Annotated in this window: 65 protein-coding genes (1 of these 65 cut by a window edge); 41 read left to right on the forward strand and 24 right to left on the reverse strand. The window is 46.5% G+C overall.

Annotation, left to right across the window (positions count from 1 at the left end):
* Positions 1–265: 265 nt before the first annotated feature.
* Complete coding sequence (locus tag AC5SLM_RS09090) at positions 266–925, forward strand: S24 family peptidase (protein ID WP_495250637.1); 660 nt, start codon at positions 266–268, stop codon at positions 923–925.
* A gap of 11 nt (positions 926–936) precedes the next feature.
* Here AC5SLM_RS09090 and AC5SLM_RS09095 read toward each other — a convergent pair whose 3' ends face one another.
* Together AC5SLM_RS09095 and AC5SLM_RS09100 are read right to left on the reverse strand one after the other, a co-directional pair.
* Entirely contained in the window at positions 937–1,425 is a 489-nt protein-coding gene (locus AC5SLM_RS09095) for a peptidylprolyl isomerase (RefSeq protein WP_495250638.1), read from the reverse strand.
* A 49-nt stretch (positions 1,426–1,474) separates the two neighbouring features.
* Positions 1,475–2,182, reverse strand: a complete 708-nt coding sequence (locus tag AC5SLM_RS09100) for a YebC/PmpR family DNA-binding transcriptional regulator (protein ID WP_495250639.1) — start codon at positions 2,180–2,182, stop codon at positions 1,475–1,477.
* 133 nt (positions 2,183–2,315) lie between these two features.
* Between AC5SLM_RS09100 and AC5SLM_RS09105 the strand changes: the two genes are divergently transcribed.
* Genes AC5SLM_RS09105 through AC5SLM_RS09120 form a run of 4 tightly spaced genes read left to right on the forward strand, consistent with a single transcriptional unit; the run spans position 2,316 to position 5,701 of the window.
* On the forward strand, positions 2,316–2,534 hold the full coding sequence (locus tag AC5SLM_RS09105) for a heavy metal transport/detoxification protein (RefSeq protein ID WP_495250640.1): 219 nt from the start codon (positions 2,316–2,318) through the stop codon (positions 2,532–2,534).
* The gene (locus tag AC5SLM_RS09110) at positions 2,527–2,868 is read left to right on the forward strand and encodes an ArsR/SmtB family transcription factor (protein WP_495250641.1); all 342 of its coding nucleotides are present in this window, start codon (positions 2,527–2,529) and stop codon (positions 2,866–2,868) included. The genes AC5SLM_RS09105 and AC5SLM_RS09110 overlap by 8 nt, the downstream gene beginning before the upstream one ends.
* Before the next feature lie 22 nt (positions 2,869–2,890).
* Positions 2,891–3,508 (forward strand): LysE family translocator, encoded by a 618-nt coding sequence (locus tag AC5SLM_RS09115; protein WP_495250642.1) that lies wholly within the window; start codon positions 2,891–2,893, stop codon positions 3,506–3,508.
* Positions 3,509–3,520: 12 nt separating this feature from the next.
* Positions 3,521–5,701: a heavy metal translocating P-type ATPase gene (locus tag AC5SLM_RS09120; protein WP_495250643.1), complete on the forward strand. Its 2,181-nt coding sequence runs from the start codon at positions 3,521–3,523 to the stop codon at positions 5,699–5,701.
* Positions 5,702–5,744: 43 nt separating this feature from the next.
* Here the strand turns inward: AC5SLM_RS09120 and AC5SLM_RS09125 are convergent, their stop codons facing one another.
* Positions 5,745–6,323, reverse strand: coding sequence for a DJ-1/PfpI family protein (locus AC5SLM_RS09125; protein ID WP_495250644.1), 579 nt, complete (start codon positions 6,321–6,323; stop codon positions 5,745–5,747).
* A gap of 133 nt (positions 6,324–6,456) precedes the next feature.
* Between AC5SLM_RS09125 and AC5SLM_RS09130 the strand changes: the two genes are divergently transcribed.
* On the forward strand, positions 6,457–6,786 hold the full coding sequence (locus AC5SLM_RS09130; RefSeq protein ID WP_495250645.1) for a hypothetical protein: 330 nt from the start codon (positions 6,457–6,459) through the stop codon (positions 6,784–6,786).
* Here AC5SLM_RS09130 and AC5SLM_RS09135 read toward each other — a convergent pair.
* The 5 genes from AC5SLM_RS09135 to nifB all read right to left on the reverse strand — a co-directional run bounded on the left by AC5SLM_RS09135 (position 6,783) and on the right by nifB (position 11,810).
* Positions 6,783–8,003: an FprA family A-type flavoprotein gene (locus AC5SLM_RS09135; protein WP_495250646.1), complete on the reverse strand. Its 1,221-nt coding sequence runs from the start codon at positions 8,001–8,003 to the stop codon at positions 6,783–6,785. The two genes, AC5SLM_RS09130 and AC5SLM_RS09135, sit on opposite strands and share 4 nt — an antisense overlap.
* Positions 8,004–8,262: 259 nt before the next feature.
* A complete protein-coding gene (locus tag AC5SLM_RS09140) occupies positions 8,263–8,487 on the reverse strand; it encodes a hypothetical protein (RefSeq protein ID WP_495250647.1) in 225 nt (74 codons plus the stop codon).
* The gene (locus tag AC5SLM_RS09145) at positions 8,484–9,308 is read right to left on the reverse strand and encodes a GNAT family N-acetyltransferase (RefSeq protein ID WP_495250648.1); all 825 of its coding nucleotides are present in this window, start codon (positions 9,306–9,308) and stop codon (positions 8,484–8,486) included. The genes AC5SLM_RS09140 and AC5SLM_RS09145 overlap by 4 nt, the downstream gene beginning before the upstream one ends.
* Positions 9,287–10,411, reverse strand: a complete 1,125-nt coding sequence (nifV, locus tag AC5SLM_RS09150; RefSeq protein ID WP_495250649.1) for a homocitrate synthase — start codon at positions 10,409–10,411, stop codon at positions 9,287–9,289. The genes AC5SLM_RS09145 and nifV overlap by 22 nt, the downstream gene beginning before the upstream one ends.
* A gap of 1 nt (position 10,412) precedes the next feature.
* A complete protein-coding gene (gene nifB, locus AC5SLM_RS09155; protein WP_495250650.1) occupies positions 10,413–11,810 on the reverse strand; it encodes a nitrogenase cofactor biosynthesis protein NifB in 1,398 nt (465 codons plus the stop codon).
* Positions 11,811–11,929: 119 nt separating this feature from the next.
* On the opposite strand from nifB, the gene AC5SLM_RS09160 reads away from it, so the two are divergent.
* The 3 genes from AC5SLM_RS09160 (at position 11,930) to AC5SLM_RS09170 (ending at position 15,114) form a co-directional block, all read left to right on the forward strand.
* Positions 11,930–12,745, forward strand: a complete 816-nt coding sequence (locus tag AC5SLM_RS09160) for an SIR2 family protein (RefSeq protein ID WP_495250651.1) — start codon at positions 11,930–11,932, stop codon at positions 12,743–12,745.
* Positions 12,745–13,026, forward strand: coding sequence for a N(2)-fixation sustaining protein CowN (gene cowN, locus AC5SLM_RS09165; protein ID WP_495250652.1), 282 nt, complete (start codon positions 12,745–12,747; stop codon positions 13,024–13,026). Before AC5SLM_RS09160 ends, cowN begins: the two co-directional genes overlap by 1 nt.
* A 204-nt stretch (positions 13,027–13,230) precedes the next feature.
* Positions 13,231–15,114, forward strand: coding sequence for a methyl-accepting chemotaxis protein (locus AC5SLM_RS09170; protein ID WP_495250653.1), 1,884 nt, complete (start codon positions 13,231–13,233; stop codon positions 15,112–15,114).
* Here the strand turns inward: AC5SLM_RS09170 and AC5SLM_RS09175 are convergent.
* The gene (locus AC5SLM_RS09175; protein ID WP_495250654.1) at positions 15,104–15,550 is read right to left on the reverse strand and encodes a hypothetical protein; all 447 of its coding nucleotides are present in this window, start codon (positions 15,548–15,550) and stop codon (positions 15,104–15,106) included. The two genes, AC5SLM_RS09170 and AC5SLM_RS09175, sit on opposite strands and share 11 nt — an antisense overlap.
* A 274-nt stretch (positions 15,551–15,824) precedes the next feature.
* Between AC5SLM_RS09175 and AC5SLM_RS09180 the strand changes: the two genes are divergently transcribed.
* Positions 15,825–16,853 carry an HD domain-containing phosphohydrolase gene (locus tag AC5SLM_RS09180; RefSeq protein ID WP_495250655.1) on the forward strand — a complete coding sequence of 343 codons (1,029 nt, stop codon included), beginning with the start codon at positions 15,825–15,827 and terminating at the stop codon, positions 16,851–16,853.
* A 58-nt stretch (positions 16,854–16,911) separates the two neighbouring features.
* Here AC5SLM_RS09180 and nifA read toward each other — a convergent pair whose 3' ends face one another.
* Positions 16,912–18,468 carry a nif-specific transcriptional activator NifA gene (gene nifA, locus AC5SLM_RS09185; protein ID WP_495250656.1) on the reverse strand — a complete coding sequence of 519 codons (1,557 nt, stop codon included), beginning with the start codon at positions 18,466–18,468 and terminating at the stop codon, positions 16,912–16,914.
* A gap of 171 nt (positions 18,469–18,639) precedes the next feature.
* Between nifA and AC5SLM_RS09190 the strand changes: the two genes are divergently transcribed.
* From AC5SLM_RS09190 to yddG, 8 genes are all read left to right on the forward strand, one after another.
* Positions 18,640–18,996 (forward strand): nitrogen fixation protein NifQ, encoded by a 357-nt coding sequence (locus AC5SLM_RS09190; protein WP_495250657.1) that lies wholly within the window; start codon positions 18,640–18,642, stop codon positions 18,994–18,996.
* An 87-nt stretch (positions 18,997–19,083) separates the two neighbouring features.
* Positions 19,084–20,520 (forward strand): Fe-S cluster assembly protein SufB, encoded by a 1,437-nt coding sequence (gene sufB / locus AC5SLM_RS09195; protein ID WP_495250658.1) that lies wholly within the window; start codon positions 19,084–19,086, stop codon positions 20,518–20,520.
* A 28-nt stretch (positions 20,521–20,548) separates the two neighbouring features.
* Positions 20,549–21,304 (forward strand): Fe-S cluster assembly ATPase SufC, encoded by a 756-nt coding sequence (gene sufC / locus AC5SLM_RS09200; protein WP_495250659.1) that lies wholly within the window; start codon positions 20,549–20,551, stop codon positions 21,302–21,304.
* A complete protein-coding gene (locus AC5SLM_RS09205) occupies positions 21,301–22,500 on the forward strand; it encodes a SufB/SufD family protein (RefSeq protein WP_495250660.1) in 1,200 nt (399 codons plus the stop codon). The genes sufC and AC5SLM_RS09205 overlap by 4 nt, the downstream gene beginning before the upstream one ends.
* On the forward strand, positions 22,490–23,677 hold the full coding sequence (locus tag AC5SLM_RS09210; RefSeq protein WP_495250661.1) for an aminotransferase class V-fold PLP-dependent enzyme: 1,188 nt from the start codon (positions 22,490–22,492) through the stop codon (positions 23,675–23,677). The genes AC5SLM_RS09205 and AC5SLM_RS09210 overlap by 11 nt, the downstream gene beginning before the upstream one ends.
* 1 nt (position 23,678) lies before the next feature.
* Positions 23,679–24,089, forward strand: coding sequence for a SufE family protein (locus AC5SLM_RS09215; RefSeq protein ID WP_495250662.1), 411 nt, complete (start codon positions 23,679–23,681; stop codon positions 24,087–24,089).
* Positions 24,082–24,408 carry a metal-sulfur cluster assembly factor gene (locus AC5SLM_RS09220; RefSeq protein WP_495250663.1) on the forward strand — a complete coding sequence of 109 codons (327 nt, stop codon included), beginning with the start codon at positions 24,082–24,084 and terminating at the stop codon, positions 24,406–24,408. Before AC5SLM_RS09215 ends, AC5SLM_RS09220 begins: the two co-directional genes overlap by 8 nt.
* A gap of 542 nt (positions 24,409–24,950) precedes the next feature.
* Entirely contained in the window at positions 24,951–25,847 is an 897-nt protein-coding gene (yddG, locus tag AC5SLM_RS09225) for an aromatic amino acid exporter YddG (protein WP_495250664.1), read from the forward strand.
* 62 nt (positions 25,848–25,909) lie between these two features.
* Here yddG and AC5SLM_RS09230 read toward each other — a convergent pair whose 3' ends face one another.
* The 9 genes from AC5SLM_RS09230 to AC5SLM_RS09270 all read right to left on the reverse strand — a co-directional run bounded on the left by AC5SLM_RS09230 (position 25,910) and on the right by AC5SLM_RS09270 (position 30,560).
* The gene (locus AC5SLM_RS09230; protein WP_495250665.1) at positions 25,910–26,317 is read right to left on the reverse strand and encodes a RidA family protein; all 408 of its coding nucleotides are present in this window, start codon (positions 26,315–26,317) and stop codon (positions 25,910–25,912) included.
* A 98-nt stretch (positions 26,318–26,415) separates the two neighbouring features.
* Complete coding sequence (locus tag AC5SLM_RS09235) at positions 26,416–26,667, reverse strand: type II toxin-antitoxin system RelE family toxin (protein ID WP_495250666.1); 252 nt, start codon at positions 26,665–26,667, stop codon at positions 26,416–26,418.
* A complete protein-coding gene (locus AC5SLM_RS09240; protein WP_495250667.1) occupies positions 26,667–26,894 on the reverse strand; it encodes a CopG family transcriptional regulator in 228 nt (75 codons plus the stop codon). Before AC5SLM_RS09240 ends, AC5SLM_RS09235 begins: the two co-directional genes overlap by 1 nt.
* 191 nt (positions 26,895–27,085) lie before the next feature.
* Positions 27,086–27,430 carry a type II toxin-antitoxin system HicB family antitoxin gene (locus tag AC5SLM_RS09245; RefSeq protein ID WP_495250668.1) on the reverse strand — a complete coding sequence of 115 codons (345 nt, stop codon included), beginning with the start codon at positions 27,428–27,430 and terminating at the stop codon, positions 27,086–27,088.
* A complete protein-coding gene (locus AC5SLM_RS09250; RefSeq protein WP_495250669.1) occupies positions 27,430–27,678 on the reverse strand; it encodes a type II toxin-antitoxin system HicA family toxin in 249 nt (82 codons plus the stop codon). Before AC5SLM_RS09250 ends, AC5SLM_RS09245 begins: the two co-directional genes overlap by 1 nt.
* A gap of 253 nt (positions 27,679–27,931) precedes the next feature.
* Positions 27,932–28,330: a hypothetical protein gene (locus AC5SLM_RS09255; RefSeq protein ID WP_495250670.1), complete on the reverse strand. Its 399-nt coding sequence runs from the start codon at positions 28,328–28,330 to the stop codon at positions 27,932–27,934.
* Positions 28,331–28,692: 362 nt separating this feature from the next.
* The gene (locus tag AC5SLM_RS09260; RefSeq protein WP_495250671.1) at positions 28,693–29,757 is read right to left on the reverse strand and encodes an ATP-binding protein; all 1,065 of its coding nucleotides are present in this window, start codon (positions 29,755–29,757) and stop codon (positions 28,693–28,695) included.
* Positions 29,758–29,900: 143 nt separating this feature from the next.
* Positions 29,901–30,320: a DUF3010 family protein gene (locus AC5SLM_RS09265; RefSeq protein ID WP_495250672.1), complete on the reverse strand. Its 420-nt coding sequence runs from the start codon at positions 30,318–30,320 to the stop codon at positions 29,901–29,903.
* A 21-nt stretch (positions 30,321–30,341) separates the two neighbouring features.
* Positions 30,342–30,560 (reverse strand): hypothetical protein, encoded by a 219-nt coding sequence (locus AC5SLM_RS09270; protein ID WP_495250673.1) that lies wholly within the window; start codon positions 30,558–30,560, stop codon positions 30,342–30,344.
* 487 nt (positions 30,561–31,047) lie between these two features.
* Between AC5SLM_RS09270 and AC5SLM_RS09275 the strand changes: the two genes are divergently transcribed.
* Both AC5SLM_RS09275 and AC5SLM_RS09280 read left to right on the forward strand, forming a co-directional pair.
* Complete coding sequence (locus AC5SLM_RS09275) at positions 31,048–31,332, forward strand: helix-turn-helix domain-containing protein (protein WP_495250674.1); 285 nt, start codon at positions 31,048–31,050, stop codon at positions 31,330–31,332.
* A gap of 188 nt (positions 31,333–31,520) precedes the next feature.
* Positions 31,521–32,723: a hypothetical protein gene (locus tag AC5SLM_RS09280; RefSeq protein ID WP_495250675.1), complete on the forward strand. Its 1,203-nt coding sequence runs from the start codon at positions 31,521–31,523 to the stop codon at positions 32,721–32,723.
* A gap of 207 nt (positions 32,724–32,930) precedes the next feature.
* On the opposite strand, the gene AC5SLM_RS09285 is transcribed toward AC5SLM_RS09280, so the two are convergent.
* Together AC5SLM_RS09285 and AC5SLM_RS09290 are read right to left on the reverse strand one after the other, a co-directional pair.
* Positions 32,931–33,224: a type II toxin-antitoxin system RelE/ParE family toxin gene (locus tag AC5SLM_RS09285; RefSeq protein ID WP_495250676.1), complete on the reverse strand. Its 294-nt coding sequence runs from the start codon at positions 33,222–33,224 to the stop codon at positions 32,931–32,933.
* Complete coding sequence (locus AC5SLM_RS09290) at positions 33,221–33,430, reverse strand: addiction module protein (protein ID WP_495250677.1); 210 nt, start codon at positions 33,428–33,430, stop codon at positions 33,221–33,223. Before AC5SLM_RS09290 ends, AC5SLM_RS09285 begins: the two co-directional genes overlap by 4 nt.
* A 241-nt stretch (positions 33,431–33,671) precedes the next feature.
* On the opposite strand from AC5SLM_RS09290, the gene nifH reads away from it, so the two are divergent.
* From nifH to AC5SLM_RS09380, 18 genes are all read left to right on the forward strand, one after another.
* Positions 33,672–34,577 carry a nitrogenase iron protein gene (gene nifH, locus AC5SLM_RS09295; RefSeq protein WP_205459985.1) on the forward strand — a complete coding sequence of 302 codons (906 nt, stop codon included), beginning with the start codon at positions 33,672–33,674 and terminating at the stop codon, positions 34,575–34,577.
* A 15-nt stretch (positions 34,578–34,592) separates the two neighbouring features.
* Positions 34,593–34,955: a hypothetical protein gene (locus tag AC5SLM_RS09300; protein ID WP_495250678.1), complete on the forward strand. Its 363-nt coding sequence runs from the start codon at positions 34,593–34,595 to the stop codon at positions 34,953–34,955.
* A 13-nt stretch (positions 34,956–34,968) separates the two neighbouring features.
* Positions 34,969–36,429 carry a nitrogenase molybdenum-iron protein alpha chain gene (gene nifD / locus AC5SLM_RS09305; RefSeq protein WP_495250679.1) on the forward strand — a complete coding sequence of 487 codons (1,461 nt, stop codon included), beginning with the start codon at positions 34,969–34,971 and terminating at the stop codon, positions 36,427–36,429.
* A gap of 11 nt (positions 36,430–36,440) precedes the next feature.
* On the forward strand, positions 36,441–37,982 hold the full coding sequence (gene nifK, locus AC5SLM_RS09310) for a nitrogenase molybdenum-iron protein subunit beta (RefSeq protein ID WP_495250680.1): 1,542 nt from the start codon (positions 36,441–36,443) through the stop codon (positions 37,980–37,982).
* 131 nt (positions 37,983–38,113) lie between these two features.
* Positions 38,114–39,460: a nitrogenase iron-molybdenum cofactor biosynthesis protein NifE gene (nifE, locus tag AC5SLM_RS09315; RefSeq protein WP_495250681.1), complete on the forward strand. Its 1,347-nt coding sequence runs from the start codon at positions 38,114–38,116 to the stop codon at positions 39,458–39,460.
* Positions 39,448–40,707 (forward strand): nitrogenase iron-molybdenum cofactor biosynthesis protein NifN, encoded by a 1,260-nt coding sequence (nifN, locus tag AC5SLM_RS09320; protein ID WP_495250682.1) that lies wholly within the window; start codon positions 39,448–39,450, stop codon positions 40,705–40,707. Before nifE ends, nifN begins: the two co-directional genes overlap by 13 nt.
* 9 nt (positions 40,708–40,716) lie before the next feature.
* Entirely contained in the window at positions 40,717–41,091 is a 375-nt protein-coding gene (gene nifX / locus AC5SLM_RS09325) for a nitrogen fixation protein NifX (protein WP_495250683.1), read from the forward strand.
* Positions 41,084–41,521, forward strand: a complete 438-nt coding sequence (locus AC5SLM_RS09330; protein WP_495250684.1) for a NifX-associated nitrogen fixation protein — start codon at positions 41,084–41,086, stop codon at positions 41,519–41,521. The genes nifX and AC5SLM_RS09330 overlap by 8 nt, the downstream gene beginning before the upstream one ends.
* On the forward strand, positions 41,512–42,024 hold the full coding sequence (locus tag AC5SLM_RS09335) for a flavodoxin (RefSeq protein ID WP_495250685.1): 513 nt from the start codon (positions 41,512–41,514) through the stop codon (positions 42,022–42,024). Before AC5SLM_RS09330 ends, AC5SLM_RS09335 begins: the two co-directional genes overlap by 10 nt.
* On the forward strand, positions 42,021–42,359 hold the full coding sequence (locus AC5SLM_RS09340) for a nitrogenase-stabilizing/protective protein NifW (protein ID WP_495250686.1): 339 nt from the start codon (positions 42,021–42,023) through the stop codon (positions 42,357–42,359). The genes AC5SLM_RS09335 and AC5SLM_RS09340 overlap by 4 nt, the downstream gene beginning before the upstream one ends.
* A complete protein-coding gene (locus AC5SLM_RS09345; RefSeq protein ID WP_495250687.1) occupies positions 42,337–42,708 on the forward strand; it encodes a nitrogen fixation protein NifZ in 372 nt (123 codons plus the stop codon). The genes AC5SLM_RS09340 and AC5SLM_RS09345 overlap by 23 nt, the downstream gene beginning before the upstream one ends.
* Positions 42,709–43,035 carry a hypothetical protein gene (locus tag AC5SLM_RS09350; protein ID WP_495250688.1) on the forward strand — a complete coding sequence of 109 codons (327 nt, stop codon included), beginning with the start codon at positions 42,709–42,711 and terminating at the stop codon, positions 43,033–43,035.
* A gap of 3 nt (positions 43,036–43,038) precedes the next feature.
* Positions 43,039–43,335, forward strand: coding sequence for a 2Fe-2S iron-sulfur cluster binding domain-containing protein (locus AC5SLM_RS09355; protein WP_495250689.1), 297 nt, complete (start codon positions 43,039–43,041; stop codon positions 43,333–43,335).
* Positions 43,336–43,357: 22 nt separating this feature from the next.
* Positions 43,358–44,593, forward strand: coding sequence for an RNA polymerase factor sigma-54 (rpoN, locus tag AC5SLM_RS09360; RefSeq protein ID WP_495250690.1), 1,236 nt, complete (start codon positions 43,358–43,360; stop codon positions 44,591–44,593).
* Positions 44,594–44,791: 198 nt separating this feature from the next.
* Positions 44,792–45,904, forward strand: a complete 1,113-nt coding sequence (locus AC5SLM_RS09365; RefSeq protein WP_495250691.1) for an aldo/keto reductase — start codon at positions 44,792–44,794, stop codon at positions 45,902–45,904.
* Positions 45,901–47,553, forward strand: a complete 1,653-nt coding sequence (locus AC5SLM_RS09370; protein ID WP_495250692.1) for an L-aspartate oxidase — start codon at positions 45,901–45,903, stop codon at positions 47,551–47,553. Before AC5SLM_RS09365 ends, AC5SLM_RS09370 begins: the two co-directional genes overlap by 4 nt.
* 56 nt (positions 47,554–47,609) lie before the next feature.
* Positions 47,610–47,822 (forward strand): putative nitrogen fixation protein NifT, encoded by a 213-nt coding sequence (gene nifT, locus AC5SLM_RS09375; protein ID WP_495250693.1) that lies wholly within the window; start codon positions 47,610–47,612, stop codon positions 47,820–47,822.
* 113 nt (positions 47,823–47,935) lie between these two features.
* Positions 47,936–48,313, forward strand: coding sequence for a 4Fe-4S binding protein (locus tag AC5SLM_RS09380; RefSeq protein ID WP_495250694.1), 378 nt, complete (start codon positions 47,936–47,938; stop codon positions 48,311–48,313).
* Positions 48,314–48,400: 87 nt separating this feature from the next.
* Here the strand turns inward: AC5SLM_RS09380 and AC5SLM_RS09385 are convergent, their stop codons facing one another.
* Both AC5SLM_RS09385 and AC5SLM_RS09390 read right to left on the reverse strand, forming a co-directional pair.
* Positions 48,401–48,784, reverse strand: coding sequence for a bactofilin family protein (locus AC5SLM_RS09385; RefSeq protein ID WP_495250695.1), 384 nt, complete (start codon positions 48,782–48,784; stop codon positions 48,401–48,403).
* Positions 48,785–48,846: 62 nt separating this feature from the next.
* A complete protein-coding gene (locus AC5SLM_RS09390; RefSeq protein WP_495250696.1) occupies positions 48,847–50,313 on the reverse strand; it encodes a carbon starvation CstA family protein in 1,467 nt (488 codons plus the stop codon).
* A gap of 325 nt (positions 50,314–50,638) precedes the next feature.
* On the opposite strand from AC5SLM_RS09390, the gene AC5SLM_RS09395 reads away from it, so the two are divergent.
* Positions 50,639–51,313 (forward strand): response regulator transcription factor, encoded by a 675-nt coding sequence (locus tag AC5SLM_RS09395; RefSeq protein ID WP_495250697.1) that lies wholly within the window; start codon positions 50,639–50,641, stop codon positions 51,311–51,313.
* Here the strand turns inward: AC5SLM_RS09395 and AC5SLM_RS09400 are convergent.
* Complete coding sequence (locus AC5SLM_RS09400; protein ID WP_495250698.1) at positions 51,310–52,887, reverse strand: transporter substrate-binding domain-containing protein; 1,578 nt, start codon at positions 52,885–52,887, stop codon at positions 51,310–51,312. The genes AC5SLM_RS09395 and AC5SLM_RS09400 overlap by 4 nt on opposite strands.
* Before the next feature lie 199 nt (positions 52,888–53,086).
* Between AC5SLM_RS09400 and AC5SLM_RS09405 the strand changes: the two genes are divergently transcribed.
* Together AC5SLM_RS09405 and pnuC are read left to right on the forward strand one after the other, a co-directional pair.
* Entirely contained in the window at positions 53,087–54,178 is a 1,092-nt protein-coding gene (locus AC5SLM_RS09405) for a TRAP transporter substrate-binding protein (protein ID WP_495250699.1), read from the forward strand.
* Between the two features lie 89 nt (positions 54,179–54,267).
* A protein-coding gene (gene pnuC / locus AC5SLM_RS09410; protein WP_495250700.1) for a nicotinamide riboside transporter PnuC crosses the window boundary here: on the forward strand, positions 54,268–54,307 show its 5' portion. The gene runs 563 nt beyond the window's last position; the window shows 40 of its 603 coding nt (coding positions 1–40); the start codon lies at positions 54,268–54,270; the stop codon falls past the right edge of the window.

The raw sequence follows: 54,307 nt of genomic DNA on the forward strand, positions 1-54,307 counted from the left end.
TCTTTATTTTAGATTCAAATTCAAATTATGTTTGTTTATTTCTTGTTTGACTACCTTTAGTTCCATTGTTCTTTTAGCTTTCTTGCTTAGAAGAACCTCTCTCCTAATGTTTCAAAAGCCTCTTCTATTTTTGTTAAAAACGCTTCTATTTTACTGATAGTTTTGGTAATGTGGGCCATTTTATCTCCTTTTGTTGATTGCATATTGTATAAAAAAAGAATCTTATGCTACAATTATATTTCAAAATGAAATATAAAGGATTTCCATGCCTGATTTTAAAGATATACTGCTTCGATTGAAAGATATTTTGTCTCAAGATGTTGGGAACAGAAAAGTTTTTGATAAAGACGTGGCAGAGGCGCTGAATATCAACCATGTCACCCTTGCAACCATGAAAAACCGCAATAAAATCCCCTATCAAGAATTGCTTGATTTTTGTGCCAGACGCAAGATATCTATCAACTGGCTTTTTTACAATCAAATAGTGGAAAGCCTTGTGCAAGAGACCGAGCGGTTTGCTAGGATTCGGTACTTTCATGACATTTATGCTTCCGCTGGCGGAGGGGCTGAAAATTATGACGTAGCAGAAGCGTATTTACATGTAGACGAAGCGATTTTAGAGCGGATTGGGGTGCGTTGCAAAACAGAAGAAATTGAGGCGATTAATGTCCTTGGCGATTCCATGGAGCCCACCTTGCACGAGGGCAATGTGGTGCTTGTGGATCGCACGCAAGTACAGATTCACCGTGGGGGTATTTTTGTGCTTGCTACGCCAGGAGGCTTGTTTATTAAGCGCCTTCAGTTAAAAGCAGACGGTTCTTTGGAGCTTGTTTCGGACAATACGATGTATGTACCAGAGCGGATTGATGCAAAACAGGTGCGGGTGCTTGGAAAAGTAGTGGGAGCCTTTACGAAGATTGCGTAAAGGCGTTGGGGCTAGAGCGTTTCGGAAATGGTGACTTTTTCCATCACGTCGCCTTGACGAATGCTATCGAGCACTTTAAGGCCTTCTTCGTTGATGACATCACCAAAAACCGTGTGCATTCCGTCTAAATGCGCTTGCGGCGCGTGGCAGACAAAGAACTGGCTTCCACCTGTGTTTTCGCCAGCGTGTGCCATAGAAAGGGTGCCTCGTTGATGTTTGTGGGTGTTTTTATTGCATTCGCATTTAATAGCCCAACCTGGTCCGCCTGTGCCTGTACCACTTGGGCAGCCGCCTTGGATGACAAAGTTTGGGATAACGCGGTGAAAGGTGAGCCCATCATAAAAACCATCATTGGCGAGTGTTGCAAAGTTGGCAACGGTAGTGGGCGTTTCTTCGGGGTAAAGCTTTACCTGCATGGCGCCTTTGTTGGTTTGAATCGTAGCGTACTGGAACTTGGCCAACTCTTCGGGGGAATAGGTGTATTCTTTGAGTTCTTTCATGAACAGTCCTTACATGTAAAAATTTGAGAGTGAAGTATAACACACTTTTTTAGGCAATATTGGTGTAGACCGCTTGCACATCATCGTCATCTTCAAGACGGTCGATGAGTTTTTCGATTTCAATCATTTGGTCTTCATCGAAGCTAACAGGTACGTTTGGAATGCGCTGTAAGCTTGCTTTTTTTACTTCAATCCCTAAGGCTTCTAGAGCGTTTGAGAGGGAGCCAAAGCTGGTGTAGTCACCGTAAGCGTACATCGTTCCTTCGTGCTCTTCAAGTTCCTCAAGCCCGCCATCAATGAGTGCAAGTTCGAGTTCTTCTGGGTCTAGGGCAGGGGTGTCAAATTCAAACACGGCTTTGCGGGAAAACATGAACTCAAGTGAGCCGTTTTGGAGCATTTGTCCGTGGCATTTGTTGAAGTGGGCTTTGACGTTTGCGACCGTTCGGGTGGGGTTGTCAGTAGCGCATTCTACAAACACAAGCGCACCATGGGGTGCCTTGCCTTCGTAATTGACCTCTTTGATTTCATCCGCATCTTTGCCTAATGCACGCTTAATGGCCGCGTCGATGTTGTCTTTGGGCATGTTTTCCGCTTTGGCAGCCAAAATAGCGGTGCGAAGTTTAGGATTCATGTCGGGGTCTTGTCCCCCTTCTTTGGCGGCTACGGTGATGGATTTGGAGAGTTTTGGAAAGACTTTAGACATTTTGTCCCAGCGCTTTTCCTTGGCTGCTCGTCGGTATTCAAATGCTCTTCCCATGGGGGAGTTTCCTTTTGTTTTTTGTTGGAATTATAACGGGTCTTGGGTAAGAAACATTTGAAATTAAGCCTTTCTTTACGCAAGGGGAGATAATATCTCGAATATGAATATATCTTCACATAGAGGAGCTCTTATGTTAAAACGGTTTCAGGCGAACAACATCAACTGTCAAAATTGTGCCAATACGATTTTGGTTTCCCTTGAGGATGATTTTGGCGATATCGAGGTAGACATGTCCAAAACACCCCGCGAAGTGTGCGTAGACTTGGCCGATGCAGCGGCGGAGGTCTCTTTTAAAGCGGAAATGTCCGCGCTAGGGTTTGACATCATCGCCGAGGTTGCGGATGCCTAAACTCATTCGCTCGTGTTGCGAAAATGGAAGCGTGCTAGAGGAGATTTTAGCCCAACTTCCCAGCGAAGAAGAGGTGAGTGAGTCGGCGATGTTTTTTCAAGCCCTCAGTGACCCGACGCGCTTAAAAATCGTTCTTGCCCTTACGCGGTACGAGATGTGTGTGGGGGAGATTGCCAACATGCTTGGCCTTTCGCCCTCCAACACCTCCCATCAACTCAAAATCCTGCGTCTTGCTAAGATTGTGACGTACACCAAGGAAGGCCAGATGTACTTTTACCGCTTAAGACATCCCTTCGTGGAAGGCCTTGTGGGCGGGGTATTTAAGGCTATTTAGCGCTTACATGTAAAGGCATATGATGTTGGGAATTCATGATTTTGGCCTGTTTGTTGCGGCGGGATTGTTGCTCAATATCACCCCTGGTGCAGATTTACTCTACATCACGGCACGTGCGGGTTCGGGTGGATTTGGGGCTGGCCTTAGGGCTTCCTTGGGCGTGGGTGCGGGATGTTTGGTGCATATTTCTTTGGCGGTTTTAGGCCTTTCGGCGTTGTTGTATCAGTGGGCGCATTTGTTTGTAGCCGTCAAACTCATCGGCGCGGCTTATTTGCTCTATTTGGGGATTTCCATGTTGCTCTCACGTGCAAAACCTGCACAAAAAGCTCCCCTTAAAGGCAAGGCAATCTTTTGGCAAGGGTTTTTCACCAATGCTCTTAACCCTAAAGTCGCCCTCTTTTTTCTAGCCTTTTTGCCTCAATTTGTGACACCTAACACCCCTGATGCGCCGTTGGCGTTTTTGGTGCTTGGGCTTGTCTTTAGCGTGAATGGCCTTGTGGTGAGTGCTGGGATTGCTTTTTTAACCTCAAGGGCGGCACATCGCCTTGGTCAAAGCCCATGGGTTGGGTTGTGGCTAAAGCGCATGGCGGGAAGTATGTTTGTCTATTTTGGGGTGCGTTTGGCGCTAAGTGAACGGTAGAAAGGAAAAATAATGGCAACCAAAACCTTACATGTAAACATTTCAGGCATGACCTGCGTTAATTGCTCCAACGCAGTGGAAAAAGTGACCAAAAAACTTCCCGGCGTGGAGCAAGTGCAGGTGAGTTTCGCCTCCTCTGAGGGGGAATTTATTTACGATTCGGACAAGGTGAGCAGCGAGCAAATCATCAGCAAAATCAAAAAACTTGGCTATGGCGTCATGAAAGACATGGCCGCCCTAGAGGCCCAAAAAACAAAAGAGCTCGCCAAACTTAAGTACATCCTGTGGCTTGCCATGGCCCTTGCCGCCGGTGTAATGGGACTAGAGAAATTTATGCCCTTTGGTGCGCACAACGTGTGGGCGGTGTGGGTGTTGGCTTCCATCGCACAGTTTTATGCGGGTGCGCGTTTTTACACCCATGCGTACGGGGCGCTAAAAAACGGTAGTTATGACATGAATGTGCTCATTGCCCTAGGCACAAGCGCGGCTTATTTTTACTCGGTGAGCGTGATGCTTTTTGGGGATGTTTTTCCTGAATCCATGCGGTTTGTCTATTTTGATGGGGCGGTGATGATCATCGCCTTTGTACTTCTTGGTAAGTACCTTGAAGAGCGCTCCAAGGCCAAGGCGACCAACACCCTTAAGCACCTCATGGACCTTTCCCCCAAGCAAGCACGTGTTTTGGGCGAGGACGCCACCGAAGCTATGGTGGGCGTGGAGGCTTTGCGTGTAGGCGATGTGGTCATTGTCAAATCAGGCGAAGCCATCCCGTGCGATGGGAAAATCATCGAAGGAAACGCGGAGATAGACACCTCCATGATTACTGGCGAGTCGTTGCCAGTGCATAAAAAAGAGGGCGAAGACGTGGTGGCGGGCACTATGAGTAGGGCGGGCTACATGAAAGTGCGCGTCACAAAACCTGCTCACGAAACCATGCTTGCTAGCATCGTGTCGCTCTTAAGCGAAGCGCAAAACCAGAAGATGCCCATCGGACGCTTTGCCGATAAGGTCTCAAACATTTTTGTGCCCACGGTGATGCTCATCTCCCTTGCAACCTTGTTAGGATGGTGGTTTTTTACGGGCAATGTGCTGTTTGCTTTTTTGGCGAGCGTGTCGGTGCTCATCATCTCTTGCCCGTGCGCGTTGGGGCTTGCCACGCCTATCGCCATTGTCTCAGCGGTGGGCAAAGGGGCGAAGCATGGCATCCTTATCAAAAACCCCGAAGTGCTTGAGATTTTAAAGTCGGTGAAATACGCCGTGTTTGATAAAACAGGCACCCTCACCAAAGGTGAAATCGCCGTGAGCCACGCTAGCGTCAATGACGACGAATTGTTGGGATTGATTGGGTGTGTGGAGGCCAGAAGCGAACATCCTATCTCTAAAGCCGTTGTGGCGTACGCTAGGCGCCAAGGTATCGCGCTTTCTTGTGAGGTAGAAGCCTTTGAAGTCCTCGCAGGCCTTGGAGTGCAGGGCAAGGCCTTGGGGCGGTCTGTGGCGGTAGGGTCGGAGGCTTTTTTGGAGTCTTTGGGCGTTAGAGTTTCTCCTGCGTCTAGGGTGTTGATGCAAAAGGCGCAAAAAGGAGCCAAAGGGGCGATCGTCGCGGCGGTTGATGGGGTAGAGGTGGGGTGTTTTGTCCTTGAAGATACCCTCAAAGAAGAGGCTAAAGAGGTCATCGCGTACTTAAAGCACCAAGGCATTGTGCCTGTGATGCTCACGGGCGACCATGAAGTAACGGCCAAAAGCGTGGCGGAGAAACTGGGCATCGACCTCGTGTATGCCGAAGTGCTGCCTCACCAAAAACACGCACAGATTGAAGCCTTTCAAAAAGAAGCCAAGGTGCTGTTTGTGGGAGATGGGATTAATGATTCGCCCTCTTTAAAGCAAGCGGACATTGGCATCGCGCTAAATTCGGGCTCAGATATTGCCAAAGACGCAGGGGACATCGTGCTTATTGGCAACGACTTGCGCATGGTCAAGGGCGCCCTCGTGCTTTCACGCCAAACCATGCGCGTCATCAAGCAAAACCTCTTTTGGGCGTTTATCTACAACATCCTTGGCATCCCTTTGGCCGCGGGATTGTTTTACCCGTGGACGGGTTGGCTGCTCACGCCCATGTACGCAGGAATGGCCATGAGTGTGAGTTCGGTGACAGTGGTATTAAACGCGTTGCGGTTGAAATTACTGAAGATGTGAGGCGTTACATGTAAGGAAAAACCCTTACATGTAACGTGCGGGGTTAGTGGGTAATTTTTGTGCCAAGGACGTCTAAAAATTTGGCAATCCACTCAGGATGGGCTGGCCACGCGGGGGCGGTGACAAGATTGCCATCAACCGTGGCTTGGGTGACTTCGATGGCTTTGTAGGTGCCACCTGCTTTGGTGACCTCGGGGGCGCACGCGGGGTAAGCGGAGCAGCTTTTGCCTTTGAGTACATCCGCGGCGGCAAGAAGCTGCGCGCCGTGGCAAATGGCAGCGATGGGCTTGTTGGCGGAGGAGAAATAACGCACGATGCTTAGCACGTCTTCGTTGAGGCGCAAATATTCGGGCGCGCGACCACCGGGAATGACAAGGGCATCAAAGCTCTCAGGCACGATGTCTGCAAAGGTACCATTGAGTGTGAAGTTGTGTCCTGGCTTTTCGCTGTAGGTTTGGTCGCCTTCAAAATCGTGGATAGCCGTGCGAATAAAATCGCCCGCTTTTTTATCAGGACATACCGCAACGACCGTGTGACCGACCGCCCCAAGGGCTTGGAAGGGAACCATTACTTCGTAATCCTCGACGTAATCGCCAACAATGAACAAAATTTTCTTCGCCATAGTGTCTCCTTTGGTGTGAGGTAAAAGTGTCATTATAGCGCGACTTGGCAACCTGTTGGTAAATAAGGTTGCGAAAGGATAACAGGCACGGTTTTTGCTTTCCTTTGGTACGTTTTTACCCAAAGGAGAACCCATGAGCTCACGTCTTTTTGAAATCGACCCTTATGCAGGGGTGCAGTATGCCATGTACACCTCCATCAAAAAAGACGAGGGAAATTTTTTGGATTTTTTGTTGCAGTACGATTCCCACAGTGTCAATGAGGGGGATTCGAGCTGGTTAACCAAGCTTATGACCAACGAAACAGCTTCCTCGCTCTCTTCGCCCGAATTTTTACAAATGGCAGGTTTCCTTGGGCTAAGTACAGAAGACATTGTGCTAAACACTAGTACGTTTGACACGCAAGTGAATGCTTATAAGCTTCAACTCCAACTGGAAATGGCAAAGCGCAAGATAGGGGTTTAGCCCTCTAGTGTCATTTCAATCATTTTTCCCATCACCACTTCCCCAAATTCTTTACCATAGGCCTCACACGCTTCCAAATCTGCTTTAGTAGGGATGAGCTTGACCTTGGGGTGCTCTAAGGGCGGGACGCGCAGTTTAAGGTGTTTAAGGCGTGCCAATACATGCTCAATAGCCTCGCCGCTCCACCCGTAAGAGCCAAAAGCCCCGGCGCATTTGCCTTCTTTACCTAAAAACATTAAACACGAAAGCAACTCCCACACAGGCTTGGGTGCATCGCCGTTGATAGTGGGGGTGCCGATTAAAAAACCGTCACTTTGGTCTAAAAGAGCAAGCATATTGGCTTCTTCCAAGGCGGCTAAATCGCAAATGCGCGTGATGAGTCCCTCAGTGTGTTCGCTCCCTCGCATGATGGCTTGCGCCATCTCGTAAGTGTTTTTGTAGCTCGTGAGGTAAAAAATGGTGAGGGTTTTGTGGGGCGCGTTAAGCGGCGCGCTCCATGCACGGTATTGGTCCATGTAGTGGCGTGGGTTTTGACGCAAGATGGGCCCATGCAGGGGCGCGATACAAGCAATCTCAAAGCGGTCATACAAGGCTAGCGCACTGGTGACGTAGCGTTTAAAAGGGCGCATAATGTGGTCATAGTAATAGGTAAAGGCATAGGAAAAATCCCCCACTTTGTCATCAAACAAGCGCGGGTCGCAGTAGTGGGCCCCAAACACATCGCCACTAAAAAGGAGCTTGTCTTCGCTCACGTAGGTGCTCAATGTTTCGGGCCAGTGCAAGTAAGGCGTGGATAAAAAGGTCAAGGTTTTTTCGCCCAAACGTAAGGTTTTATTGGTCCAGACCGTTTCAAATACCATGTGTTCTTTGTGGGTCAGCGCACCTAGCATCATGCTCGCTTGTGGCGCGATGAGCACTTTTGCTTGGGGTGCGCGGGAGATGAGCTCAGGCAAGGCCCCTGAGTGGTCAGGTTCGATGTGGTGGACGATGACATAACGAATCTCCTCGTACGCACACAAGGCTTCAAGGTTGGCAAAAAAGGCTCCTTCAAACTCCTTTTTGACGGTGTCTACGACAATAACCCCTTCGGAGGTTTTGATGAGATAGGCATTGTACGAAGAGCCATTGGCGGCTTTCATGATGATGTCAAAGGTGCGAATATCGGGGTCAAAGACACCAATAAAATAGATATCTTTGGCGATGGCTATGGGGTTCATGGGCTACCTTTATTGCCTTACATGTAAAGACATTTTTCAAAGGCCCGCGCGAGACAATTTGTCCCAATGGGTCAAAGCGGAACGCTTTGGGGTACCCATTGTGGACAACTCTTGTCGAGACAGGGCCTTTGAAAAATGTCTACTGCCTAATCATTGGATACGCCTTTTGAAGCAAAGCTCCAAAAAGCTACGCTAACGCTGAGTTTCCTTCGGCAGGAAGCCCACGCACCTTTGGTGCTTTAGACCTTTTGAAAAATGTCTACTGCCTTCCGATCATCTCCACAATCTCTCTTTTGTCGATTTTCCCAAAATAGACCATGTCAAACAGCCGCATGAGGGCTTTGTTGCAGCAAGTTTTTTTGCACTGGGAAAAAGCCTTGCGTGCCTTAAAGTAAGGCAGGCTGGTTTCTTGAAAAAAGGCGATAGCCTCGTCTATGGTTTTGCCACTGCATTCGCAAATGATGACTTCTCCAAGCTCGCTCATCCACACACTCCTGTGCTCCCGTAGGCGTAAATGCGTTTGTGGGCCAAAGGTAGCGGGTCCCCTTTTTGCATGTGTACCGTGGTGCCTTTGGCGACAAATCCGTAACGCTCGTACAGCGAAGCGATGTGGGGCAGGGCGGGCGCGTCCGCGAAGATGGGCTTGGCCCCACGAAAGAAGAGTAAGGCTTTGAGAAAATCTTCCGCGTCTTCTTTTTTTTCCATCACCCACGGGCCCAAAAACAGGTATTCGCCCTCCATCATCCGCGAATGCAAGTAGCCCGAAGGCGTGGAGAAAATGAGGCTACTGGGATGGCTTAAGGTGTGTTCTAAAAAGAGGTTTCGCCGCTCACCAAAAGCGTTGGCATCGTGCATACGCAATTTTAAAGAAAGGGTGGCGGGTTTAAAATCTTGGCCGGGTTGAAAGAAAAAAGTCGGGGTATTAGACGCGCGAAAATAACGGGTGATGTTATGGGAGGCACGAAACCCAAAGGAGGCGTAAAAAGCTTCCATCTGGGGTGCTGCGTGAAGGTAGAGGGAATCTGATTCGTTTTCTAAAATCCCCAAAAGGTGTTCAAAAAGCTTCCGTCCAACCCCTTTTCCTCGGTGAGAGGGCGCCACTACAAAATGGCTAATCCACGCGCTTTTTTCGTGCAAAAACCCCGTAATGGCCCCAATACATGTACTCCCATCAAAGGCACCAAAGGCCAGATAGGGCGTGGCGGTTTGCAAAGGGGCACGCTCATAGGTGTCCCCCAGCCAACCTTCTTGGGCGCACAAGGCATGCAGAGGCGCAAAATCTGTTAGCCAACGGATGGGGTACATGGGGCGTACTTGGTGTAAAGCTTGTGGAGTTCTTGGGGTGCCAACACAGATTTACGCCGCGTGATGATGCGTCGAAGCTTGGGCAAAAGCCCCGTGCAATTCTCTTTTGGCGCGTGCACGCCAAGGGCATCAAGGTGGTACATGAGTGCCGCTGAGCCGCTGTGCTTACCGATGGGATACTCCCTTGTCGCACCCACTTCTTCGGGCGAAAAAGGCTCATAGGCTTGGTTATTTTTGAGCATACCGCTTACATGTATGCCTGATTCGTGGGCAAAAATCCGATCCCCGACGATGGGCGCGTTAGGCGAAACGTGAATGCGCGCGGCGTCGCACACGGTGTGCACGAGGGATTTTAAAGCGCATTGTTCGATGACGCGTGGCTCGTTGAAAAGGTGTTTGAGCGCCATAAGGGTTTGTTCAAAGGAGGCATTGCCCGCGCGCTCTCCAAGGCCTACGACGGTGGTATTGACACTCACTGCTCCTGCTTCTAGTCCCGCGATGGCATTGGCGGTAGCCATGCCAAAGTCGTTGTGGGTGTGCATTTCGATGGGTAAAAGGTGCGAGAGGGCACTGACAATTTTGTAGGTTTTTGTGGGGGTGAGGATGCCCACTGTGTCGCAAAAACGAAAGCGGTCTGCGCCCAGGTCTTTGGCAAAGCCAATGACTTCGCGCAAAAAGGTTTCGCTAGCGCGAGAGCTGTCTTCGCCACCGATGTTGATGAACATCCCCTCGCGCTTGGCAAGGGCAATGGCGCGTTCTAAATTTTCAAAAAGTTCGTCTTTGCCCCGTTTGTATTTGATGCTAATAAGCACGTCTGAAACGGGGATAGAAAGGTTGATGGCGGAGAGCTTACATGTAAGGGCGGCTTCCACGTCTTTGGGGTGGGCACGGCACCACGCCATGACGCGCGCGCGAAGGCCAAGGCTTGCGATGCGCGCGATGTCTTCGCACTCTTGCTTGCCCATGGCGGGGATGCCCACTTCCAGTTCATCCGCCCCACACTGGTCAAGGCCGATGGCGATGGCGATTTTCTCTTTGGTATTAAAGGCCACGTAGGGCGCTTGTTCGCCATCACGTAAGGTGGTATCGTTGATGGCTTTCATCTTAACCGACCTTTTCTTCCGCAAAAGGCATGAAGGCTTTGGCGGCTTTAAGCAAAGAGGCCTCGATAGGCTCATGGGCGTACTCTTCGCTGATTTGGATGCGGTAACGTTCCAACGACGCTTTGGGGCACGGGCCAATCTTGGCGGTGACGATAAGGTCCACGTCTTCCAAGGTTTTGGCAATCTCGTCCATGGGGTTGTTGCCGCATGCGCTTGGCCCGTGGCAGTATTGGGTTTCGACCTTGCGGTGGTGGGAAAAGCGCACCCCTTTGCTGTCCACTTCGTAAATCATAAACTCATTGGCTGCGCCAAAGTGTTGGTTGATGAGGCCCTCACCCGCAGAGGTGACAGCCACGAGCAAGGAGGGGATTTTCTCAGCTTCCAAGCGTGCGTTGGCTACTTTCAAAGCCCGTCGCCACGTTTCGATTTTGGCGTGGGTTTCTTGGCGTTTGGTGATGTCGTAGGCGTTGGCTAGCTCTTCGATGGAGAGGGCATTAAAGGACTCTTTGCCAAACTCGTCTTTGCGGTCTTGGTTGATGAGTCCTACCGCGTCTGCGCGGCATTGGCGGCAGTGTTTCATGAGCTTCATGTCCGTACCGCAGGCTTCTTGGGCTCTCATGAGCGCTTTTGGGGAAGCACTAGGGATGCCCTCAAGGCCAAATTTGGTGCCGTACTCTTTTTTGGAAATGAGTGGCATGACGTTGTGTAAAAAGACCCCAAGCTCACGCAACACTTTGGCCACTTCGCCTAAGTGTTTGTCATTGATGTGGGGGATGAGCACCGAGTTGGCTTTGACTAAGATACCCGCTTCCACACACGCTTTAATGCCTTCAAGTTGGCGTTTGAGGAGGATTTTTGCGGCTTGGGCTCCACGGTAACGCTTGTGGTCGTGGTAAATCCACGGGTAGATTTTTGCGCCAATCTCGCCACTTTCATCCACACTGTTGATGGTCACGGTGACGTGGTGCACCTTGTGGGCTTTGAGTGCGTCGATGTGGTCGATGAGGGCAAGGCCGTTGGTGGAGATGCACAGTTTCAAATCAGGCGCGTAGCGGTTAAGGTAAGCAAAGGTTTTAAAGGTTGCTTTGGGGTTGGCTAGCGCGTCACCAGGTCCAGCGATGCCTACGACGCTTAGTTGTGGGATGGCAGCACCTACATGTAAGACTTTTTTGATGGCTTCTTCAGGGCTTACGCGTTCGCTCGTGACACCGGGGCGGCTCTCGTTGGAGCAGTCGTATTTGCGGTTGCAGTAATTGCACTGGATGTTGCACGCAGGAGCGACGGCGACGTGGATGCGCGCGTAGTGGTGGTGCGCCTCTTCGTTGTAACAGGGGTGGTTGTTAACCAAGGCTTCAACATCTTTGGGAAGCCCTTTGGAGGGGGAAGAAGAACAGCTCATGGTAGCTCCTTGTAGTTTCTTGGCAAAGAGGATTGCATATGGCGTTCCAAGCGTGAAATGGTGGGATTTTGCAAGGGAATGCTTTATGCAATACAAAACACCAAATAAGGAGCGTGCAAATGAAACCTGAAGCGATTATCCAAGCACTACAAGAGGGAAACATGATGGCCTATTTGGGGCCAGATATTTTCAAAGGCTCCGCCATGCCCGCCTCCACCGAAGAGACCATTTTGGCGCTTAATGGCGGTAGGGCTATGACGCCCAAACTCATGCAAGAGGTTTCCAAAGCGGCCATGAGCATCGAACAGCGGCGCGGACGCGGGCATATTGAGGGCATGTGCATTGAGGTTTTTGGGCGCGAAAAAAACCTCCAACCCGCCCATGTACTGCTCTTGCGCCTTGGCGTGAAGGTCATCTTTGACACCAACCGCGACACCTTGTTGCTCGACGCCCTTGCCTCGTGTAAGCACTTTTTGCTCAAAGGTATTGCGCGCATTAGCGCTTCGCCCAAGCGGTACGCCCTGTACGAATGGAAAGAGGGCGCGTATGTGGAAGCACAAACGTGGGATGCGCAAGCACCACTCATCATCAAACCCATGGGCTGTGCCTTACCCACGCCAAGTTTTGTCATTTCGGATGCGGATTATGTGGATTGGCTGACCGAAGCCATGGGCGGGTTTGCCTACCCTGCGTGGTTCAAGGCGTACCGAAAGGGCAAACAGATACTTTACCTTGGAGAATCTTTTGCTAAAGATACCCAGCGCATGGTGGCGCGGGAGAGTACGCTTGAGTGTGCGGGTGGCGTGGTGGTGCACGAGGGGCCTTTGGAAAAAGCGGAACGTCGCTTTGTGGAAGGGCAGGGGCTTTTGACGCAACAAGACTCCACGCAAGGGTTTGTAGACACATTGAAAACTGTAGTGGAGAAAGGGGAATAATGGAACGGTATGTGAGTTTTGAAAATATTGATTGCTTTGAAAACGCCTGTTGCGTGGTGGATGAGGTGCTTGCTTTGTTTAAGGAGAAGCCAGAGGCCGCTAATCCATTTTGGGAAAAGTTTGTTAAAAAAATTCCTCCCGCGTACTACACGCGAACGCCTGATGAAGATGTGTTGTATTTGGTGTGTGCCAATGTGTTTTATTTGGAAGAATTGTTTGAACTTCATGACCACGAAGAAGGGAGTTTGGCCATGGAAAAAGCGGAAATCGAATGCTGTTGAACCCTTACATGTAAAGGTGTAAAAAAGTAATAAAAATTACATACAAAGGCCTATATTTGGGGAAAGTGGCACCTTTTACACGTAATGCTTACATGTAACGAAAGTTTACATGTAAAGGCCTAGGAAATATGGGGAGCCCTGTAGTATAATTGTTGCATTATGCTAATGTGTATTGGCACAACACTACTACGAAAAGGGGACAAGATGAACTTCAAGACAAAAATAACCCTTGTAATTTCCATCTTTATGGTGGCAAGTTTAAGTGTATTTGGCGTGTTTAGTTACATGGATACAAAGCGTAACAGCCTTTTGCAGGTGGAAAAAAGTGTCACGATGGCATCCCAAGCGCTCACAGATTACATCGATTTATGGATAGCGTCGAAGAAAAGCATGATTGCTAGTGGCGCACGGTTGCTTTCGGATTTGGAAGAGATTAGTGAGAGCGAGCTCAAAGCGCGCTTGCGCGAGATGACGCGGACTATCGGAGGCATCGACTCTTTCGTGGGTACGGAAGTGGAAGGCAAGATGATTTATGGCACGGACACGCAGCCAAGTGCGGGCTTTGATCCGCGTGTGCGCCCGTGGTATACCCTTGCAAAAAGCGCCATGAAAGAAGTGGCAACCGATGCGTATATTAGTGCTAGCACAAAAAGTCACATTGTCGCCGTGGCTGCGCCTATCGTGAAAGACGGGAAGCTTTTGGGCGCTGTGGCGACTTCTATTGACCTTAAAATTTTGTTTACCGAGTTGGAGAATATCGCATTTGAGGGCGGTTATTCGATGATTCAAGACACCAAAGGCTTGATTATTTCCCATCCCAACGGAGAACTTATTGGGAAAGATTTGGCTGCAGTGGCACCAGATTTGGCAAGACAACTTGGAAACGCAAATGAAGGCATTGTGGAGTACACGTACCAAGGTGCTGAGAAAATTTACACTTACAAAGTTTCCAAAGAAACAGGCTGGCGGCCTGCGATTACCTTTGACAAGGCCATGGCGTATGCTTTCTTGAGTGAACAAGTGCGTGAATTGATGCTTGTGGGGATTGGGATGCTTGTGGTGGTGTTGGTGTTAATTGTGTTTATCATCAAAGCATTGTTGCGCCCGCTGGATGAGCTTAATAAGGTCGTTGAGGACCTCTCTAGTGCCGAGGGCGACTTGCGCCAACGGTTGGTGGTAAAAACCCACGATGAGTTTGGGCAGGTTTCCGTTAATATCAATAAATTTATCGAAAAACTCCACGACATCGTGAAAAACTCCAAAACCATCAGCAGTGAAAATGCGTCTATCTCCGAAGAACTTTCCCGTACGGCTACTGAAGTAGTGCGGAACGTGGAAGCAGAATCTAAGATTATCACCAAAACCAAAGAAAACGCCATGACGCTTTCTGGGGCGATTGAAGTGTCGGTGAAAAAAGCTACCCTCTCCCAAGAAGCCCTCACCAAGACGCAACAAGACATCGACACGGTCAAGAACCAAGCCCAACATTTAGAAAAAACCATGCAAGAAACGGCTACCAAAGAGCAAGCATTGGCCGAGCGCTTGGACGCGGTGAGCCACAATGCAAACGAAGTCAAAGACGTGCTCAATATCATCCGCGACATCGCGGACCAAACCAACCTGTTGGCTCTTAATGCGGCCATCGAAGCAGCGCGGGCAGGGGAGCACGGACGCGGGTTTGCGGTCGTGGCCGATGAGGTGCGAAAACTGGCCGAGCGAACACAAAAGAGTCTCGTGGAGATTGATGCGACCATTAACATCGTGGTGCAGTCTATCAATGATGCCAATGGCGACATCGCGAAAAATGCCAAAGAGGTCAATGGCTTGGTGGAGATTTCTGGCCAGTTGCAACACGGCGTGACGAGTATTGATGCGACGGTGAAAAAGACCATCATCGATGCGAGTGAAACCGTCAAAAGCTTCGTGGCGACAGCAACGCAGATTCAAGAGATGGCCAAAGAGATTGAAAAGGTCAATGAAATCTCCGCAAGCAATGTGGGTAGCATCGACAATGTTTCGCAAGCTTCGGACCACCTCCATGCCATGACTGAAAACTTGAATAATGAATTAGGAAAGTTTAAGTCGTAAGAAAAAGCGCCAGAAGAACCCCTCTTCTGGCGCTTTTGGTTATATTTTTTTTAGGGTTTCGCAACTTTCTTTGTAGAGTTTTTTGTATTTTTGCAGTTGGTAGCGTATTTGCTCGATGATAGAAGTGGGCACATAAGAGAGCAAATAGACGATTTCCCTCACTTCTTTTGTGCGTGCAAGGTTTATAGTCGTGGTTGAATTCCAAACTCGTCTCAAAGAGTTCTTGTTCTTGGATGCCTAACACTTCTGCAATATACGGAATAAGTTCAATTTTTATCTCCCTTCTTCCATATAAATAGCCATTGATTGTGCTAAAGCTCGGAACTTCTCCCGTTGTTTTTAGCTTTGGCTGCAAGGCAATCAGTGCCTCGATGAAAATCTTCTTTGACATCTGCTTTTCTTCGAGCAGGTAGTTGATTTTTTCATACACTTCCATTGTCACTATCCTTGTAGTCATAATGAATATTTTTAGTCATATTGTAAGAGCCTATTAAGTTCAATACGGATATTATTAGCCGAAATGAAACTATTGTGCGCAAGGATGAAAATGCTTGGAAATAGGGAGAAATACGAGAGATTCTTGAAAGAATGGGGGAGAAAAAACGCCAATTTTGAAAGTACGTTTAGTATAGCAAAAAGTGCACAAAAAGCTTCTGAAGCGAAGGTACGCGGGTGCGAAGAATCGGCCTTGTTGGTGCAAAAAATAAAATATGTTTAAACAGTACGAACTCATTGCCCTGTTGGCAAAAATCGTGGAAGAGCGAGACGCCTACACGGCAGGACACAGTGCAAGGGTTGCGCGTTATGCGTCGATGTTGGCAGAACATATGCACTTGTCTATCGAAGAGCAAAATAGTGTGTATCAAAGTGGGTTATTGCATGATATTGGGAAGATTTCCACCCCAGAAGCCATCTTGCTCAAACCCGGCGCTTTGAGTGCTGAAGAGATGAATATCATGCAAGAACACCCGCGTAGCAGTGAGAGAATTATTGCGCAGGTGACGTTTTTGCGCCCTTTTGCCAAGGCGGTTTTGCACCACCACGAGCGGTATGATGGGCAGGGGTATCCTGATGGACTCATAGGCGAAGCCATCCCTTTTCATGCGCGAATTTTGGCCGTTGCGGACGCTTTTGATGCCATGACAACACGCCGACATTACCGCAAACAAATGGAAATCACAGAAGCACTCGAAGAGCTTTCGCGGGAAGCTGGAAGGCAATTTGACCCTGTGGTTGTGCAAAGCGCTTTGGCGCGTTTTGCGACGCTAAAGATACCAGAAATTCCCGAAGCACCAATTTTTCCAAACCTAGCAGAAAGAAGTAAGCTGGCGTATATTTTTAAAGATTCTTTGACGGATGTGTTTAACGGGAGATTGCTAGATACGTATTTGTTGGCCCATGAACCCCAAATGCAGTTTCGATGCTGCTATCATTTTAGCATCAAAAAAATGCATGCGTTTAACCACAAATACGGCTGGAAAGAAGGGGATGAAGCGCTTATTTTAATCGCCAGTCGCTTAAAGAAACTCTTTCCCCAAGCGCATATTTTTCGCCTACAAGGAGACGAATTTGCCTTGTTGCACCAAATCCATTGTCCCATAGAAGTTTCAACAATTCGCGCAACATTGTTGAGCGGGGTTGGGGAATTAGATATCGTGATATGCCACTACGACTTAGCCCACGAGCACTTTCTTAGTTGGGATGAGATGAGTCAAAAAACCAAAGAAAACACCCTGTAGTTAAAAAACTTTTCACTGTGCTTTGTGTAAGACTAGCGCAACCTCTTTACATGTAAGCCTAGCACTCGATGTCGTATTTTTTCATCTTATACCCAATTTGCCTTGGACTCATGCCTAACATCGCCGCGGCTTTGGATTGGATGCCTTTACATGTAAGCAGTGCATCAAGGATGGCTTCTTTTTCCATTTGTTCGATGGTTCCTTTAGTGGTGGGGGCTTTGGGTGCAGGTTTTTCCTCGGGAATGACAAAGGTGTCATCTTTAAGGGTGATGTTGGGTAAAAGTGAGACCACTAGGCGGTCATCTACGGCGTTGGTGTCGGCTAAAAGCACCATGCGCTCCATGGTGTTTTCAAGCTCACGGATGTTGCCAGGCCACGGATAGGCTTTTAGAAGAATTCTGGCTTCGTTGGTGAAAAAGAGTTTTTTCTTGTGTTCTTTGGCGTATTTTTCCAAAAAGAAATTGCACAAAAGGTTGATGTCTTTACCACGCTTTCGCAAGGGTGGCAAGAGAATGGGGATGACGTTAAGGCGGTAGTAGAGGTCTTCTCTAAAGGTGCCTTCTTTGACCATTTTTTCAAGGTCGCGGTTGGTCGCAGCGACGAGGCGCACGTCAACCTTAACGGTTTTTGACCCGCCCACGCGCTCGAACTCTTGTTCTTGCATAACCCGCAAAAGCTTCACTTGAAGGGCGGGGGAGATGTCGCCAATCTCGTCCAAAAACAGTGTGCCTTTGTCGGCTAACTCAAAGCGTCCTTTGCGGGTCTCTTTGGCGTCGGTGAAAGCCCCTTTTTCGTGTCCAAAGAGTTCACTCTCAAGCAAGGTTTCACTGATGGCGGCGCAGTTGAGTTTGATAAATGGCCCCTCACGGCGCGTGCTAAGGTTGTGGATGGCTGAGGCGATGAGTTCTTTGCCTGTGCCTGTTTCGCCCCGCACCAAGATGGTCGCGCGGGAGGGGGCGACTTTGTGCAGCATCTCAAAGACTTTTAAAATTTCATCGCTTTTGCCAATGATATTTTCAAAACTAGATGCTTTGAGCACCTCTTCTTTGTAGTAACTGTTTTCATCACTGAGGCGTTCTTTTTCGCTTTGGATGCGTTGGTGGACGAACTTGGCTTGGGCGAACATGGAGCTGACGATGGTGAGGATGCGGATGGTCTCATCAAAGTCTGTCTCACTTGCGCCGTTGAGGTTCGCACTAAGCACGCCCACGAGTTCATTTTTCACAAGCATGGGGACTGCTACGTAAGAGATAGTTTCACTCCTGCGCCCGCCTGTTTTGTTGAGAAAGAGGATGTTGTTGTGCACGTTTTCGATGATGATGGGCTCTTTTGACTGCCCCGCCAAGCCCGTCGCGCCCTCGCCAAGTCGGTAAGCGCTAATCTTTTGTTGTTGGGGCGTGAGGTCGATGGAAGCAAAAATGCACAGCAAACTGGTGTCGGGTTCAAAAAGGTAAATGGCACTGCGTTGGAGTTTGAGTTCGTGCTTTAAAATAGCAAGGGATTTCTCCATCACGTGTTTCAAGTCTTCCACGTCGGTGAGGAGTTTGGCGATCTCATAAAGTAGCGCGACCTCCTTTTTTAGTAGGCCGATGGTACAGGTTTCGCAGCGCAACATGGTCTCCCTTTGACGTGGTTTAAGCTATCAGTATACCATGCAAAAGATGATTAAGTAAACATTTAAATGTCTAAAATATAAACATAATCAATCTAGAAGATGCGTTACAATGCTTACATGTAAAGACAAACCTTGCACGACAAGCCCAAAAATAAACCCAAAGGAGCCAACGTGACAGATGCGACCGCCTTGTACTCTCATATTAAAATCCTGCTTGAAGCCCATGCTAAAGACGAGGTGGCGTTGCGCGAGATTGCTCCTCTTGTAGCCAAGCGTTCTTTGGAGATGAACCACCTGTACGAAGCCATGGGCTTTGCCAATCGCGCAGAAATGGGAAAATTTATGAACGAACATTTTCCTGCCCTTGCTTCCCAAAAGCCCAACAATGTCCGTTGGAAAAAATTTCTCTACGACTCCATCCACGCAACAGCGCCCGCCTGTGAAGGCTGTCCCGATGAAGACGATTGCTTTGACGCCGCGTGTTCACTAGAGTGGCATCACGTCAAACAATCTTCTCATCGTCCTTAACCTTCTAATTAAGATAAATTATCTCCTATTTACTTTTTGTTTTTCTAATAGGACTAAAATCATCCTAATTAAACAAAAAGGATGAACATGTCTGAAAATCAAAGCATTCACGAAGTACTAGACAAAGAATATGCTTTGGGCTTTAGTACATCAGTAGAATCTGATACAGCGCCAAAGGGTCTTAGCAGGGATACCATTCGTTTCATATCCGCTAAAAAAAATGAGCCCCAATGGATGCTTGAACTTCGGTACAAAGCCCTTGGTCTTTGGGAAAAGATGCGAGAACCTAGTTGGGCAAACTTGGATTATCCTCCCATCGATTATCAAGATATTTCTTATTTTTCCGCCCCAAAACCAAATCTCAATTCTCTCGATGAAGTGGACCCTGAGATTTTGGAAACCTATAATAAATTAGGTATCTCCCTAGAGGAGCAAAAGGCGTTGGCGGGTGTTGCGGTGGACGCCGTTTTTGACTCGGTTTCAGTGAAGACTACCTTTGAAAAAGAGCTTAGAGAAAAAGGGATTATCTTTTGTTCTATCTCTGAAGCCATCCGAAACCATAGGGAGCTTGTGGAGAAATATCTTTTCTCGGTCGTTCCTATGAATGATAACTATTTTGCAGCGTTGAATGCCGCCGTTTTTACCGATGGGACATTTGTCTACATCCCAAAAAGGGTGCGCTGTCCAATGGAATTGTCCACCTATTTTCGCATCAATGCAGTGGGAACTGGGCAGTTTGAGCGCACACTGATTATCGCGGATGAAGGCTCTTATGTTTCTTACAATGAGGGTTGTTCGGCGCCCATCAGGGATGAGCATCAACTCCACGCAGCTGTGGTGGAACTCATCGCGCTAAAAGATGCGAAAATCAATTATTCGACTATTCAAAACTGGTACCCAGGGGATGAAAAAGGCAAGGGCGGGATTTATAATTTTGTGACCAAAAGAGGGATTTGCAAGGGAGACAATGCGAAAATCTCATGGACGCAGGTGGAAACTGGCTCGGCAATTACCTGGAAATACCCAAGCTGTATTTTGGCAGGGGATAATTCTGTTGGAGAATTTTACTCAATCGCTATTACGTCCAAATCCCAGCAAGCCGACACGGGTTCAAAGATGATTCATATTGGCAAAAACACAAAATCCACCATCATTTCCAAAGGCGTTTCGGCTCTAAATGGACTCAATGCTTACAGGGGCTTAGTGAAAATTGGCGCACAAGCAAAGAATGCGCGCAATTTTACCCAGTGTGATTCTCTCATCATTGGCTCAAAAGCGAGGGCGCACACGTATCCGTACATTGATGTGCGCAATTCCAGTGCCAATGTGGAACACGAAGCCACTACCTCTAAAATCAGCGATGAACAGCTCTTTTATTTGATGCAACGAGGATTAAGCGAAGAGAATGCGGTGAGCATGATTGTGAATGGATTTTGTAAAGAGGTGCTAGGCAAATTGCCTATGGAATTCGCCATGGAAGCCAGAGAATTGCTCAATGTGACCCTTGAGGGAAGCGTTGGGTGAGGCTTATGAAAAACCAAAAGGATAGGAAATGTTACATGTAAAAGAGTTGAAAGTTGCGATTGATAACCAAGTGATTTTAGATGGATTGAATTTGCACATCAAAGAAGGCGAAGTCCATGCCATCATGGGCCCAAATGGCGTGGGTAAATCGACCCTAGCCAAGGTGATTTCTGCCCATCCTTCTTACGAAGTTTTGGGTGGAAGTATTCATTACAAGGGAAAAGATATTTTAGAAATGGATGTATCCCAGCGGGCAAATGAGGGGATATTTTTAGCCTTTCAAGCACCCATTGAAGTGCCAGGAGTCAATAATATCTACTTTCTCAAACAAGCCTATAATGCAAAACGCGTAAAAAATGGCCTCGAAGAAGCGAGCGCGGCTGATTTTTTAAAACTAGTCAAAGAAAAAATAGCCCAACTTGGCATCAAGGCAGATGTTTTCAAGCGCGATTTGAATGCTGGCTTTTCAGGTGGCGAAAAAAAGCAAAATGAAATGCTCCAAATGAGCGTTTTAGAGCCTGACCTTTTCTTGCTAGATGAGATTGATTCAGGGCTAGATGTGGACGCACTTAAGAGCGTCGCAAACGGCGTGAATGCATTGCTAAATGAAAACCGTTCTGTTTTACTCATTACCCATTACCAAAGAATGCTTGAATACATTAAGCCAGATTTCGTGCATATTTTGCACAATGGTCGCATTGTCCAAAGTGGCGATATATCTCTCGCTAGAGAGATTGAAAAAAATGGGTACGCCATGCTAGAAAAGGCAAGGAGTGCTTCATGAAATTAGCACAATTAAACACCCAAGAGGTGGAGGGAGTTGTAGCCCATTACGGGTTTGCTACAAAGGATAACCCTGCCATGCGCCAAGAAGCTTATGAGAGATTTAAGCTTCTTGGATTGCCAAAAAACAAGCATGAAGTCTTTGGAAATACTGGCGTAAAAAAGATTTACGAGGTGGAGTATCGCCGTGATGAAAAGGTTAGCGAGTATGCAATCCCAAAGAGTGATAATCATAGAATCGTCTTTATTGAAGGCTGGTTTAATCAAGCCCAATCCTCTTTGCCTCACGGGGTTAGCGTAGAGATTGACTCCCATCCGCGCCTTTTGCATGAGAGTAAAAATCCCTTTTATTTTCTTTCATACGCGTTGAATGATGCCTTTTACAGCGTGCGAATCAAAGAGGAAACACAGCTTCAAAAACCCCTGGAAATCCTCTACATGGACAATAAAGAGACCGCCCACACCCACATGCATGTGGGTTTACATGTAGGGGCGAATGCGAAGGTGGATGTGTATGAGCGTCTTTTGGTCGGTGGTGCTGGCTTGTTTAACCACACGTTGGCTTTACATGTAAGCGAAGGTGCGCAAATCTCCCACGTGCATGAGCAAAAAGCCCATGAAAAAGCACATATTATTAGCAATTATCACTATGTTCAAGGCAAAGATTCAAAAGCAAACATTTACTCCCTTGAAGCGGGCACGGCACTTTGCGTGAGTGTGTGGGATATTTTTTTAAGTGGCGAAGCAGCCACAATGGACTTTGTAGCCTTGCAACTACCAAAAAATGAACAGCATTTAAGCACCATTGTAGCGTTGCACCATGATGCTCCAAATACCCACAGTTCTCAGCTCATCAAACAAGTGATTAACGATAGCGCCAAGGGTGTCGTGGACGCTAAAGTGGTGGTTTCAAAACATGGAGCTGGGACAAAATCTAACCAACTTTGCAATTCGCTTATTTTAAGTGAACATGCCCAAATTCGGGCATTTATCAAGCCTCAACTTGAAATCTTCATCGATGAACTAGAAGCCAGTCATGGGGCAACTGTGGGGAGTTTGAACGAGGAGCAACTCTACTATCTTATGTCACGAGGCATAGAATATGAGCGCGCAAGAGAGTTGCTTATCGATGCATTCACGCACCAAGTGTATGAACGCTTCCCCGAATACGCCAAAGGAGGCATGGGTGCAACATGAAAAAATCCGAGAGGATTTTGAGTTTTTTAGCCATGGGGATTTGATATACCTAGATAGTGCTTCAACGGCTCAAAAACCAAGGGCTGTTTTGGAGGCGATGGAGGAGTACAATACCCGCTACTGCGCCAATATCCACAGAAGCGCCCATGGCCTTGGAAACAAAGCAACAAGCGCTTATGAGGGTGCTAGAAAAACGGTGGCAAGTTTCTTACATGTAAAAGATGTTAGCGAGGTTGTTTTTACAAAAGGTGTCACCGAGGGGATCAATCTCGTGGCGCACTCTTTTGTGCGGGAACATGCCCAATGCGTGATCATCTCCTCTTTGGAACACCACTCAAATATCTTGCCTTGGCAGCAAGTCAAAAAGCCTTTACATGTCATAAAAACCAAAGAGAATTTAGAGCCTGATTTGGACCATTTTGAAGCACTCTTGGCCCAACACCCAAAGGCGTTTGTGTCGCTCATCCATACTTCCAACGCGTTTGGCATAACCCATCCCATGAAGCAGATGATAGCCCTAGCGCACCAATACGGAGCCAAAGTGCTCGTAGACGCGGCCCAAAGTGCGGCCCATTTACCTATTGACGTGGATGAATTGGGGGCGGATTTTTTAGTGATTTCAGGGCACAAGCTCTATGGCCCCACGGGAGTTGGAGCGTTGTATATCAAAAAAGAGTTGCATCCCTTTTGCTCGCCCTATCAAGTGGGTGGCGGCGCAATTGCGCAAGTGTTTTTTGAACACACCGAATACTTGCCAATCCCTTACATGTACGAATCTGGCACTCCTAATATCGCCGGAGTTATTGGCTTTGGGGCGGCTTTGGCGTATGTGCAAAATGTGGGGTTTGCGACTATTAAAGAGCATGAAGAAAACATTATATCTTACGCATTAAAACGCCTTGGAGAGATGGAGGATGTTGTATTTTACGCCAAACCCTCCTCTTCACAAAGCAGCATTAGTTTTAATATTTTGGGAATCCATCACCATGATTTGGGGATTTTGCTAGATAAACAAAAGGTGCAAGTGCGCGTGGGGCACCATTGCGCCCAACCGACCATGCGCCTTTTGGGGATTGAGGGAACAGTGAGGCTAAGTATTGGAATCTATACAAACCAAGCCGATATTGATGGATTTATAAAAGCCTTAAAGCGGGCAATTTCCATGCTAAAGGGTTAATATGAGGGAAAAATTGCAACACTACATAGAGGAATTGTCACTCTTTGAAGATGTGATGGATAAATACGAGTATATTATTGATTTAGGCAAACGCTCATCTGGGCTTGAAGAGAGCGCAAAAAATGAGCAAAATAAAATCCAAGGGTGCCAATCTTCTGTTTGGATTGTGATGGAAGAAAAAGAGGGCAAGCTTTTTTTTAAAACCGATAGCGATACGGTGATAGTGCGAGGATTGGCTGTGATGTTGGCCGATATTTTCTCTGGGTTTACGCCCCAAGAGATTGGTAGTTTTGATGCAGATGCGCTAAAAAAACTAGGGCTAGAGGAGATAATCTCACCCGTAAGACTCAATGGATTTAGCTCCATGATACATAGGATTTATACGTACGCAAAGGAGAAAAACAATGGATGATACACTGCTTAAAGAACGGGTAATCGAAGCGCTAAAAACCGTATATGACCCAGAATTGCCTGTAAATTTATACGATATGGGGCTTTTTTATAAAATAGATTTTGGCAACTCCTCTTCAAGCGGGCGAGCTTGTTTAATCACCATGACACTCACGTCCGCAGGTTGTCCCGTTTCAGATTTTCTGGTTGAGCGCGTTTATGCGGTTTTGAGCACCCTTGAGGGCATTGATGAAGTGTATGTTGAGCTTACATTTGAACCCCCGTGGGACCCTTCAATGATGAGCGAAGAAGCCCAACTAGAAACGGGAATGATGGGTTAAATAGAGCGGGGGGCAGGCCCTAAAAAGTGAAAATCCTGCCCTCTAGATTCAAGCCTTGGGTGCAAATTTTTTATTTTTTCCAAATATTTTTAATTTACTTTTGAAGAACATGATGCAACGTACACCATCCATCGGGGCTTATTGTCCCATCTACAAGCTTACACTGACTTTTCTCGGCCTCAAAATGCATACAATCTTTACAGGACTTGCCATTGTTGGGTTTGGATTGATACTCAAATTGTTTTTGGGAGCCTTTGGCATAAAGCGGTGCAGTTGAGAAAAACACTAAACTAAAAAAAGCCATACTCTTAAAAAACATCCGACGCGGTAATGTTTGGCCCAAACTCGTGGTCGTTTCTTTGGATGCATGTATCATTGAAAATCCTTTCATAATTGTTTTATTGATTCGTTATAAATTTACATTTCTTGGGTTAATTTATAGTTACGGAACTGTGACTAAGCTATACGGGCATAGTGCGTTCGCGATCCTTTGTGGAATCTTGTTATACTGCCATTTTTAAAATTTACATGTAGGATTTTTTGTGAAAAATGGCAATCTTTTTGGAATCTGCGCCATACTTCTTTGGGCAACTCTAGCCTCTTTTGGCGTTCTTGCTGGGAATATTCCTCCTTTTCAGCTCACTTCTATGGCGTTTTTTGTCGCTTTTTTGATTGGACTATTCTTGTGGAAGAAAGAGGGCAAGGGCGTGGTTGTGCACTTTAGGCAACCGTTAAAGGTTTGGATTGTGGGTGTTTGTGGGCTGTTTGGCTACCATTTTTTCTACTTTTTAGCCATCCAAAATGCTCCAGCGGTGGAAGCAAATCTCATCAACTACCTCTGGCCATTGCTTATCGTCCTTTTTAGTGCATTTTTGCCAAATGAAAGACTGCGATGGTTTCATGTGGCAGGCGCACTTCTTGGTTTTTTGGGTGCTTTTTTGCTCGTGAGCAAAGGGAAGGGTTTTGCCTTTGACACGGCCTATGTGGAGGGTTACATGTACGCTGTTTTGTGTGGCGTTATTTGGGCCACTTACTCCGTGCTTTCACGGCATTTTGCGCATGTGCCTACAAGTGCGGTGGGCGCGTTTTGTGGCGCCACCGCTGTGCTTTCTTTTGCATGCCATCTGCTTTTTGAGGCAACAATCATCCCTGACGTAACGCAATTTTTAGCCATCATTGCTCTTGGAGTAGGGCCCGTTGGCGGAGCGTTTTTTGTGTGGGATATTGGGATGAAACACGGAGACATAAAGCTCCTAGGTTCACTCTCTTACGCCGCACCGTTGCTTTCAACGCTACTGCTCATCGCCCTTGGGTTAGCGCAGATGAGCTTGTTTGTTTGGGCGGCTTGCGGACTTATCATTGCGGGTTCTATGCTGAGTTCGCTCAACCAACTGAGAAAAATGTTGAGTGTAAGAAAAAAGCAACCTTTGGCGCAGTAAAGCAAGGTAATTTGCCTGTTTCGCCCACTGCGCCAATCTATAAGCTCAAAAGCGCACAGTGGCTAATCTGGCAACCTTACTACCAACTCCATTTCCACTTGCAACTCTGGAGCCGCCAATGCGCTCACGCCAACGCCAGTAACGCAAGGCTTGGCACCTTCAAAAGTAGCTAAAAATGGCGGCATGAGCTCCTCGAGTCTTTCGGGGGTGAGCTCAACCATATAAATGCGCGCCATCACAACATCTTGCGCGGACGCGCCTAGTGCTTCTAAAGCCAAGCGTGCATTTTTTGAAACAAGCTTCATTTGCTCCACCAAATCCTCCGGCACAGGCGCACCATTTGCCTGCCAAGCTACTTGCCCCGATATGTAAGCCATGCGACCTGGTTCAACTATCGAAATCTGCGAATAGCCCATTTCCTCGGCATTTGGCAATGTCGAGGGGTTAAGACGAATGATTGAATTTGTCATGTTTTCTCCTGAGTAAGATTTAGAGGGTGATTATTTTAGGGTATTTGAAAAGGTAGTTTACCACTATTTGGCCAAGGTGGAAACTGACGCTATTTCCCCTAATACACTTCTTTTCTGTGGGCTATTCTGATGAGAGTAATTACCAAAATATCATTTTCTTTTAAATATACGATTCGATAATTTCCAGCTCTTTTTCTAAATTTGCCTTTGTGATTACCTTTTAAAGCTTTGTCGGTTGTGAAGTTGCCTGCTTCAAGCTCTTTAATTTTTAAGTAAATCAGTTTTTGATTTTCAGTATCTATTTTTTCTAATTCTTTAAACGCAGTTTTTGGAACAATAATTTTGAACATCAATCAAGACCTAAGCGTTTAGCAACATCTTCAAGCGTGTATACCTCAGTTTTGCCTGCTTTTAGCTCATCGATTCTTTTATCGGAGATCATTTCATCCAAAGTGTCAAAGTATGTGCTGACAGCTTTTTCAATAATGTAGGTTCGTGAACGTTCTAATTCATGTGCATATGAATCTAAATCTGATAATAACGCCTCGTCCATGCGGATGTTAATTGCTTTCTTCATAATGTATCCTTTTGTATCTACATTATACTACAATAGTTAATACGATTCAAGTGATGTGCAGCGTTTAAAATGACATTTGTATGTTTCCACGGTTTATTGCATGATGGACTCCTCTGGCGCTTTCACCCTTGGTAATGTGTGGCAGATTGCTTATTTGAAGTGGTCTATTGATTTACTGAGGGAATAATCGACTAGAGCGCCGTTTGAGACGCTTTGGAACTTAACACTTTTTGCACAAAAGCGTTTAGCGACAACCCTGCTTTTAGGGCTTCTTGGTGAAGTTTTTGGTGCAGCCTGGGGTCGATGCGTATATTGAAAACGCCTTTGTAGGTTTTTTGAGGTTTTCTGCCTAGTTGGGCGCATGTTTGCAGATATGTATCTACTGCGTTTTGGAAGTTTGCTTCAAGCTCGCTAGCACTATCTGCTTCAAATGTCACAAGGTCGTCGATGAGTTCGATTTTTCCAAAAAATACTTTATCTTCACTAGAATACTCGATGGAACCAATATAACCTTTATATTCGATAGTGTTTGCCATTATAGTATCTCCTTTAGCTTGGCTTGGATTTGCTTGACAAGATAGACCTTTAACACAGTGCTTGGGTGTGGTTTGTGTAGGTTGATGAGGCTATCTTTTTCTCTATTGTAAAACTTTACAGCCGAACCGCTTCCCTCTAACTTTTCATACCCCAAGTTTGTCAAAAGCGTTGCCAGCTCATCAAATGTTAAGTCTTTGCTTGGCGGTATTTTTAGAAATTTTGTTAAAAGTTTATCTTTTTTACTCATGTGAAATGATACCGTAATTTAGTTACAAAAACAAGAAAAAGGGGAATTATTTTGTTTTACATGTAAAGGTTTTGATGAAGGCAATGCAGAAAATCTTTACATGTAACGATGTGTCAAGGGAGATTTTAGAAAGTCCTGTTTTTGTGGATTTTTGAGTAAGGGGTAAATATCTGACCCTATTTCTTATCGTTTAATGCCAGAATATAGTAATCATATGCTTCCACCCAACGATATGATGACCAAAGTAAATTTCCTAAATTTGTAAAGGCTTGAGATCGAATTTTTGACGTGGCATTGCGGGCATTGGCAGAAGCATAAAAAAGGCTTTTGGCTTTTTTATATTGTCGTGAGTTTCTTGATACCAAGTAAATCCATCATATGGTGTTAATGAAGCCAAAGCATGAAAACCATTAGCTAAGTTATATTGAAGTTCTGAACTTTTGGGATGTTCTTTGAGCGCAGATTGATAAATTTCAACACAATGGGAGACGATATCTTTTTCCTTTACTGCTGCGCCAGCATCAACAAAAATAGCGGCCTTTAGAAGTCTAAAATTAGTAGACTCATCGAGTTTCTCAGCTTCTGCTATTGCTTGTCTTGGATTCTCATCTAATAGATTCTGCAGATGTTCGGCAATTACTTCAAATTCCAATGGTGTTCCTAGAATCTAACGCCCGTGCTGAGCGACACTCTGAGAAAGGGAGAAGAAAGCCTTGGCTTTCGTTCCTTTTGAAAGAGAGGGAAAGAGTGTTCGCTCCTGCGACTTGTTATCCGAACGCCGAAGGCGAAGGATGACAAGAGCTCGTTCAGCACTTCACTGATTTGTTAGTCTCTTGATGCATACATGCTAGGTCTTGCTAAAACATATGCATGAAACAATGAATCTTTGAAACGATAATAACGTTCTCTGATTTTTTCAATTTCTGCACCATACTCATCAGTTACCAATTGACCTACATATTGACTTGCATTATCCACATCCCCATCCAAAGCAACTTTATAGGCCTCGGTAGTTCATATCTCGCTATGGCCATCTTGAACTTTAGCCATCGCTTTTAATACAACTTCTCTCTGTACTGATGATGCAACGGCTTTTCGATATTTACCCTCTAATACCGGATCAGCTTTACGTTCAGCCATTCCTACCAAGGTATCGTCTATATTTTGTAAAATTATTTCTCTTTGATCATTTTTATATGCAGTTCTTAAAGCGAATTTACCAATTAAGTGAACCATGTATGGATGACCATTGGCTAACTGAATAATCTTGTCTCTTGAAGATTTGTCAAAATTAATGTAGTGATTTATGAATTTTTCAGCGTTGTCAATAATGCCGTTTAGCTCATCTCCCTTCATCGGTTCCATAGGTATTATGCTTCCAGCAAATAAACGATCACTTGATTCATGCTCTTTCATTAGCATATGAATGTCTTTTGCGACCCCTACAATACAAAATTTTACACTTGGTGAATTTGTCGCAAGAGCTTTTAGAAAGGAGGCAAATCCTGATGGATTCGATATTTGATCAAATTCATCAATGATAAAGAGAATACCATTTTTAGCGACACCTTCTTTAGCAATGGCATCAACAACATTTGTAAATACAACATCGATAGAATGTTCAGAAATAACAGGAGCCACGGCTGCTTCTGCTGCTTGATTTGCTCCTGCTTCCAGGCCTATTCCAAATAGTTTAGCACTTAATTTTGCAGAGTATTGCTCCACTACTTTTTTTGCTTTGGGGATATCGTATATCCATTCAGCTAAACAACGTGTAGATGTTAGAAGCCTTTCTAAAAGTTCGTCTGTTGTACGAATTTGATTCCCGCAAGCCATATAAACTGTTAAAAAATCCAATTCACCATCATGAGGAATTTCCAGCTTTTTTAAGATTGAACTATCACCTGAACCAATATTGGCTATTTGTCTAGCTAAGGAGGTTTTTCCTATTCCTCTATTGCCAACAATTGCAATATTTGAACCTTCTGCTATTAAAGAATAATAAGCATCGGAGATAGCAGACTCTCTGCCAGAAAACCTTTCCGCATCTGTAATTTCTTTATGAAGGTAAAAATGCATTCTCAATTGCCGTAATTGTTGGTTTGTTCATTTTAATTAAGCTCCTTGCTTTGTAAGACTAACGTCTGGGCGCAGGGGCGCGAAAACCGATAGGTTTTCGCGTCCAGCAGGCGAAGCCTGCATGCTGCCGCGATTTGTTAGGTTTATTTATTTGCGCCAGCCAAGGCTGTTAGATAGGCATTATGTTGATACTTATTCAATTCGTCTGGTGCGACTATATTGTTCTTCTTTTGATACGCGGAAACCGCCTGCGGAGAGACTAATTTTACATTTTTAGCATCAGAATCTTGTATCATTGCCTCCATTATAAATGTGTCCGCACCTCCCGAAAATTCTCCTTTTTTATTGCGCTTTTTTATACAAACTTCTTCCACATTATTTTCAGCAATAAAACTGTTAATTTGTTGTTTAAACTCTTTAATGCTTTGTCTGCTTTCACTATCATTTAATGCTATTTTTTTCGTATCTGTAGATTTAACCACAAGAACACCATCATCATTTTTTTCAACGATGGTAAAAAATGCTTCGTGTCCCTTTAATTCAACACCACATACGGTTGTCATATTTTCTTCTTTCTCATAAATTTATTTAGCCAATTCTTTTTTGATTTTTTCAATGTGATCTGCCGCCACATTGAGGACGCCTTCAGCACATTTTGCACAAATATTTATTCTGCCAGGATCATCATAGGCAAAGTGCTTTTCTCCAGGATGGATGGTATGTAATGAACTTGCATGGCATTTCCTTTCTGTCTTTGCCTCTTCAACCCTAAAGTCTCGCACTATATTTCTAACTGCTGCCATATTATATATTTCCTTTCGGTGGTGTTTATGTTTTGTGAAACCTAACTATTTATTCAACAAGCATTATATATAAAATAGCCCAATATACTCAAATAAATGAACATAAAAAATGTTCGTTTATTTTTCAGAAATATTTCACAATGCAATATTTTGGCTAGTTTTTTGGTAAATCTATTAAAATTTCTCAAATTTCAATGACCATTTAAAAATGTTTTTGGCGTTATTTGAACATGTTGTCGTTTAATTGGTTAGAAAAAGTATTAAATGGTCATTGTGTCGTTTAATTTTTGGGAGATTGTGGTGAAGAAAAAATTACTTGATGTGACTCGTGACAAGAGCAAGTTTACTACTAAATGCACCCTTTGTTGGCTTGACGAAAAGTATCAAATATGATAACATCAAAAGATAAAAAATCGGTGGATTATCACCTTTTATAGTGAATAAGTAGATAGCGAAACCCTGCACTAAAGCGGCAAAAGGATTTAAAATGACACGACCGACTTTTGAGGAATTTAAAAACAAAGCCCTCCTAAAACCTGAAGTAAAAAAAGCCTTTGATGAGCTTGAGCTAGAATACGAACTTAAGCTAAAGCTCATAAAAATGCGCAAAGCCGCAAACATGACCCAAGAAGAGATTGCCCGTAAAATGAACACCAAAAGAAGCAACATCTCAAGGCTAGAAAGCTTTGAGTATAAATCCTCCCCTAGCATCTCAACCCTAGTTGCATACGCCGAAGCAACAGGTCATAAGCTCAAGGTTGAGTTTATTTAGGTTCTAAGGCAACCCACTTTTATTTTGGTAAAGAATGAATACCTGACTCTGTTTCTCGATTCTTACATGTAAAGATGTGCCGATTGGAAAGTCGTGCTTTTGAATATTTAAAGTAGCCTCGTCCCCATTTGTCCTCTTTTTTTGGAATATTTTTTGCTTAATTTTAGCAATGATACAAAGGCGATACAATGAATGTCAGTGCATACACTCAAGCTGGGTACACGCAAGCGATAGATAAAACAACAACGATTAAAGCCACTTCGGCTTATAAGAGTACAGCACTCATGCAAACACAACAAACCAGTGCACCACAAGAGAAAAAAGAAACTACCAAAGTAACTACCGAAGTTCAAGCTGAAGCTAAAGGGCGTTTAACGACAGAACAAGAGATGCAAATTAAGCAACAAACAGCACAGACTACGAGCGAAACAGAAGAGAGCCCACTTGCTACGGCAATACAAGAGCGTTCGCAAACGCAAGCTGTGGGAAAAATGGCGCAGATGGAAGAGAAATATAAAGATGTCTATACGCCCATGCCTGAAAAGTTTTCCCAAGAGATAGAGGATTTGCAAACAAAGCTGATACGAGAGAGGTATCCTGATTATCTTACGATAGACGAAGTTTTGGAAAGATATGCTGTGCCACTTGAGGATGCTTCTCCTGAGGCGCAGGCTAAAGCAAGAGTTCTGCAAGATGAAAAGATGGCTGAATCCATAAGAACAGAAGGACCGAACCAGTATAACGGTGGTGTGCCGTATGTTAGAGATGAAGAGCGAGAAGCATTCATAGCCTCCATCATGAGACAGTACCCAAATAACACGCAAGATAAATACTTTAGCAACCTCGCAAACTCGTCGCAAAGAGCGAGGGCTTACAATGCCGCGGTTTATGAGGGCTTAGAAGCTGGCGAGAGCTTGGATGTTGCATCTGCAAAGGCAGGACAAGTGCAAAATACTTACATTGATAATACCGAAATGTATGAAGAACAGTTTAGCCGCTCAAGGAAATTTTTCCATGAGTATTATGATGAAGTTGAAAGACGTGCCCAAGAGGAGCGACAAAATACGCTAAAAGACCCACTTCCTGATCAAAATCCAACCAAATATAACGGGACGGTTCTTGATTTAAGAGAGTATGGATTTGATAGAGAAATAGCAACATTAGCATTGTCTAAAAGCAAGAGTGACATGATTGCTTCCATACAAGAACAAATCAAGTTTTTTGACTTTATACTCACCAATCAAGACATCGTCAAGGGCAAATACGAAGAACTTGAAGAGCGGTACAAAGAACAAAATAGTTTTGATGAGACGGTCATAAGCCCCGTCAAAGAGAGTCTCCCGATTGCTCAAAGAGCTTTGGAGGTTTTCAGTAACTATGAGATTTTTTGAACGGACCCCTTTGAACTTTTAATTTCCCGTTTTCGGTACAAATCCTCCCCTGGCATCTCAACCCTGGTTGCATACGCCGAAGCAACAGGCCATAAGCTCAAGGTCGAGTTTATTTAGGTTCTAAGCTAGCCCACTTTTATTTTGCTAAAAAGTAAATACCTGACACCTTTTTCTATTTTCTAGAAAAATACGGAAACTTGTTTTTGTCTATTTTATTCGCTTTGCCCAATAATTTGGCTTTTGATGCAGGTTTGCTATAGCTATGATTATAATCTCTTCTTCCCTTGTTTGGTATATCACTCCGTATGGAAAACTTTTAATCAAACATCTTCTCGTTTTTTTAGAAAGTGGGTGCCAACCATTAGGATAAAACTTGATTAGCTCTAAGGTATCTGCAAAATTGCTTATGAATCTATAGCCAAGACCTTCTTGTTCGTATTGATAATAATTGAATGCATCGTCGAGTTCTTCCGAAGCTTCATCAAGAATGCGAAGCTTCATTTGTTGTACTTAGAGAGAACCTTGTACACATCTTGGGCTTGTGTTTTTCCAGCTTCATAGGCCTCAATTCTATTTTCTGCTTCTTCTGCCCAAATCTCATCAAGTTCTTTGTTTGGCATATCTAAGCTCAATAGAAGCTCATCAATAAGTTGTATTTTTTCCAAGGGTTTCAAAGAAAGCACTTCTTTGGTGGCTAGTGTTGGCATGATTGAATCTCCTTTGCTTATTTGTCTCAAAGGATTATATCAAAACCCACACAGGAGTTTACAAAACAACACTACGCCCAATACATTTACATGTAAACACCCACGCCCCTACGACAATTTTGTCATACATTGTCGCAACCCTTACATGTAAAGCTTACAAAACCCCCAAATCTAGCTGTTTTTTCTTGGAATGCGCCTTGCAACCTTGTAAGGCGAAACATATCAACCCAAGGAGCAACCAATGGCAGAGTTACGACAAATCGCCTTTTACGGTAAAGGTGGTATCGGAAAATCCACGACGTCTCAAAACACGCTCGCGGCTATGGCGCATTATTTTGGCAAGAACATCATGATTGTGGGCTGTGACCCTAAAGCGGACTCCACCCGTCTGATTTTGCACGAGAAAAAGCAAAACACCATTTTGCAACTTGCTGCAGATTTGGGTTCTGTGGAAGACTTGGAGCTTGAAGACGCGCTTCAAGAGGGTGCTGGCATGTTTGGTAAAACAACGCCAAACGGTTGGATTAACTGCGCCGAATCAGGCGGTCCAGAGCCAGGAGTTGGTTGTGCAGGTCGTGGGGTAATCACCGCCATTAACTTCCTCGAAGAAGAGGGTGCGTACGATGAAGATGGTCTTGATTTCGTCTCTTACGACGTTCTTGGTGACGTTGTGTGCGGTGGTTTTGCGATGCCTATTCGTGAAGGAAAAGCCCAAGAGATTTACATCGTTATGTCTGGTGAGATGATGGCAATGTTCGCCGCCAACAACATCTCCAAAGGGATTCTAAAATACGCCAACACCGGTGGTGTGCGCCTTGCAGGTCTCATTTGTAATGCCCGTATGACAGACCGTGAGTATGACCTTGCCAACGCTTTGGCCGAGAGCCTTAGCACGCAAATGATTCACTTTGTGCCACGTAACAACATCGTTCAAAACGCAGAAATTCGCCGTATGACCGTGGTTGAGTACAGCCCAGAGTCCGACCAAGCCAAAGAGTACAAAGAGTTGGCCCGCAAAATCGTCGCCAATGACTTTAAAGTGATTCCAACTCCACTTGAGATGGACGACTTGGAAGACTTGTTGATGGAATTTGGTCTTGAGGAAGCGGTTGACGCAGAAAACATCGGCAAATCCGCCGTAGCTTAAGTAGAGGAGCACACAATGTTTATCATGGGATTTCAGTTTCCTGCCAGTATGGGAAACAAAGTAGACGACAACTTGGTGATTGAGAAAATGGAAGAGTCCATCAAGGGTGTAAGTGGCGTTAAGGCCATCAAGCTTACCTATGGAAAGCAGTTTGAAGAAGAAGTGACGTACAACAAGCCCGACACCGTACTTGGCAAGTCGCTCATCAGCTACTACACCATGCAAGACCCGCACATCACGGAAGGTTCGAAGTATTTTATCTACACCAACCGCTACCAAATGAGCGCGTTGTCAAAAAAGTTTGACACCGACCCTGAAACACAAGCAATGTGTAAACTGTTTGATGGCATGGATTTGTTCAAGCTAGAGCTTGTCTAAAAAGGAGCAAAAAATGGGACTAGAAACACTCGAAGAACAACAACGTCGCGCGCTTGCGGAAGTCTTGGATGCGTATCCAGAAAAGGCTAAAAAGAACCGCTCAAAGCATCTAGGTGTAGGCACTCCTGAGGATGATGCCTCCAAAACCTGTGGCGGGGTACGCAGCAACAAAAAAACCGTTCCAGGCGTCATGAGCCAACGTGGATGTGCGTACGCTGGAAGTCGCGGGGTGGTTTGGGGACCCATTAAGGACATGATTCACATCTCCCATGGCCCTATTGGTTGCGGCCAATACAGCCGAGGTGGACGCCGAAACTATTACATCGGCACCACAGGGATCGATGCCTTTACGACCATGAACTTTAGCACGGATTTTCAAGAAAAAGACATCGTGTTTGGCGGGGACAAAAAGCTCAACAAGAGTTTAGACGAAATCAACGAGCTTTTCCCACTCAACAACGGCATCTCCGTCCAGTCTGAGTGCCCCATCGGCCTCATCGGTGATGACATCGGCGCGGTTTCTAAGGAAAAAACCAAAGAAACAGGCAAGGTAGTCATCCCCGTAAACTGCGAAGGTTTCCGCGGCGTAAGCCAATCTTTGGGACATCACATCGCCAATGACGCCATTCGCGATTACGTGTTTCCTCAGTTTAGTGCGCAAGCCAAAGACCTTGTAAGCACACCTTATGATGTAGCTATCATCGGAGACTACAACATCGGGGGCGACGCGTGGAGTTCACGCATCTTACTCGAAGAGATGGGCCTTCGCGTGGTGGCACAGTGGAGCGGTGATGCAACCTTTAAAGAGATGGCGATGACCCCAAAGGTCAAGCTCAACTTGTTGCACTGCTACCGTAGTATGAACTACATCAGCCGTCACATGGAGAAAGAGTACGGGATTCCTTGGATGGAGTACAACTTCTTTGGCCCAAGCCGCACCGATGAAAGTTTGCGTAAAATCGCCGCTTTCTTTGACGAGTCTATTCAGGCTAAAACCGAAGAGGTCATCGCCAAGTACAAAAAAATGTACGAAGAAGTGCTTGCCAAATACCGCCCGCGCTTAGAGGGTAAAAAAGTGATGCTCTTTGTGGGTGGCCTTCGCCCCCGCCACGTCATCGGCTCTTATGAGGACTTAGGGATGGAAGTTATCGGCACAGGGTATGAGTTTGCCCATGATGATGACTACAAACGCACCACCGAAGAGATTGCCCGTTCGACCATCATTTACGATGACGTGAACGAGTACGAGCTAGAAGCATTTGTGAAAAAAATGCAACCAGACTTGGTCGCTTCGGGGATTAAAGAAAAGTACGTGTTCCAAAAGATGGGCTTGCCTTACCGACAAATGCACTCATGGGATTACAGTGGGCCTTACCACGGATACGATGGGTTTGCCATCTTTGCCAAGGATATGGATTTGGCGATTAACTCGCCTGTTTGGAGTCACTCCAAAGCCCCTTGGGATAACAACTAAAAGGATAAGCCATGCAAAGCGTAGAAAAAATCGTCAACGGCAAAGAGCTGTTTTTAAAGCCCGAATACCAAGCGGTCTTTGAGGCCAAAAAAGAATTTGAAGGCATGTGCGGGGCGTGTGATTCCGCCAAGGTGCAAGAGATTAGCGAGTGGACCAAAACGTGGGATTACCGCGAAAAAAACTTGGCGCGTACGTCCATCACGGTCAACCCTGCCAAAGCGTGCCAACCTCTAGGGGCGGTCATGGCCTCTTTGGGCTTTGAGAAAACCATGCCTTACGTGCATGGCAGTCACGGGTGTGTGGCGTACTTTAGAAGCTACTTTACCCGTCACTTTAAAGAGCCAACTCCCTGTGTTTCTGACTCCATGACAGAAGACGCAGCGGTCTTTGGCGGCCTTTCTAACATGAAAGAGGGATTGGCAAACTGTAAGGCGCTGTATAAGCCTGAAATGATTGCGGTTTCCACTACATGTATGGCGGAAGTTATCGGGGATGACCTTAACGCTTTCGTCTTAAGTGCCAAAGCCGAATCGCCAGAGCTTTTGGCGGACATGCCCATCCCTTTTGCTAATACCCCTTCGTTTGTGGGTTCGCACATCACGGGTTACGACAACATGCTTTCTAGCATCGTTGCGACCTTGACTGAGGGCAACATTAAAGCCGAAAAAGAAGAGCGCATCAACATCATCCCTGGTTTTGAGCCGTACCTTGGGAGTATTCGCGAGGTCAAAGCCATCGTTGGCGCCTTTGATATGGAGTTTGTCACCATCGCTGACCACTCCGACCAGTGGGACATCCCTGCGGGTAAGTACGAAATGTTTTCAGGTGGCACGACGCTAGCAGAAGGCAAAGAGCTTGGCAATGCCAAAGCAACCATCTCTATGCAAAAACATGCGACCAAAAAGACCATGAAATTTGTCAAAAACAAATTTAAACAAGAAACCTTGTTTGCCAACCCTATCGGCCTCAAAGGCACAGACGCATTTGTCATGATGCTTAGCCGCCTGAGTGGTAAAGAAGTGCCTGCTTCCTTGCGCCTCCAGCGGGGACGCTTGGTGGACGCGATGCAAGACAGTTACCCGTACTTCCACGACAAAAAGTTTGCCATCTGGGGAGACCCTGACTTTTTGCTAGGAATCGTGGCTTTCTTGCTCGAAATGGGCGCAGAACCTACCCATGTCCTTTGCCACAACGCACCCAATGGTTGGGAGAAAGAGATGCGAGAGCTTCTTGACACTTCGCCTGCTAAGGACAAGTGCAACGTGTGGGCAGGCAAAGACTTGTGGCACATGCGAAGCCTCCTCTTCACCGAGCCTGTTGATTTCATGATCGGCAACAGCTACGGCAAAGAGTTGATGCGCGACACGGGTACGCCACTGATTCACATCGGCTTCCCGATTTTTGACCGCCACCATTTGCACCGCTACAGCATCAGCGGTTACGAAGGGGCACTGAACCTTTTGACATGGACAACCAACAAAATCTTGGATGTCATGGACGAAGAGACTAAGCAAATCGCTAAGACAGACTTTTTCTTTGACTTGATTCGTTAGTACCGTTTGAGAGAGGGGTTGGTACAGTTACTGACCCCTTTTCTTTCTTTGATTGATTAATTTTTGTTCATAAGGGTGAATAAAAACTATTCAATCTTGCGATACACTACATGTAAACAAAGGAGGCGACGATGAAGCTAGCAGACAAACCTGACCGCATCGACCAGACATGCGCCCATGTCGCTTCCAAAAAGCCTACCTGTAGCCGTCCCACGCCGGGAGCTACCACGGGCGGGTGCGCTTTTGAGGGGGCGCAGATTGCTCTGTTTCCCTATGCAGACGCGGCCCATTTGGTGCATGGCCCGTTGACGTGTTTGGGTGCTTCGTGGGAAACCCGCGAAACCAAAACAAGCTTCAACGGCCGTGATTTTACCCAGATGGGTTTTACCACAGGTATGGAGCTTAATGACGTCATCTTTGGGGGCGAACCGCGCCTTGCCAAGGCTATCGCGTACATCGTAGAACACTATACACCCGAAGCGGTGTTTGTTTACACGACCTGCGTTTCGGCCTTGGTGGGAGATGATGTAAACGCTACATGTAAAGCAGCCGCACTAACACATGGCATTCCTGTGGTGCCTGTGCATGCACCCGGATTTGTGGGGAGCAAAAACCTCGGTTCTCGCCTTGGGGCGATGGACGTGCTTAAGCATCTCATTGGCACCAAAGAGCCTGAAATTTCCACGCCTTATGACATCAACCTCATCGGCGAGTACAACGTCACGGGCGACATGTGGCAGTACACTGCGTTGTTGGAAGAGCTTGGTATTCGCGTGCTCTCAACTCTTAGTGGTGATGGGCGCGTGGCAAACATTCGCACCGCGCACCGCGCAAAACTCAACGTCATCGTCTGCGCCAAGTCTCTTAATGCCCTATGCGAACGCATGGAAAAAGAGTATGGGATTCCTTACATTTCCGTCTCCTTTTACGGCAAACGCGACACTAGCGATGCCTTGCTTCAAATCGCCCATGCCTTGGGTGATGAGGCGTTGATGGAGAGAACTAAAGTCCTTGTGACTAGAGAAGAAGCTCTTTTGGAAGCCAAGTTGCTCCCTTTTAAAACAAAACTCATGGGCAAAAAAGCTGTCTTAAACACAGGCGGCAACAAGTCGTGGTCTATCGCTTCGGCGCTGCAAGATTTGGGCATCGAAGTAGTGGGAACCAGTGTGCGCAAAGCCACCGAAGAAGACAAAGAAAAAGCCAGAAAATACCTTGGGGAAAACGGGGTGCTCATGGAAAACCCTGGAGCTGAACAAGCTAAACTCCTCAAAGAACGCGGTGCACACCTCTTGCTCGCAGGAGGCCGTAGCCTTTACACCGCCATCAAACAGCGGGTCGCTTTTGTGGACGTGAACCAAGAAAAAAAGGTTTCTTATGGAGCGTACAACGGCCTTGTAAACCTTGCCCATGATGTCATCAAAGCCGTGGAAAACCCCGTGTTTGACGTGGTAGGAAGGAGGGCGCCATGGGAGCAATAATGCAAACAAAACCTCTACATGTAAACCCTTTGAGGCTTTCCCAACCCATGGGGGCGACCTTGGCGTTTTTGGGTGTGGACGGATGTATGCCTTTGATGCACGGAGCCCAAGGGTGCGCGTCTTTTACCAAAGTCTTTTTTACCCGCCATTTTCAAGACCCTATCGCCATCCAAACCACGGCGGTGACAGACATCACGGCAGTACTAGACGGCGGAGCAAAAAGCATCACTGAGGCAGTGGAAAACATCACTAAAAAAGTGAACCCCACCCTCATCGGGCTTTTTACCACGGGTCTGACTGAAACCAAGGGAGACGACATCAAGGGTGCCGCCAGTGGGCTTAGCTTGCCTGTGGTGTATGTGAACACGCCTGATTATGAAGGGGCGCTTGAGAGCGGATGGGCGCTGAGTGTGAGCGCGATGATTTCCCAACTCACCACGCCAACTGCGCACATCCAAAAAGGAAAGGTTGCGCTGTTACCCCATGTGGGCATGAGCGCTTTAGAGCTTGAACGCCTCAAAGAGTGCATTGCTTCTTTTGGGTTAGACGTTGTGGCCTTGCCTGACATCTCTTTGTCGTTGGATGGACACTTGGGTGAAAAACAAACCGCCCTGAGCAGTGGCGGTACTACGGTGGATGAGATTAAAGAGTTGGCAACGTGCGAAGCGCTCATCACTGTGGGCGCGTCCATGGAAGGGTGCGCCAAAGCCTTGCGCGCTAAAAACCCCGCCATCACACCCTTACATGTAAACCATCTGGGTGGGCTTGTGGCAACGGACAGCTTCATCGCTACGCTCATGGCACTCTCGGGCAAAACCCCAACACCTGCTATCAAACGCTGGCGCGCACGGCTTCAAGATGCCCTTTTGGATACCCATGAGCTTTTGGGTGGTAAAAACGTCGCACTCATCGGCGAGCCCGATGAGATTGCAGGCTATGGAGCCTTGCTTCAAGAGGCGGGTGCGAAACTTGCCTGCGTCATCGGGGCGTCGCCCAGTGCGAACCTCGAAAGCCTTGGGGGCGTGGTGGGGGATTTTGAAGATTTGGAACACCGCATGGAAGGTGTTGATGTGGTGGTAGGTAATTTTCACGCCAAGGCTATCGCCAAGCGTTTTGGTGTACCGTTGGTGGTGCGAGGGTTTCCCAGTTGGGGAACCGTGGGGGCACCGCTGTGCAATAGCGTGCTTTACGAAGGCGGTGCGCAAAGCCTGTTTTGTGTTGCAAATCTGTGTGAAAAAGACCACTAGGAGAATATGATGAAAGTCGCTTTTGCTACGAAAGATTTAGAGATGATCAACGACCACTTTGGGTGGGCGAAGCAGTTTGCGGTGTATGAGATTACGCCCGAGGGGTACACCTGTTTGGGTGCGATAAAAACCGAAGAAGAGATTGAAGAAGAAGACAACAAAATCAACGCCAAAATCGAAGCGTTAAAAGGCGTTTCTATCATCTACTGTGAAGCCATCGGGCCAACAGCAGCAGCGCGGGTGATTCAATCACGAATGCACCCCATGAAGGTGAGTGAACCAACTTCCATCGAGGAGACCGCCGCGGCATTGGCGAAGATGTTAAGCACCAATCCGCCACCGTGGATTCGTCGTATTTTACTTAAGGAGGTGGGCAGTGAGTGATTTAAGGGCGTTGTACATAAAAACCCTTGTGGGCCAAATACGCGCACTGGATGGGTTTGGCGCGTGGTCGCGGCTAAACGACGAACAGCTGTTGAACCTTAAGTACATCAAAACCAAAGAAGAGGCAAAAACCTTGCCCCTTATCGCGGACATTGATGAAAATGTGATTAAAGACATTCGGGTGCTTTACCAAGCCTTAGCCCTTGCTTTTGAAGCCAAGACAAATCAGGTGGCAACGGTGGTTTTGGAGATGAGCCATGAAGGATTTGGGCGTGTGGTGGTGGTCACAGACACCCAAGTGCTTTTTACAAAGTACTTTAAAGATGCCCACCGTTTTTCCTTTCGTACCTTAGAAAAACTCGAAGAAGAGGGCGAGAAAATGCTCACACGCGCCCTTGAAATCTACCAAAAGGAGTCTGCGTGCGTGTAGGTGTATTTTACGGGACGTGCAGTGGCATCACGGGTAATGTTGCCCAGAAGATTGCCGAGGCCTTCGAGGCCGATGAAGTGGTGAACATGGAAGAGGATTTTGACTCAGTGGACCAACTTTTGGAACACGACGTGTTATTTTTGGGCTCTTCCACATGGGGACAAGGCGACGTGCAACGCGACTGGGTTGACCCGCTTTTAGAGATTAGCGACGACGAACTGGATTTTTCGGGTAAAACCATCGCCCTTTTTGGGGCAGGGGATGCCAAAACCCACGGCGAGCATTTTGTGAGCGCACTGGGGAAAATGCACGACCTTTTCAAAGAACGCGGTGCTTCCATCGTGGGATTTTTCCCCACGCAAGGCTACAGTTTTGAGGCTTCTTTGGCCCTAAAAGAGGGAATGTTTTGTGGCTTGCCTATTGATGAGGTAAATGAGCCTGAAAAAACGCAAGAACGCGTAGAGGCGTGGATTGCTAAAGTCAAAGAGGAGATAGGGGGATGAGCAAGGTGGAGGATTTTTACCAAATCAGCGATGCGGAAGAGTATTTTGAGTTTTTTAACCTCGCGTATGATAGCGCGTTGTTAGATGTCAAGCGTTCGCACATCATGCGCCGATTTGGAAAAATGCTCCAAAAAGCGCGCCAAATCCCAGCTTCTAGCGAAGAAGAACGGTTAAAGTACTACAAATTTGCCTTGCTGAGCGTGTACAAAGAGTTTGAATCTGGCTACAGCCCAAGCGCGGCAGAGATTTGGGACATGGAAGGGCGCACGTTGCCGTGCCAAAGTTGTAAAAGCGCATGTTTGGAGGAAGGTAGTGAAGCCCCTACGTGTTGCTGAGGAAGGGATGCTAACCTCCTCGACCAAAGATGAAATCCTTTCAAGGTTTCACATTGGTCAAAAGGTGCGCCTTGTCAAAGACATCCGCAATGATGGTACCTTTCCTTACGCAAAAATCGGCGAGATTTTGGTGCGCGCGGGAGATGAGGGCTTTGTACGCGACGTGGGGGATTTTTTGCAAACCATCCGCGTGTACGAGGTGAATTTTATGGGCGCAAACCGCATCTACGGATGCCGCGAGTTTGAGTTAGAAGCCTTAGAAGAAGACGTGTACGAAAAAGAAGTAGAAGAAGAACTCGCGTGGATTAAGCGTCACCGCGAAACCCAATCTAAACAAAAGGAGAGTTGAATGGCAAATGTGGTTTTTTGTGGCTTTGGCCCAAGTGACGGCTTGTACCATGCGAAAATCGGTGAAGTATTGTTGCGCCTTGCGGTGGCTTCTGGGGTGAGTATTCCTAAGACACAGGGCGAGAGCGTGGTGGAGATTCAGGAGATGAGCGAAGAAGTACAAACCACCTACATGGAAGATGTGGAATTTGAAAAACTCATCAAACTGGGGCTTTTGAGCGAAGAAAAAGCTTACGAGTTGCAACAATACACCATCGGAAGTAAATACAGACTTGCTGACCAATGCCTTATTAAAGGCGACATTTTAGTAAAACCCTATAAAGGATAACCCATGAGAACACGCGTAGAGATTATGAACGACTTTTTGGCCATCAACGTAGAGCCAGGTAAAACCATCCAAGATATCGTCGAAGCTTCAGGAAGCGCCCTTCCTTTTGGATGCCGCGATGGCGAGTGTGGTACCTGTGTGGTTTCCATTGAACAAGGCATGGAATATTTAAGCCCAATGACGGACAAAGAAGTTAAAGTACTCAAAGAGGTACTTGCTGGAACCACCACAGAAAAATCGCGCTTATCGTGCCAGATGAAAGTGGTCAAGCCTAACGGTTTGATTCGTATCAAGTACTAAGCACCCGCTTGGTGCGCTTGCGATGCAACCTTCTTTAGCCCTCAAGCAAACCCAAAGCCACAGGCTCTCCATGAGCATGTGGCTTCCTTTGTTGCACGCATCCCTCGAAGAATTAGACGGGCTGATTAATGAAATCAGTGAAGAAAACCCGTACGTGGAAGTGGAGGAAACTTACCTTTCACGCATCCACAAAGCCGCTTTACATGTAAGCAATGCCAGCACGGATGCCATCGAAGCGTTGGGCATCGCAAAGCCCTCTCTTTATGAAACCTTACTTGACCAAATCGAACCCCCGCTTTTTCCCACGCCCATCTCCCAAGAGGTGGCCAAGGAAATCATCGCGTGGATCAGTGACGAGGGGTACTTTGAAGGCGACATGCGCCAAATCGCCAAAACTTTTGGGGTGAGCGTGGAAAAATGCGAAAGCATTCGCGCGCGCTTTGCCCAGCTTGAACCCTCGGGCGTGGGGGCCAAAAACCTCAAAGAGGCCTTTTTGTTTCAACTGGAAGCCTCAGAACTTGATGACCCGCTGCATGAGTTGCTTGGGAAGATGATTGCTTCGTTTGAAACCATGGATACCTTTTGTACCCATCCGCGTTTTCAAGAAGCCAAACGCCACATGATGCATTTTAGAAACCCGCCTGCCATCGAATACTTGCAAGCCTCGCCCGTCATCGTGCCTGATGTGTTGGTGAGCCTGAAAAAAGACGAACTTAGCGTGCAAATCAACGGACGGTTTTACCCTGAGATTCGCATCAAAGATGCCCTAAAAGAGGGCGTGTTTTTAAAGAGCAAATACAAAGAGGCCAAAGAGCTTGTTAATCTCTTGGCTCTGCGCAAAACCACCTTGTATAAGCTCGCTCTTGTGCTCATCGAACGCCAAAGCCGCTTTTTTTACGGGGGGCATTTGTTGCCCTTGACCATGCAAGAAGTGGCCGATGAACTTGGCTTTAACGAGTCGACCATCTCCCGCGCCGTGGCCAATAAATACCTTTGGTGTGAACGGGGCTTGTTTGCCATGAAAGATTTTTTTGCCACCGAACTTGCCCCCTCACTCTCCACCGAAGAGGTCAAAAGCTTTGTTAAAAACCTCATTGAGCATGAGCCAAAAGAGGAGCCTTATGGAGACGAAGCCCTTTTAGAAAAAGTCAAAGGACGCTTTGGCATCGCGCTCGTGCGCCGCAGTGTGACCAAGTACCGCCTTGAGATGGGCATCGCGTCGGCTTCAGTGCGCAAGCGGATGTATTTACTAGAGTAATTCTTTCGAAATACGTATTGACACATGGGCTTATTCGCTCATTCTCGGTTTGCCATCCTTGGCAAACCTCCGAGGGTTCTCGGCCAGCGCTCGTCCTGAGCGCTTGATGGCCTCCAAAATCCGCTCACAAGCCCATGTGTCAATACGCGGAACGATTTATGCAACCCTTACATGTAAAGATAAAAAGGAGGCGCGCCTATGCAAGGATTGGCAACGTACGAAGGCACAGCGCGGTTTGCCTCGCGCAAGGGTATACGCGCGGATTTTTATGGGCTTTCGCAAGGGTTGGTGTTTTCTTCTTTGGGGCTTGGCACCTTTCGCAAAGAGCCTTACCGCGAAGAAAACTACCTGCGCACCTACGAAGAGGCTATCGCTGAAGCGTTGAGCCAAGGGTGTAATCACTTTGACACGGCCATCAATTACCGCTACCAAGAGAGTGAAAAAGAACTCGGACGCGCGTTAGCTAAGGCCTTTGAGGAAGGAGTTGTCGCACGCGATGAGGTGATTGTGGCGACAAAAGCGGGGTTTTTACCCTTGGAATTTCCTTTTCCTAAAGACCCGTACCGTTGGATTCAAACGCAGGTGGTGGAAAAAAATCGCGCCAAAAAAGAAGAGATTGTCATCGACCAGCACTGTTTGAGCGTGCCTTATTTGGAGTGGAGCTTGGAGCAAAGTTTGGAAAATTTGGGCCTGGGGGGTGTGGACATTTTTTACATCCATAACCCCGAAACCCAGTTGGGCTACGTGTCAAAATGGGAGTTGCACCAGCGGATGCGCCATGCCTTTGCGTGGTGTGAAAGCAAGAAAAAAGAGGGAAAAATCGGTGCGTACGGGGTGGCTACGTGGAACGGGTTTAGTTACGAGCCTACTCACGTCGAACACCTGTGCCTTGCCACGCTTGTGCGCATTGCGTGTGAAGTGGGCGGCGAGGGACATGGGTTTAAATTTGTGCAGTTTCCTTACAGCCTTGGCAAAACGGGCGGGTACACAGCGCCTACGCAAACCTTGGAAGATGGGCGTATTTTACCTGCTTTTGGCGCGGCTAAGGCGCTAGGGTTGGAGGTCATCTTCTCATCAGCCTTGTTGCAGATGCACCTGTTTAAGGGCGCTTTTTCAGAGGAAACCGTTGCGGTGCTTGGGGGAGAGAGCGACATCCAAGCAGCCTTGCAATTTGCCCGCTGTCTTGCGGGTGCGACCTGTGCGCTTTTTGGGAGCCAAGACCCTTTACATGTAAAGCACAATTTTGGCCTCAATACCCAACCGCGCGTACCCCAAAAGCACTACAATTTACTGTATAGGATGAGCGCATGATTTATGATGTTTTGGTTGTAGGCGGAGGGATAGCAGGACTAAGCGCCGCACTAGAGGCGGCGAGTAAAGGCACACACGTGGGGTTGGTGTGCAAAAGCCTTCCCTTGCGCTCCAATAGTTCCATGGCCAGCGGGGGCATCAACGCGGTGCTTTCTACCATGGAGCCTGATGAAGTGAGCGCACACATCGCCGACACCCTTAAAAGTGGCCAAGGCTTGTGCAATTCTGACGCGGTGCGGGTGATGTGTCAGCGGGCTCCTGCGACCATTCGCAAGCTGCATAAGCTTGGCGTTCCTTTTGATATGAGCGAAACAGAAGAGATTTTGCAACGCAGTTTTGGGGGAAGTGGCAAAAAGCGCACCTGTTATATTGGCGATAAAACGGGCTCAGCCTTGGTGCAACAGCTGTTTAAAAAATGCCGTGAAGCGGGAGTGGAGTTTTTGCCCAACCATTTTGTCATGAACCTCATCGAGTCCAAAGGGCACATGTGCGGGGTGAGCGTGCTACGCAAAAGCGACTCCCAAGTGCTAGCCCTTGCGGCAAAAGCGGTGGTGTTAGCTAGTGGGGGATTTGCAGGAATCTACAACGGACACACGACCAATCCCCTTGACACCAACGGCGACATGATTGCCGCGGCGTTGCGGGCGAAGTTGTGGGTCAAAGACCTAGAGTTGGTGCAATTTCACCCCACGGGACTGGCAAAAAACGGCGCGCTCTTAAGCGAAGCGGCGCGTGGGGAGGGCGGGTATTTGGTCAATGGCAAGGGCGAGCGGTTTGTAGACGAGCTCTCCACGCGGGACAAAATCACCCGCGCTATCATGCGCCAAATGGCATCGGGTGAAAAGGTTTTTTTAGACGTGCGCCACCTTGGCAGTGCGAAGATTGAAACCAGACTGCCTTCGTTGAAGCAAACCTGTTGGACATCTTTGAATATCGACGTGGCGTGTGAACTCATTCCCATCACGCCTGTGGCCCATTATTGCATGGGTGGGATTGAGGTGGATGTAAACGCGCAAACGACCATCAAAGGGCTCTTTGCCTGTGGCGAGGTGGCGTGCAGTGGCGCCCATGGAGCAAACCGCCTTGGGGGAAATTCACTCATCGAAGGGGCGGTGTTTGGGGAGATAGCGGGGTTTAATGCGGCGCATTTTGCCATCAAAAATACCTTTTTGCCCATTGATTACGAGTCGGTGGCGAAAGAGATGCGGCGCGTAGAATACATTTACGGGGGCGAGAACCTTTACAACGTCAACGCTCTGCGTAAGCAACTGGGCAAAACCATGTTTGAAAAAGCGGGTATCTACCGCGACGAAGCCTCTTTGGTGGACGCTTTTGAGTACATCAAGTACCTGCGAAAACTCACGGCAAGTTTGCACTGCATCACCAAATCTAAAGACAATAACGTCGAAATCGTCGCTATTTTGGAGCTTGCCAATGCCCTACAAGTGGCCGAAGCGGTAGTGTTTAGCGCATTGAGTCGCAAAGAAAGCGTGGGGGCGCATGAGCGCACGGATGCCAAAGGTGCCTTTGCCGCGCCTGCGCACACGGTGGTTAGTACACTCAAAGGAGGGTTTTTAAAAATCGAACGGGAACGCACGGGTGCATTTTGGCGAACGAAACGCTGGTTAATGCGGCATTTTATAAATTAAACGTGGTGTCTTGTTTGTTAGAGACAAGGTAAACGTTTGTTAAAAAAGGATAAATAATGGCCAAAGTCATGTTGCGTGAGAGTGAAGGAAAATTGTTTTTTTATGTTGCTAAAAAGGATATGGAGGAGGTGGTGGAATCGGTGGAGTTTGACTCGGATGAAAAATGGGGCGGACGCATTCTTCTGTCCAATGACCAAGTGTGGTACGTCGAGCCAGCCCCTAAGGTTTTGCCTAACGAAGTAGTCGCAAAACGACTCGCAGACGACTAGGATGGCGTGAAAGCACCAAAGGTGCGCGGGGTCTCCTAAGGAAGGGGGCTCAGCGTTAGCGTAGCTCTTGGAGTAAAACTTCAAGAGCGTATCAAAATACTAAGGAGTGAAAAATGGCAGTAATGATTACGGATGCGTGCATCAGCTGCGGAACCTGTATCGACGTGTGCCCTGTGATGGCGATTGTGGACGATAGTGACAATCCTGTGGGAGATGTGTACTATGTCAAGCCTGAAAAGTGCATCGAGTGTGTCAACCACGCACCCAAGCCCCAATGTGCAGACAATTGCCCCACCGAAGGTGCCATCGTATGGGACATGCCCTACACCGAAGCCTTTAACGACTACTACGTCCTAGGCCACGAAGAGGGGCGCTACCAAATCCGTGAGCACAAATCCAAAGGCCTCATGAGCCCTGCGGTCAAGGCTATGCCTTACGTGGAAAGCCTAGAAATGAGTGCCCGAGAAGCCCATACAAACGTGGGTGAATAAGCCTTACATGTAAACAATTTTACCTAGGACATCAAGAGGCGTTATTGCTTTTTGATGTCCTAGGCGTTTTGTGTTGAATCTGTTTTTCTAAAGTAAAATATCTTCGGTGTCAAATTCGTCCACGTGTTTTTTATGTTCCGTCTCTTGGTCAAAGACTCTCCCAACGCACGCGCGGGTTCCTTCAAAAAGAGCTTTGCGGTGCATGATTAAAGCGTGGCTTTGGATGTCGCCCCTTACTTCTCCTTGCGGGAAAATTTCAACGTTGTCGCAGTGAATGCTTCCTTTGCAAAGGCCTTGCACCACCAAAAGAGGCGCATGGACATACCCTTCAAAAGAGCCACCTTTTTTAATTAAAACTGTTTCTTTGGAAAAAATCTCACCCGTAACGCGCCCTTGTATAACGCAGTCTCCATCGCACATAAACTTGCCATGAATATGTGCTTGTGCGGCTATAAAGGTGGGGCTAAACATCAAAAAACCTTACAAAAATGTGACCCAAAGAGAAGGGGTTACTCCTCTTTGGGTAGAGGTTGCTACGCTAGTGCTCTTGCTCTTTTTCGAGCAGTGAGCGATAGATTGGCCAGATACAGGAGTATCGCTATAGAGGTCACCGTTGCACACATGGAAGCAATGTCTTGACCCGCATTAAAGGGAAACTCTTTTGCTGTGAGCACGTATCCTACCAAGGTGCCTGTCAATAGCGCACCGGGTAACCCTGCCATCCAAAAGTTACGTCCATGTTGGTAAAGGTAGGCAACCGCAGTCCACAGCGAAAATGCCGCAAGCATTTGGTTGGAAAAGGTGAAGTACTGCCAAATGACTGCAAAATTGACCTGCGTGATAAAAAAGGCAATGACAAAGATGGGAACAGAAACCATGAGTCTGTTTTTAAGATCGACTTGCCCGATGTTAAATCTATCGGAAATCGTTAGGCGAATCGCACGAAAAGCGGTGTCGCCAGAAGTGATAGGCGCTGCGATAACACCTAGGATAGCAAGTAATCCTCCAAAAACACCAAGGTATCCGATGGCGATTTGATTGACGACAAGACCTGGTCCTCCTTTGGTAAGCACTTCATTGAGCCCTGTAATTCCCTCAGGGAAATACGCCATACCAGCAGCTGCCCAAATCATCGCAACAACACCTTCGGTGAGCATTGCACCATAAAACACGACCCGACCCTTGCTTTCATTTTTAAGGGTTCTTGCCATTAGAGGGGATTGTGTCGCATGGAAACCGCTTAACGCGCCACAACTAATAGTAAAGAAAAGGCCCGGCCAAATAGGTGTTCCCCTAGGGTGGCTAAAATCTGCCCAACTGGTAAGTTCAGGGATAGCAAGGCCATGGTAAATCATAGACCCGCCAACACCAATGGCCATAAACATCAACACAAACCCAAAGAAGGGATAAAACTTACCAATGATTTTGTTGATAGGAAACACGGTTGATACGAGGTAATAAGCAAAGATGATGACAACCCACACCGCTTTGTTTTCAAAGGGTGTGCCTGCAAAAATGCTTTCCCCGCCTGATTCAAAGGTTAAGTTTGCCATCAACGCAGCAGGCCCTACGATAAACACAACACCAACAAAGAGCAACAACAAAACACTCACAACAAGCATTGCGTATCGGCTCGTGTTGCCAAGGTAGGCACCTGTTAGTTCAGGAAGACTCTTTCCTTTGTTGCGCACAGACATCATGCCCGCCATGTAATCATGCACGCCACCCGCAAAGATAGCACCCAAAACAATCCACACAAAAGCCACGGGACCGTAAAGCGCGCCTAAGATTGGACCAAAGATTGGTCCTAGACCAGCGATATTGAGAAACTGGATAAGATAGACTCTGCTTGTGCTCATGGGCACAAAGTCAACGCCATCAGCTTGCGTGGAAGCTGGAGTGGGGCGATGGGCATCCATGCCGAAAGTTTTTTCGACAAATTTACCATAGGTGAAGTAGGCACCAAAAAGCAGTGCGATACAACAAAGGAAGGTAATCATGGCAGTCTCCTTTAGAGTAGTTATTAGAAGTACCACGTGGCACCTCGACTCTTTCGGTCAAGAAGTGCCATTTGGGTGGCGTTTTTCTAACGATAAGTCATTATACGTTGCGCGTATCTCACATCCATCATCCCTTTGTTTGCATTGTGAGAGATGGATGAGATAGGTATGATAATAAATTTTAAAATTAAATTTTGAATTCAAGTTTGACTGGTAGAATGGCGCTAAAAGCATACATGTAACACCGTGTGAGGAAAAATCGCATTTCAAAAGATTTTTGAACAGATGTAACATAATGAAACAAATTAAGAGAGGACTTTGCCTCATGCTAGAGATACTCAAAAGTAAAAATGTCTTATTTGTGGAGGATAATGAAGAATTTGCACAAAATTTTATAGCCCTTTTGTCGTTATTTGTCAAAGAGGTTATCCATTGTTCTACCCTGAATGCGTCCTACGAGGCACTAAAAACCCAAAAAGTAGACATGGTCATTTGCGACATTAAGTTGAACAATGAAAATGGACTGGATTTTATTGAATCTGCGAGAAAAAGCAACGGACAGTTACCTATGGTTATCCTCAGTGGCAACAAAAACGAGGAGTTTTTGTTCCGTGCGATACCTTTAAATCTGGTGGCATACCTGCTCAAACCCGTAAAATACAAAGAGTTGATTGATACGCTTACCAAATGTGCCGCGTGTTTTAAGCCGTCCAATCACGTTGTGCTTAAAAATGGGTATATTTTTGACCCAGAAAACAGAATGTTACAAAATCCAGCGGGACTGGGCATCTCCCTTAGTAAAAAAGAGAGTGCGTTTGTAGAGCTTTTGGTTGCCCATCCTGATAGGATTGTTCCTAAAGAGATGATGTATGAATCTGTTTGGAATTTTGACTACGTAAGCGACCAAGCGGTTGTGAATTTTATCATGCGGTTTCGTAAAAAAGTGGGGAAAGATTTCATCCAGACTGTTCCTGAGGCAGGATACAGGCTGGGTGGCTAAAACAGGGGAGGGAGTTTAGGCTCTTGCGTGTCTGCTTCTATGGTGACACACACCCCTTCTTGGGTGTTGGAGAAGGAGAGTTTTTTGTTGTAGCGTTTTAAGATGGAAGAGCACATGCTAAGCCCGACCCCTTTGGATAAATCGCTTTGGGAAATGTGTCCTTTTGCGTTATCTTGAAAGACCATCCGCCCTTCTTCGATATGAATCGTGATGATTTTTTTCTCTATGTTGTGTTGTTGCAAGGCACGAATGGAGTTGTTGATGAGGTTGAGCCATACTTGCATAAACTCATTTTTAATGCCAAAACAGTGGGCTTCTTTGCTCCCGTCTATGGTGATGGTGATTTTATCGGCGATGATAACCGTCTCCACAAGGGACAACGTCTGTTGCAGCGCATCGTAAATCGTAAAGTTTTTTTGTTCGCTAGAGGGTTTGTAAAACTCTAAAAAGTTTTGCATGGTTTGCGACATAAAATCTAGGGTGTTTTCCACTTCTTTGAATTTTTGGTACAAAAAATTCCTGTTTATTCTCTTTTTATGCTCCAACAATCCTAGCATCATGAGGTTAATGCCGCTTAGATTGGAGAGCGGTTCGCGCCATTGGTGGGAGATGTTGCCGATGAGTTGACCCAGTTCGGCTTGTTTTGCTTGTTGGGTCATGATGTTTTGATTGAGAAGGTTTCTTGCGACCTCTTTTTTGATTTGGGCGCGTAAAAGATAGTTCCACAGGAGCACAAGGGAAGCACTGATGAGTAGAATAATAATGCCATACCACACTTTTTGATCGATTTTTGAATCGATGATGATGGGGTCATATTTGTTGACAATGGCCGCTCTTTCTTTTTCCGATAAGCTTGAGATGCCTTTGTTTAAAAGGTCTCGCAACATGTAGTTTTGACCAACGACGCCTATTTTGAAAACATTTTTAAAATCTTCCAAGGTGGCAGAAATCTTGAGGTTGAGCAATTCGTGCTTGCGAAATGTGTAGGACATGATGGTCGAAGAGTGCACGGTCATGTCTATTTTTTGATTGAGCACCAAGAAGATAGCATCTTCTGGGGTGGCGACTGAAAAAATTGTAAGGTTTGGAAAAGCATAACTTAGCCTCTCAGACAAGAGCGTATTTTCAGCCAATGCTAGCGTTTTGTGAGAGAGTGATCTGACATCGGCGATGTAGGGGTGGTCGCTGCGGGTCAAAAGAACGTTGTAGTCTGAAAAAATAGGCTCAGTAAACAACAACCAATCGTTAAAATCTAACGTATTGGGGATGAAATTTAAAATATCGCATTGGTTGTTTTTTGCTTTTTCGATGCTTTCTTTCCATGTGTAGGTTTGGATGATTTCCAGTTGAAGGGAAAGCCGTTTGGCGATTAGCTCTAAAAGTTCCGCCCCAATGCCCTCGTATTTGCCTTTTTCGCCAAGAGAACCAAAGGGGGGAGAGGTGGGATTGACACAGACGCGTACCACAGGATTGCGTTGAAGATAGAGTTTTTCTTCCTCCGAAAAGCTCAAAGAAGGGGTGTTCGCATAAAGGGTGCAGTGTATTAATGCAACGATGAACATAACTTTTTTCACGAGTCTAAACGCCTTTATACAATGTTACGGCGATTATGCCATTTTTTTATTTACACGTTGATGGTGGATGAAAAAAGATAGGTTTGCGTATAGTTGAGGCAATTATTTTTCTTTACATGTAAGGAAGCCGCGCAAATGTCATGTAAACGCGTCTTGGCTAGTATATACTTTCATTGATGCAAAATTTGAAGGAGTGTGGATGGATGTTGATTTTAAAAAAATCCTTGGCGCCTTAGCCTTTGTTGTGGGCACAGCAATGCTTTTTACGGGCTGTGAAAAAGCACCAGCTGTTACCAAAAGCGATAAAGTGACATGGAAGTTGGCAACTTCTTGGGGCACGGATTTTCCTCCTTTTGCCAACGCGGTAGAAAATATGGCAAACATGGTACATGCGATGAGTGGGGGAGCATTTACCATCAGCATCGATACGGTCAATAAGCACAAATCGGCTTTTGGCATCATGGATATGGTAAAACAAGAACAATACGAGATGGGACACACCGCTTCGTATTACTACAAAGGCAAAGACCCAGTACTTCCCCTTTTTACAAGCATGCCCTTTGGGATGAATGCGTTGGAACAGTACGGATGGTTTTACTTTGGCGGCGGCATGGAAATCATGGAAAAATCCTACGAAAAACATGGGATGTACGCGTTTCCTGGCGGCAATACAGGTGTCCAAATGGGCGGTTGGTTTAGAAAAGAGATTACTTCTTTGGAAGACCTCAAAGGATTGAAAATCAGAATTCCAGGGTTTGCGGGGGAGATTTTTGCAAAACTCGGATGCGCGGTGACCAACATTGCCCCAGGAGAACTTTTTGCTTCATTGGAGCGTGGAACCATCGACGCGCTAGAGTGGGTTGGGCCGGGCATGGACATTGACATGGGGTTTCATAAAATCGCGCCCTATTACTACACGGGATGGCACGAGCCGGCAACGGAGTTGCAGTTTATTATCGGTAGAGCCAAATTTGATGCCCTTTCTCCTAAAAACAAAGAGATTTTAAGAGTCGCTATGCGCACGGCGGCGTATGACATGTTGGTTCAAAATTACGACATGAGCACCACGGCGTGGGAGAAGATAAAGATAGAATATCCTACCATCAACGTTAAAACATTTCCAAAACCCGTCATGGATGCCATGCGAAAAGTAAACGCCGAACTTGTCGCCGAAGAGTCTGCTAAAAGTTCTGAATTTAAAAACATTGTCGCATCCCAACAAACATACATGAAAAAAGCAAGAGCGTGGACAAACATCGGTGAGTTTGCTTACATCAGGGACAACCAGTGAAAGCGCTCTTTGGTTTCTTTACATGTAAGGGTTTAACTCACATCAAAGCACCATTTCTCTAAATGAAAAAAGCTACTTCAAGGAACTAAATGAACGACTTTTTAAACGGCGCGTACGAAGCGCTTGTTA

Source organism: Sulfurospirillum sp. HTRB-L1 (assembly GCF_059415125.1).

Bases quoted from the DNA above. Each gene is read 5' to 3' on its own strand.
- AC5SLM_RS09215 (WP_495250662.1), top strand. From the start codon at position 23,679: ATGAGGGAAAAATTGCAACACTACATAGAGGAATTGTCACTCTTTGAA.
- nifA (WP_495250656.1), bottom strand. From the start codon at position 18,468: ATGTTGCGCTGCGAAACCTGTACCATCGGCCTACTAAAAAAGGAGGTC.
- AC5SLM_RS09135 (WP_495250646.1), bottom strand. From the start codon at position 8,003: ATGAACCCCATAGCCATCGCCAAAGATATCTATTTTATTGGTGTCTTT.
- nifK (WP_495250680.1), top strand. From the start codon at position 36,441: ATGCAAAGCGTAGAAAAAATCGTCAACGGCAAAGAGCTGTTTTTAAAG.
- AC5SLM_RS09145 (WP_495250648.1), bottom strand. From the start codon at position 9,308: ATGTACCCCATCCGTTGGCTAACAGATTTTGCGCCTCTGCATGCCTTG.
- AC5SLM_RS09340 (WP_495250686.1), top strand. From the start codon at position 42,021: ATGAGCAAGGTGGAGGATTTTTACCAAATCAGCGATGCGGAAGAGTAT.
- AC5SLM_RS09110 (WP_495250641.1), top strand. From the start codon at position 2,527: ATGCCTAAACTCATTCGCTCGTGTTGCGAAAATGGAAGCGTGCTAGAG.
- AC5SLM_RS09105 (WP_495250640.1), top strand. From the start codon at position 2,316: ATGTTAAAACGGTTTCAGGCGAACAACATCAACTGTCAAAATTGTGCC.
- AC5SLM_RS09250 (WP_495250669.1), bottom strand. From the start codon at position 27,678: ATGAGTAAAAAAGATAAACTTTTAACAAAATTTCTAAAAATACCGCCA.
- AC5SLM_RS09290 (WP_495250677.1), bottom strand. From the start codon at position 33,430: ATGCCAACACTAGCCACCAAAGAAGTGCTTTCTTTGAAACCCTTGGAA.
- AC5SLM_RS09300 (WP_495250678.1), top strand. From the start codon at position 34,593: ATGTTTATCATGGGATTTCAGTTTCCTGCCAGTATGGGAAACAAAGTA.
- AC5SLM_RS09260 (WP_495250671.1), bottom strand. From the start codon at position 29,757: ATGCATTTTTACCTTCATAAAGAAATTACAGATGCGGAAAGGTTTTCT.
- nifT (WP_495250693.1), top strand. From the start codon at position 47,610: ATGGCCAAAGTCATGTTGCGTGAGAGTGAAGGAAAATTGTTTTTTTAT.
- AC5SLM_RS09265 (WP_495250672.1), bottom strand. From the start codon at position 30,320: ATGACAACCGTATGTGGTGTTGAATTAAAGGGACACGAAGCATTTTTT.
- nifX (WP_495250683.1), top strand. From the start codon at position 40,717: ATGAAAGTCGCTTTTGCTACGAAAGATTTAGAGATGATCAACGACCAC.
- nifV (WP_495250649.1), bottom strand. From the start codon at position 10,411: ATGAAAGCCATCAACGATACCACCTTACGTGATGGCGAACAAGCGCCC.
- AC5SLM_RS09385 (WP_495250695.1), bottom strand. From the start codon at position 48,784: ATGTTTAGCCCCACCTTTATAGCCGCACAAGCACATATTCATGGCAAG.
- AC5SLM_RS09350 (WP_495250688.1), top strand. From the start codon at position 42,709: ATGGCAAATGTGGTTTTTTGTGGCTTTGGCCCAAGTGACGGCTTGTAC.
- AC5SLM_RS09095 (WP_495250638.1), bottom strand. From the start codon at position 1,425: ATGAAAGAACTCAAAGAATACACCTATTCCCCCGAAGAGTTGGCCAAG.
- AC5SLM_RS09355 (WP_495250689.1), top strand. From the start codon at position 43,039: ATGAGAACACGCGTAGAGATTATGAACGACTTTTTGGCCATCAACGTA.
- AC5SLM_RS09170 (WP_495250653.1), top strand. From the start codon at position 13,231: ATGAACTTCAAGACAAAAATAACCCTTGTAATTTCCATCTTTATGGTG.
- AC5SLM_RS09380 (WP_495250694.1), top strand. From the start codon at position 47,936: ATGGCAGTAATGATTACGGATGCGTGCATCAGCTGCGGAACCTGTATC.
- AC5SLM_RS09175 (WP_495250654.1), bottom strand. From the start codon at position 15,550: ATGGAAGTGTATGAAAAAATCAACTACCTGCTCGAAGAAAAGCAGATG.
- AC5SLM_RS09235 (WP_495250666.1), bottom strand. From the start codon at position 26,667: ATGTTCAAAATTATTGTTCCAAAAACTGCGTTTAAAGAATTAGAAAAA.
- sufC (WP_495250659.1), top strand. From the start codon at position 20,549: ATGTTACATGTAAAAGAGTTGAAAGTTGCGATTGATAACCAAGTGATT.
- nifN (WP_495250682.1), top strand. From the start codon at position 39,448: ATGGGAGCAATAATGCAAACAAAACCTCTACATGTAAACCCTTTGAGG.
- AC5SLM_RS09230 (WP_495250665.1), bottom strand. From the start codon at position 26,317: ATGACAAATTCAATCATTCGTCTTAACCCCTCGACATTGCCAAATGCC.
- AC5SLM_RS09205 (WP_495250660.1), top strand. From the start codon at position 21,301: ATGAAATTAGCACAATTAAACACCCAAGAGGTGGAGGGAGTTGTAGCC.
- AC5SLM_RS09240 (WP_495250667.1), bottom strand. From the start codon at position 26,894: ATGAAGAAAGCAATTAACATCCGCATGGACGAGGCGTTATTATCAGAT.
- AC5SLM_RS09285 (WP_495250676.1), bottom strand. From the start codon at position 33,224: ATGAAGCTTCGCATTCTTGATGAAGCTTCGGAAGAACTCGACGATGCA.
- AC5SLM_RS09120 (WP_495250643.1), top strand. From the start codon at position 3,521: ATGGCAACCAAAACCTTACATGTAAACATTTCAGGCATGACCTGCGTT.
- AC5SLM_RS09395 (WP_495250697.1), top strand. From the start codon at position 50,639: ATGCTAGAGATACTCAAAAGTAAAAATGTCTTATTTGTGGAGGATAAT.
- AC5SLM_RS09270 (WP_495250673.1), bottom strand. From the start codon at position 30,560: ATGGCAGCAGTTAGAAATATAGTGCGAGACTTTAGGGTTGAAGAGGCA.
- nifB (WP_495250650.1), bottom strand. From the start codon at position 11,810: ATGAGCTGTTCTTCTTCCCCCTCCAAAGGGCTTCCCAAAGATGTTGAA.
- nifD (WP_495250679.1), top strand. From the start codon at position 34,969: ATGGGACTAGAAACACTCGAAGAACAACAACGTCGCGCGCTTGCGGAA.
- AC5SLM_RS09390 (WP_495250696.1), bottom strand. From the start codon at position 50,313: ATGATTACCTTCCTTTGTTGTATCGCACTGCTTTTTGGTGCCTACTTC.
- AC5SLM_RS09370 (WP_495250692.1), top strand. From the start codon at position 45,901: ATGATTTATGATGTTTTGGTTGTAGGCGGAGGGATAGCAGGACTAAGC.
- AC5SLM_RS09125 (WP_495250644.1), bottom strand. From the start codon at position 6,323: ATGGCGAAGAAAATTTTGTTCATTGTTGGCGATTACGTCGAGGATTAC.
- rpoN (WP_495250690.1), top strand. From the start codon at position 43,358: ATGCAACCTTCTTTAGCCCTCAAGCAAACCCAAAGCCACAGGCTCTCC.
- AC5SLM_RS09160 (WP_495250651.1), top strand. From the start codon at position 11,930: ATGAAACCTGAAGCGATTATCCAAGCACTACAAGAGGGAAACATGATG.
- AC5SLM_RS09140 (WP_495250647.1), bottom strand. From the start codon at position 8,487: ATGAGCGAGCTTGGAGAAGTCATCATTTGCGAATGCAGTGGCAAAACC.
- AC5SLM_RS09275 (WP_495250674.1), top strand. From the start codon at position 31,048: ATGACACGACCGACTTTTGAGGAATTTAAAAACAAAGCCCTCCTAAAA.
- nifE (WP_495250681.1), top strand. From the start codon at position 38,114: ATGAAGCTAGCAGACAAACCTGACCGCATCGACCAGACATGCGCCCAT.
- AC5SLM_RS09115 (WP_495250642.1), top strand. From the start codon at position 2,891: ATGTTGGGAATTCATGATTTTGGCCTGTTTGTTGCGGCGGGATTGTTG.
- sufB (WP_495250658.1), top strand. From the start codon at position 19,084: ATGTCTGAAAATCAAAGCATTCACGAAGTACTAGACAAAGAATATGCT.
- AC5SLM_RS09100 (WP_495250639.1), bottom strand. From the start codon at position 2,182: ATGGGAAGAGCATTTGAATACCGACGAGCAGCCAAGGAAAAGCGCTGG.
- AC5SLM_RS09180 (WP_495250655.1), top strand. From the start codon at position 15,825: ATGTTTAAACAGTACGAACTCATTGCCCTGTTGGCAAAAATCGTGGAA.
- AC5SLM_RS09245 (WP_495250668.1), bottom strand. From the start codon at position 27,430: ATGGCAAACACTATCGAATATAAAGGTTATATTGGTTCCATCGAGTAT.
- nifH (WP_205459985.1), top strand. From the start codon at position 33,672: ATGGCAGAGTTACGACAAATCGCCTTTTACGGTAAAGGTGGTATCGGA.
- AC5SLM_RS09090 (WP_495250637.1), top strand. From the start codon at position 266: ATGCCTGATTTTAAAGATATACTGCTTCGATTGAAAGATATTTTGTCT.
- AC5SLM_RS09130 (WP_495250645.1), top strand. From the start codon at position 6,457: ATGAGCTCACGTCTTTTTGAAATCGACCCTTATGCAGGGGTGCAGTAT.
- cowN (WP_495250652.1), top strand. From the start codon at position 12,745: ATGGAACGGTATGTGAGTTTTGAAAATATTGATTGCTTTGAAAACGCC.
- AC5SLM_RS09280 (WP_495250675.1), top strand. From the start codon at position 31,521: ATGAATGTCAGTGCATACACTCAAGCTGGGTACACGCAAGCGATAGAT.
- AC5SLM_RS09365 (WP_495250691.1), top strand. From the start codon at position 44,792: ATGCAAGGATTGGCAACGTACGAAGGCACAGCGCGGTTTGCCTCGCGC.
- AC5SLM_RS09405 (WP_495250699.1), top strand. From the start codon at position 53,087: ATGGATGTTGATTTTAAAAAAATCCTTGGCGCCTTAGCCTTTGTTGTG.
- AC5SLM_RS09220 (WP_495250663.1), top strand. From the start codon at position 24,082: ATGGATGATACACTGCTTAAAGAACGGGTAATCGAAGCGCTAAAAACC.